Origin of the sequence: Rhodopseudomonas telluris (assembly GCF_042432815.1) — a bacterium.
Classification (GTDB): domain Bacteria; phylum Pseudomonadota; class Alphaproteobacteria; order Rhizobiales; family Xanthobacteraceae; genus Rhodopseudomonas; species Rhodopseudomonas telluris.
The window spans coordinates 1-57671 of record NZ_JBHLWM010000012.1 but is presented as its reverse complement, the minus strand read 5'-3'; the positions used below and the strand labels follow the sequence as shown (position 1 = coordinate 57671).

Annotated in this window: 45 protein-coding genes, 1 tRNA gene and 1 other RNA gene (1 of these 47 running past the window's edge); 21 read left to right on the top strand and 26 right to left on the bottom strand. The window is 63.1% G+C overall.

Annotated features, from left to right (window positions below; all coding sequences use genetic code 11):
* Positions 1–1524: the 5' portion of a TonB-dependent receptor gene (locus ACFFJ6_RS24090; RefSeq protein WP_378393164.1), read on the bottom strand. 858 nt of this gene lie to the left of the window's left edge; 1524 of the gene's 2382 nt are visible here — the first part of the coding sequence; it begins with the start codon at positions 1522–1524; the stop codon falls past the left edge of the window.
* A 293-nt stretch (positions 1525–1817) separates the two neighbouring features.
* A complete protein-coding gene (locus ACFFJ6_RS24085) occupies positions 1818–2063 on the bottom strand; it encodes a hypothetical protein (RefSeq protein ID WP_378392712.1) in 246 nt (81 codons plus the stop codon).
* A gap of 401 nt (positions 2064–2464) precedes the next feature.
* Between ACFFJ6_RS24085 and ACFFJ6_RS24080 the strand changes: the two genes are divergently transcribed.
* The 3 genes from ACFFJ6_RS24080 to ACFFJ6_RS24070 all read left to right on the top strand — a co-directional run bounded on the left by ACFFJ6_RS24080 (position 2465) and on the right by ACFFJ6_RS24070 (position 8174).
* On the top strand, positions 2465–3679 hold the full coding sequence (locus ACFFJ6_RS24080; RefSeq protein ID WP_378392710.1) for an efflux RND transporter periplasmic adaptor subunit: 1215 nt from the start codon (positions 2465–2467) through the stop codon (positions 3677–3679).
* Position 3680: 1 nt separating this feature from the next.
* A complete protein-coding gene (locus ACFFJ6_RS24075) occupies positions 3681–6821 on the top strand; it encodes a multidrug efflux RND transporter permease subunit (protein ID WP_378392708.1) in 3141 nt (1046 codons plus the stop codon).
* 609 nt (positions 6822–7430) lie between these two features.
* Entirely contained in the window at positions 7431–8174 is a 744-nt protein-coding gene (locus ACFFJ6_RS24070) for a hypothetical protein (RefSeq protein ID WP_378392706.1), read from the top strand.
* A 22-nt stretch (positions 8175–8196) separates the two neighbouring features.
* Here ACFFJ6_RS24070 and ACFFJ6_RS24065 read toward each other — a convergent pair whose 3' ends face one another.
* The 3 genes from ACFFJ6_RS24065 to ACFFJ6_RS24055 all read right to left on the bottom strand — a co-directional run bounded on the left by ACFFJ6_RS24065 (position 8197) and on the right by ACFFJ6_RS24055 (position 15269).
* Complete coding sequence (locus ACFFJ6_RS24065; RefSeq protein WP_378392704.1) at positions 8197–11340, bottom strand: BPTD_3080 family restriction endonuclease; 3144 nt, start codon at positions 11338–11340, stop codon at positions 8197–8199.
* Positions 11334–14036, bottom strand: a complete 2703-nt coding sequence (locus ACFFJ6_RS24060; protein WP_378393162.1) for a site-specific DNA-methyltransferase — start codon at positions 14034–14036, stop codon at positions 11334–11336. Before ACFFJ6_RS24060 ends, ACFFJ6_RS24065 begins: the two co-directional genes overlap by 7 nt.
* Positions 14037–14567: 531 nt before the next feature.
* Positions 14568–15269 carry a recombinase family protein gene (locus ACFFJ6_RS24055; protein WP_378392702.1) on the bottom strand — a complete coding sequence of 234 codons (702 nt, stop codon included), beginning with the start codon at positions 15267–15269 and terminating at the stop codon, positions 14568–14570.
* 593 nt (positions 15270–15862) lie between these two features.
* On the opposite strand from ACFFJ6_RS24055, the gene ACFFJ6_RS24050 reads away from it, so the two are divergent.
* The 8 genes from ACFFJ6_RS24050 to ACFFJ6_RS24015 all read left to right on the top strand — a co-directional run bounded on the left by ACFFJ6_RS24050 (position 15863) and on the right by ACFFJ6_RS24015 (position 24530).
* The gene (locus ACFFJ6_RS24050) at positions 15863–19354 is read left to right on the top strand and encodes a phage tail tape measure protein (RefSeq protein ID WP_378392700.1); all 3492 of its coding nucleotides are present in this window, start codon (positions 15863–15865) and stop codon (positions 19352–19354) included.
* A gap of 168 nt (positions 19355–19522) precedes the next feature.
* Positions 19523–19828, top strand: a complete 306-nt coding sequence (locus ACFFJ6_RS24045; RefSeq protein ID WP_378392698.1) for a hypothetical protein — start codon at positions 19523–19525, stop codon at positions 19826–19828.
* A 399-nt stretch (positions 19829–20227) separates the two neighbouring features.
* Positions 20228–20401: a ribbon-helix-helix protein, CopG family gene (locus tag ACFFJ6_RS24040; RefSeq protein WP_378392696.1), complete on the top strand. Its 174-nt coding sequence runs from the start codon at positions 20228–20230 to the stop codon at positions 20399–20401.
* A gap of 98 nt (positions 20402–20499) precedes the next feature.
* Positions 20500–21462, top strand: coding sequence for an LvrA C-terminal domain-related protein (locus tag ACFFJ6_RS24035; protein WP_378392694.1), 963 nt, complete (start codon positions 20500–20502; stop codon positions 21460–21462).
* A gap of 760 nt (positions 21463–22222) precedes the next feature.
* On the top strand, positions 22223–22603 hold the full coding sequence (locus ACFFJ6_RS24030; RefSeq protein WP_378392692.1) for a hypothetical protein: 381 nt from the start codon (positions 22223–22225) through the stop codon (positions 22601–22603).
* A gap of 8 nt (positions 22604–22611) precedes the next feature.
* Positions 22612–22872: a hypothetical protein gene (locus ACFFJ6_RS24025; RefSeq protein WP_378392690.1), complete on the top strand. Its 261-nt coding sequence runs from the start codon at positions 22612–22614 to the stop codon at positions 22870–22872.
* Between the two features lie 294 nt (positions 22873–23166).
* Positions 23167–24345 (top strand): hypothetical protein, encoded by a 1179-nt coding sequence (locus tag ACFFJ6_RS24020; protein ID WP_378392688.1) that lies wholly within the window; start codon positions 23167–23169, stop codon positions 24343–24345.
* Positions 24346–24456: 111 nt separating this feature from the next.
* Positions 24457–24530: transfer RNA gene (locus tag ACFFJ6_RS24015), tRNA-Gln, on the top strand.
* Between the two features lie 146 nt (positions 24531–24676).
* Here ACFFJ6_RS24015 and ACFFJ6_RS24010 read toward each other — a convergent pair.
* The 18 genes from ACFFJ6_RS24010 to ACFFJ6_RS23925 all read right to left on the bottom strand — a co-directional run bounded on the left by ACFFJ6_RS24010 (position 24677) and on the right by ACFFJ6_RS23925 (position 42351).
* Positions 24677–25429 carry an alpha/beta hydrolase gene (locus ACFFJ6_RS24010; RefSeq protein WP_378392686.1) on the bottom strand — a complete coding sequence of 251 codons (753 nt, stop codon included), beginning with the start codon at positions 25427–25429 and terminating at the stop codon, positions 24677–24679.
* Between the two features lie 30 nt (positions 25430–25459).
* On the bottom strand, positions 25460–26416 hold the full coding sequence (locus ACFFJ6_RS24005) for an ABC transporter permease (protein ID WP_378392684.1): 957 nt from the start codon (positions 26414–26416) through the stop codon (positions 25460–25462).
* 5 nt (positions 26417–26421) lie between these two features.
* The gene (locus ACFFJ6_RS24000) at positions 26422–27348 is read right to left on the bottom strand and encodes an ABC transporter permease (RefSeq protein WP_378392682.1); all 927 of its coding nucleotides are present in this window, start codon (positions 27346–27348) and stop codon (positions 26422–26424) included.
* A 10-nt stretch (positions 27349–27358) separates the two neighbouring features.
* Positions 27359–28900, bottom strand: a complete 1542-nt coding sequence (locus ACFFJ6_RS23995) for a sugar ABC transporter ATP-binding protein (protein WP_378392680.1) — start codon at positions 28898–28900, stop codon at positions 27359–27361.
* Between the two features lie 27 nt (positions 28901–28927).
* The gene (locus ACFFJ6_RS23990; RefSeq protein ID WP_378392678.1) at positions 28928–30004 is read right to left on the bottom strand and encodes an ABC transporter substrate-binding protein; all 1077 of its coding nucleotides are present in this window, start codon (positions 30002–30004) and stop codon (positions 28928–28930) included.
* Between the two features lie 361 nt (positions 30005–30365).
* Positions 30366–31019: a class I SAM-dependent methyltransferase gene (locus ACFFJ6_RS23985; protein ID WP_378392676.1), complete on the bottom strand. Its 654-nt coding sequence runs from the start codon at positions 31017–31019 to the stop codon at positions 30366–30368.
* A 4-nt stretch (positions 31020–31023) separates the two neighbouring features.
* A complete protein-coding gene (locus ACFFJ6_RS23980) occupies positions 31024–32517 on the bottom strand; it encodes a Do family serine endopeptidase (RefSeq protein ID WP_378392674.1) in 1494 nt (497 codons plus the stop codon).
* Positions 32518–32800: 283 nt separating this feature from the next.
* The gene (locus ACFFJ6_RS23975) at positions 32801–33001 is read right to left on the bottom strand and encodes a DUF2065 domain-containing protein (RefSeq protein ID WP_378392672.1); all 201 of its coding nucleotides are present in this window, start codon (positions 32999–33001) and stop codon (positions 32801–32803) included.
* Positions 33002–33163: 162 nt separating this feature from the next.
* On the bottom strand, positions 33164–34108 hold the full coding sequence (hflC, locus tag ACFFJ6_RS23970) for a protease modulator HflC (protein WP_378392670.1): 945 nt from the start codon (positions 34106–34108) through the stop codon (positions 33164–33166).
* On the bottom strand, positions 34105–35271 hold the full coding sequence (hflK, locus tag ACFFJ6_RS23965) for an FtsH protease activity modulator HflK (protein ID WP_378392668.1): 1167 nt from the start codon (positions 35269–35271) through the stop codon (positions 34105–34107). Before hflK ends, hflC begins: the two co-directional genes overlap by 4 nt.
* Positions 35272–35424: 153 nt before the next feature.
* A complete protein-coding gene (locus ACFFJ6_RS23960; protein WP_378392666.1) occupies positions 35425–35964 on the bottom strand; it encodes a dihydrofolate reductase in 540 nt (179 codons plus the stop codon).
* Positions 35961–36755, bottom strand: a complete 795-nt coding sequence (locus ACFFJ6_RS23955; RefSeq protein ID WP_378392664.1) for a thymidylate synthase — start codon at positions 36753–36755, stop codon at positions 35961–35963. The genes ACFFJ6_RS23960 and ACFFJ6_RS23955 overlap by 4 nt, the downstream gene beginning before the upstream one ends.
* A 139-nt stretch (positions 36756–36894) precedes the next feature.
* Complete coding sequence (locus tag ACFFJ6_RS23950) at positions 36895–37899, bottom strand: tripartite tricarboxylate transporter substrate-binding protein (RefSeq protein ID WP_378392662.1); 1005 nt, start codon at positions 37897–37899, stop codon at positions 36895–36897.
* A 146-nt stretch (positions 37900–38045) separates the two neighbouring features.
* Positions 38046–39032, bottom strand: a complete 987-nt coding sequence (locus ACFFJ6_RS23945; protein WP_378392660.1) for a tripartite tricarboxylate transporter substrate-binding protein — start codon at positions 39030–39032, stop codon at positions 38046–38048.
* Positions 39033–39130: 98 nt separating this feature from the next.
* Entirely contained in the window at positions 39131–40648 is a 1518-nt protein-coding gene (locus ACFFJ6_RS23940) for a tripartite tricarboxylate transporter permease (RefSeq protein WP_378392658.1), read from the bottom strand.
* A 7-nt stretch (positions 40649–40655) separates the two neighbouring features.
* Positions 40656–41156, bottom strand: a complete 501-nt coding sequence (locus tag ACFFJ6_RS23935) for a tripartite tricarboxylate transporter TctB family protein (RefSeq protein ID WP_378392656.1) — start codon at positions 41154–41156, stop codon at positions 40656–40658.
* Between the two features lie 74 nt (positions 41157–41230).
* Entirely contained in the window at positions 41231–41764 is a 534-nt protein-coding gene (locus tag ACFFJ6_RS23930; RefSeq protein ID WP_378392654.1) for a chromate transporter, read from the bottom strand.
* Positions 41761–42351, bottom strand: coding sequence for a chromate transporter (locus tag ACFFJ6_RS23925; RefSeq protein ID WP_378392652.1), 591 nt, complete (start codon positions 42349–42351; stop codon positions 41761–41763). The genes ACFFJ6_RS23930 and ACFFJ6_RS23925 overlap by 4 nt, the downstream gene beginning before the upstream one ends.
* Before the next feature lie 90 nt (positions 42352–42441).
* Between ACFFJ6_RS23925 and ssrA the strand changes: the two genes are divergently transcribed.
* The 5 genes from ssrA to ACFFJ6_RS23900 all read left to right on the top strand — a co-directional run bounded on the left by ssrA (position 42442) and on the right by ACFFJ6_RS23900 (position 45839).
* Positions 42442–42811, top strand: a transfer-messenger RNA (tmRNA) gene (gene ssrA, locus ACFFJ6_RS23920).
* A gap of 239 nt (positions 42812–43050) precedes the next feature.
* Positions 43051–43575: an SspB family protein gene (locus ACFFJ6_RS23915; RefSeq protein ID WP_378392650.1), complete on the top strand. Its 525-nt coding sequence runs from the start codon at positions 43051–43053 to the stop codon at positions 43573–43575.
* Between the two features lie 90 nt (positions 43576–43665).
* Positions 43666–45114 carry a class II fumarate hydratase gene (gene fumC, locus ACFFJ6_RS23910; RefSeq protein ID WP_378392648.1) on the top strand — a complete coding sequence of 483 codons (1449 nt, stop codon included), beginning with the start codon at positions 43666–43668 and terminating at the stop codon, positions 45112–45114.
* A 261-nt stretch (positions 45115–45375) separates the two neighbouring features.
* Positions 45376–45564, top strand: coding sequence for a DUF4169 family protein (locus tag ACFFJ6_RS23905; RefSeq protein WP_378392646.1), 189 nt, complete (start codon positions 45376–45378; stop codon positions 45562–45564).
* A complete protein-coding gene (locus ACFFJ6_RS23900) occupies positions 45561–45839 on the top strand; it encodes a ribbon-helix-helix domain-containing protein (protein ID WP_378392644.1) in 279 nt (92 codons plus the stop codon). The genes ACFFJ6_RS23905 and ACFFJ6_RS23900 overlap by 4 nt, the downstream gene beginning before the upstream one ends.
* Before the next feature lie 24 nt (positions 45840–45863).
* Here the strand turns inward: ACFFJ6_RS23900 and ACFFJ6_RS23895 are convergent, their stop codons facing one another.
* Positions 45864–49775 (bottom strand): AsmA family protein, encoded by a 3912-nt coding sequence (locus ACFFJ6_RS23895; RefSeq protein ID WP_378392642.1) that lies wholly within the window; start codon positions 49773–49775, stop codon positions 45864–45866.
* A gap of 159 nt (positions 49776–49934) precedes the next feature.
* Entirely contained in the window at positions 49935–51362 is a 1428-nt protein-coding gene (locus ACFFJ6_RS23890) for an FAD-binding oxidoreductase (RefSeq protein WP_378392640.1), read from the bottom strand.
* A gap of 65 nt (positions 51363–51427) precedes the next feature.
* Between ACFFJ6_RS23890 and ACFFJ6_RS23885 the strand changes: the two genes are divergently transcribed.
* Entirely contained in the window at positions 51428–51949 is a 522-nt protein-coding gene (locus ACFFJ6_RS23885) for a thioesterase family protein (protein WP_378392638.1), read from the top strand.
* 10 nt (positions 51950–51959) lie between these two features.
* On the opposite strand, the gene ACFFJ6_RS23880 is transcribed toward ACFFJ6_RS23885, so the two are convergent.
* Positions 51960–52133, bottom strand: coding sequence for a DUF1328 domain-containing protein (locus ACFFJ6_RS23880; RefSeq protein ID WP_378392636.1), 174 nt, complete (start codon positions 52131–52133; stop codon positions 51960–51962).
* 301 nt (positions 52134–52434) lie between these two features.
* Between ACFFJ6_RS23880 and ACFFJ6_RS23875 the strand changes: the two genes are divergently transcribed.
* From ACFFJ6_RS23875 to ACFFJ6_RS23860, 4 genes are all read left to right on the top strand, one after another.
* Positions 52435–54981 (top strand): ATP-dependent helicase, encoded by a 2547-nt coding sequence (locus ACFFJ6_RS23875; RefSeq protein ID WP_378392634.1) that lies wholly within the window; start codon positions 52435–52437, stop codon positions 54979–54981.
* 8 nt (positions 54982–54989) lie between these two features.
* Positions 54990–55274, top strand: a complete 285-nt coding sequence (locus ACFFJ6_RS23870) for a type II toxin-antitoxin system HicB family antitoxin (protein WP_378392632.1) — start codon at positions 54990–54992, stop codon at positions 55272–55274.
* Between the two features lie 286 nt (positions 55275–55560).
* The gene (locus tag ACFFJ6_RS23865) at positions 55561–56481 is read left to right on the top strand and encodes an ABC transporter ATP-binding protein (protein WP_378392630.1); all 921 of its coding nucleotides are present in this window, start codon (positions 55561–55563) and stop codon (positions 56479–56481) included.
* Positions 56482–56483: 2 nt separating this feature from the next.
* Complete coding sequence (locus tag ACFFJ6_RS23860; RefSeq protein ID WP_378393160.1) at positions 56484–57245, top strand: ABC transporter permease; 762 nt, start codon at positions 56484–56486, stop codon at positions 57243–57245.
* Positions 57246–57671 lie beyond the last annotated feature (426 nt).

Here is a 57671-nt window from a genome sequence, read left to right as displayed (position 1 = left end):
CTCGATCAGATAGGCGGACTTGGTGTCGACATTGATGAAGGTCGGGTTGTAGGCGCGTTGGGGCTGGCTCGCGAACTCGAACTCGTTCGGCGGCGACAGCAGCGGGACAGTGATGCGGCCGCCGGTCTGGAAACCGGTCAGCTCCGACGTCAGCCCCGCATAGGTGTCGCGCATCACGCTTTCGCGCGACACTTCGGCGCCGCCGATCAGCGTGTGCTTCACCGGCCCGGTATCGAATTTGTAAGTCAGGTCGGTCTGGTTGGCGAGCACGTTGGTGACCTGATAGCGGCTCTGCGACGCGAGCTGCACCGTCGTGGCGGTCGGATTGCTCGGCAGCGTGCCGATATAGTCGAGCACCGACCGGCCGGCGCGCGACCGATTGCTCAACGTCAGGTCCGGCGTGATCGCGAACTCGCCGGTCACGGTGCCGAAGTCCTGCTGGGCCTTCTGGAAGTCGCGATTGACGAAGCCGTAATAGGTCTCGCGCGGCACGTTCACGCTGGTGGAGGGAAGCCGCAGCGCGGTGTTGTAGGGGACGCCGAAATCCGGCAGGCCGCTCAGATCGGTGTGGACGTAGTTGGCGCTGACCTTGATGGCGTCGGTGGGCGTCCACTTGATGGCACCCATCGTGCCCCAGCGGTCGTCATTCACATAGTTGCGGCCGGCGACATTGGCCTGCTGATACAGGCCATCGACACGCACGGCGAGCGTCGGGCTCAGCACCTGGTTGACGTCGACCGTGACACGCTTGGTGGCGTCGGTACCAAAGGTGGTCTCCGCCTTGGTGAAATTGCCCGAGGTGGTCGCCTGCTTGGTGACGATGTCGATCGCACCGCCGGCGGTGCCGCGGCCGGCCATGGTCGACGCCGGACCGCGCAGAATCTCGACCTGCTCGGTGAAGAAGTTCTCGCGGATCGACACCGCGGGATCGCGGATGCCGTCAATGAACACGTCGTTGCGCGCGTCGAAGCCGCGGATGAAGAAGCGGTCGCCGAACGCGTTGCCGCCCTCCCCGGTGCCGAGCGTCACGCCGGCGGTCGAGCGCGCCACGTCGCGCAGCGAAGTCGCGTTCTTGTCTTCCAGCACTTCCTTGCTCAGCACCGTGACGGTGCGCGGCGTATTCAGCAGCGGCTCGGTGAACTTTGTGCCGGACAGGCGGTCGACCTTGTAGGGCGCGGCCGCGTCCGCATACGGATTGGCGTCGGCCGACAGCGCGCCGGCGTTGGGGAACGGCACTGGGGACACCGGCGTCGGCTGCGCGCGCCGTGCTGCGCGGCGCAGCGCGGTCCGCGCGCGGACCTGGTCTGGCGTGGGCGTCGCCGCGGGCCGCGGCCGTGCCACCGGCGCATCAACGGTGACGGCGGGCAGATTAGATTGTTGCGCTTCGGCACCGCCGATCGACGCCACCGCGATCATTCCGGCGACGGCCGACACCTTGCGGCCGTAATGACTGTCCAACTCGTCGTTGAAGCTTCGGATCGATGCTTCAGCGCGCAACGACCTAGGCGCCTTCGTCCCCGCGATAATCGACGCACTCATCTGCCACAGCCCCCGAAAATTGCAGTTGGTAATTACCTGCAGTTTTCAGTGGTATCGGCCGCAAAATTGAGGGTCAACGCGCGCGCGCCTTTGTCGCGCTGGAATCGTTCAAGATCAAAACGGTTCTAAACAATCACCTCCGGAAACATCCGGAGGTATTTGCTCATCGCGACACGAATTGCTGAGAAGCTGAGCAACGGCAATATCTTTGTGCGTCGAGGCCGGGTAATCAGATAGTGTCGACCAGCATCGCTTCACATCGACATCAAGAGGCGCGCTTACTCCTCCGTCGGGCTCGGTGGCTTCATCAGCGAAAACAGTTCGTCGACCGTCTGCTGCGCCGTCAGGCGCACGCGCTCGGTGTCGAGGGCGCCCGCGATCCGGACGCCAGCCACCACCGCGCGGATCTCGTCGCGAAACTCGGTGAGAAATCGCAGCGGGTCGGCCTGATCGTTGGCGACGCGTGCGATCAGACCGGTGATCAGGATCTGGCAGGCGATCATCCGCCCGTTCAGCTCTTCCATTTCCCTCTCCGGACCGCCCCTGTGAGATGTGCCAGACGGGACGTACCGGGGGTATGACCGACAGCCGCCCACCTGACAATTGGAACAGTTCTCAACTGACCACCACGCGTCGCGCGGTGACAGAAGCGAGGTTTCGGCCTCGGCAAAAGCAACGCGGTCCGGGCACCAGCGTCACCCTCCCGGACCGGGACCCGACCGGACCGGTCTCAATGCACGCATCGCGTGTTCCGCCCCGGTTTTCGCGGCGCTTCATGAAGCTTTGGCAATGTAGCAGAAACTCAAGTGTTATTGTGTTTACACTGTTGCCGCACGCAGTTAGTTGCAGAAGAAACCCTCATCGCCGCTTGGGCTGAACGGCGTTTGTCCGTGTGACTTCCGGCGGCGAAAGCATCGGATCGGTCATGAGCAATCCCCGCACCCTCCGCCGGGTGGTCACCGTTCTCGCAATTCTCGGAGCGGCCGGCGCCGGCACCTGGGGCTGGCAGCATTATCGGGTCGGTTCCGCCGGCCAGCAGGCGGCCGGCTCGGAAGCCGGGCAAAACCCCGGCAAGGCCAGCGGGCCCGCCGTGCCAGTGACCATCGCCACCGTGCAAAAGGGAAGCTTCCCGCTCTATCTGAGCAGCCTCGGAACCGTGCAGGGCTTCAACACCGTCGTGGTCCGGACCCGTGTGGACGGCCAGATCGACCAGATCGGCTTCAAGGAAGGCCAGATCGTCAAAGCCGGTGACCTGATCGCCCAGATCGATCCCCGCCCGTTCCAGGCCGCGCTCGATCAGGCCAAGGCCAAGAAGGCCCAGGACGAGGCCAGCCTAGCCAACGCCCAGCTCGATCTCAGCCGCTCCGTCCGGCTCGGTGAGTTCGCCACCAAGCAGCAGACCGACACTCAGCGCTCGACGGTGCAGCAGCAGACCGCGCTGCTGCAGGCGGACGACGCCGCGATCGCCAACGCCCAGACCCAGCTCGATTACGCCAGCATCCGGGCGCCGATCTCGGGTGTCACCGGCATCCGTCAGGTCGACAAGGGCAATATCGTCAATGCCGCCACCCAGACCGGCATCGTCACGATCGCCCAGATCGAGCCGATCGCGGTGATCTTCACCGCGCCGGAGGAACGCGTCTCCGACATCAACAAGGCGCAGGCGGCGCACCCGCTGCAGGTGATCGCACTGTCCACCGACGGCAAGACACGCCTGTCGGAGGGCATGCTGTCTGTGGTCAACAACCAGGTGGATTCCAACAGCGGCACGGTGCGGCTCAAGGCGGTGTTCGACAACAAGGACCACGCGCTGTGGCCGGGCCTCGCGGTGTCGACGGAACTGCTGATCAAGACGCTCGACGACGTCGTCATGGCGCCGAACGAGGCGATCCAGCACGGCGCGGACGGCCTCTATGCCTATGCGGTCGATGCCGACAACAAGGCTCAGGTGCGGAAGCTGCAGGTCGGGCCCAGCAACGACCGCAACACCGTGGTCGAGCGCGGGCTCGAGCCCGGCGACCGCGTGATCGTCGGCGGCCAGTACAAGGTGAAGCCCGGTTCCACGGTGGCGTTCAAGGTCGCCGACGGCCAGCCGCCTCCCGCGCCCACCACCGGATCGGCCGCCGGCGGAGCCCGCTGACATGGACGGCGGCATCTCCTCTCCGTTCATCCGCTATCCGATCGCCACCTCGCTGCTGATGGCCGGCATTCTGTTCGTCGGCCTGGTCGCCTACCCGATGCTGCCGGTGGCGCCGCTGCCGCAGGTCGACTTCCCGACCATCCAGGTTTCGGCGAGCCTGCCGGGCGCCAGCCCCGAGACCATGGCGTCCTCGGTGGCGCAGCCGCTGGAGCGGCAGTTCGCCCAGATTCCCGGCGTCGCCCAGCTGACCTCGACCAGCTCGCTCGGCAGCACCGCGGTGACCATCCAGTTCGATCTCAGCCGCGCCATCGACGGTGCCGCCAACGACGTGCAGGCCGCCATCAACGCCGCCGGCGGCCAGTTGCCCAAGACGCTGCCGAGCCCGCCGACCTATCGCAAGGTCAACCCGGCCGACTCGCCGATCCTGCTGCTGTCCGCAACCTCCGACACGCTGCCGCTGATCGAGGTCAGCGACGCGGTCGACGCCCAGCTCGCCCAGCAGATCAGCCAGATCACCGGCGTCGCCCAGGTGCTGATCGGCGGCCAGCAGAAGCCGGCGATCCGGGTCCAGGTCGATCCGGCCAAGCTGGTCGCCAAGGGGCTGTCGCTCGAGGACGTCCGCACCCGCATCGGCATCACCACCGTCGACGCCCCCAAAGGCAATATCGACGGAGCCAAGCGCAGTTACACGATCTACGCCAACGATCAGCTGACCCGCGCCAAGGACTGGAACGACGTCATCATCGCCTACCGGAATGGCGGGCCCTTGCGCATCCGCGACATCGGCCAGGCGGTCGCCGGCCCCGAGGACGCCAAGCAGGCCGCCTGGGCCAATGGCAAGCGCGGCGTGTTCCTGGTGATCTTCAAGCAGCCCGGCGCCAACGTCATCGACACCGTCGACAAGATCAAGGCGCAACTGCCGCGGCTCGTCGCCGCGATTCCGCCGGCGGTGAAGATCGACGTGATCAGCGACCGCACCCAGACCATCCGCGCCGCCGTCGAGGACGTGCAGTTCACGCTGCTGCTGACCATCGCGCTGGTGGTGATGGTGATCTTCCTGTTCCTGCGCAACGTCTGGGCCACCATCATCCCGAGCGTTACCGTGCCGCTCGCGTTGCTGGGCGCCTGCGCGCTGATGTGGGCGGCCGGCTATTCGCTCGACAATCTGTCGCTGATGGCGCTGACGATTTCGGTCGGCTTCGTGGTCGACGACGCCATCGTGATGCTGGAGAACATCACCCGCTATATCGAGGAAGGCGAAACCCCGATGGCGGCGGCGCTGAAGGGCGCCGGCGAGATCGGCTTCACCATCGTGTCGATTTCGATCTCGCTGATCGCGGTGCTGATCCCGCTGCTGCTGATGGGCGGCATCATCGGCCGGCTGTTCCGCGAATTCGCCGTGACGCTGGCGATGACCATCGTGGTGTCGCTGGTGGTGTCGCTGACGCTGACGCCGATGATGGCCTCGCGCTTCCTGCGCAACGAGCACGCCGTGAAGCACGGCCGGCTCTACGAGCTCAGCGAGCGCGGCTTCGACGCCATGCTGCGCGCCTATGAGCGCGGGCTCGACATCGTGCTGCGCTGGCGCCTGACCACGCTGATGGTGTTCTTCGCCACGGTCGGCCTGTCGGTCTATCTGTTCATGGTGATCCCGAAGGGCTTCTTCCCGCAGCAGGACACCGGCCTGATCACCGCCGCGTCCGAAGCCGCGCAGGACATCTCCTTCGCCGACATGATGAAGCGCCAGGAAGCGCTCGGAAAGATCGTCCAGGCCGATCCCGATGTCGCCAGCGTGGCGATGTCGATCGGCGGCTCGGGCAGCGCGCTCAACACCGGCCGCATGTTCATCACGCTGAAGCCGCGTGACCATCGCGACGCCAGCGCCCAGCAGATCATCGCCCGGCTGCGGCCGAAGCTCGAGCAGGTCGAGGGCGCGCGGCTGTTCATGCAGGCCGCGCAGGACGTCCGGCTCGGCGGCCGGCCGACCCGCACGCAGTTCGAATATACCCTGCAGGACGCCAATCTCACCGAGCTGAACGAGTGGGCGCCGAAGGTGCTGGCCAAGCTGCAGACGCTGCCGCAGCTGCGCGACGTCGCCAGCGACCAGCAGACCGAAGGCACCACGCTGACGCTGACGATCAACCGCGACACCGCCTCGCGCTTCGGCATCCAGCCGCAGCTGATCGACGACACGCTGTACGACGCCTTCGGCCAGCGCCAGGTCGCGCAATACTTCACCCAGACCAACTCGTATCACGTCATCCTGGAGGTGCTGCCGGATCTGCAGGGCAAGGTCGAGTCGCTGGACAAGATCTACATCACCTCGCCGACCACCGGCGACGCGGTGCCGCTCTCGGCCTTCGCGAAGTGGACCACCGTGCCGGTGCGGCCGCTGTCGATCGCCCACCAGGGCCAGTTCCCCGCCACCACGATCAGCTTCAATTTGGCGTCCGGCGCCGCGCTCGGCCAGGCCACCGAGGCGGTGCAGCGCGCGATGGCCGAGATCGGCGCACCGCAGACGCTGAACGGCAGCTTCCAGGGCACCGCGCAGGCGTTCCAGCAATCGCTCGGCACCGTGCCGCTGCTGATCCTCGCCGCGCTCGTCGTGGTCTATCTGATCCTCGGCATCCTCTACGAGAGCTACATCCACCCGCTGACGATTCTGTCGACCCTGCCCTCCGCCGGCGTCGGCGCGCTGGCGATCCTGATGCTGTTCGGCTTCGACTTCAGCCTGATCGCGCTGATCGGCGTTATCCTGTTGATCGGCATCGTCAAGAAGAACGGCATCATGCTGGTCGACTTCGCCATCGCGGCCGAGCGCGACGAGCATCTCGACCCCGAGCAGGCGATCCGCAAGGCGGCGCTGCTGCGCTTTCGCCCGATCATGATGACCACGATGGCTGCATTGCTCGGCGGCGTGCCGCTGATGCTCGGCACCGGCACCGGCTCGGAAATCCGCCAGCCGCTCGGCTACGCCATGGTCGGCGGCCTCGCCGTCAGCCAGGCGCTGACGCTGTTCACCACGCCGGTGGTCTATCTCTATCTCGACCGCCTCTCCAACGCCCTGACCAACTGGGGCCGCGGCCGCCGTTCGAACGAGCCCGGCACCGCGCACGGCGAGGTGAAACAGGCCGCGGAGTGAGGGCCTCTCGGTTTGTCGATTTTAGCGGCCCGCAAAGTCGGCAAGCCCCTTGCAGGGACGGGCCGACCCCGCTAGAAGTCGCCCCCATCCGAGCCGCCGGGCCGGCCCGATTCACCCCGCCCCCGGCTCGACCCTAAGTGCCTTGGCTTTGCCGGCATTTTCGGTGGGGAATGGTGTAACGGTAGCCTAACGCACTTTCGGCTAACCCGTTGATTTTGCTTAATCCATTTTGCAATCTCCGTTATCAGATTCCTTCTGCAGCCCACAGCGTTTCGAAGGTTTGCAAAACTTCGCCGGTGTCGGTCCTGGACCGAATGCGATCTTGCCAAGCTGGCACGACGTAAGCCTGCGCCGCCTGCGTCCCGAAAGCAGTGCTCGATCAAATATGGCCAGATGAAGAACGATTTTCTTACGCTTTCGGACGCGCTTTCTCGTTTGCTCACATCATAATCCGAGGGAAATTCGGGGAAGGCTTGAGTATGGGTTTAGCTCATGCGTCAGCGGCTCCGCGCTGCGCCTCGCCGCCCGGCAAGATCATTGTCCCATCAATGAAGCGGCTCTGCTAGCGGCTGACTGATCAGCAATGCCGCCGATTGGGAGGGGAATCTAATGGACCAAAAGCGATATCACGCGCAGCGTTGGAGGCCGGACTTAGATGAATTTCTTCTTCATAGCACCCATCAATCAATAAATCGGTTGAGGTGGGTGCATCGTCAGTTGGCAGAAAAGGCCGGGGCCGAACACGATTATGATCGTTTGAGTTATGAGGAGATTAGTCCTCACGAGGAGAATGCCCCTAACGATTGGATCGCTATCGAAGTTCCGGCATTGCGCTCAACCCTAAATGCGCTTCGTGATCTGGTGAAGAGGATCGCAGAGGATCGATTGACGGAAAGATCAGTCCGATCCTACGGCGAACTCAAGGTATTTGCTGGTCGCACTTCCATTCTCAGGGGATATGTTGACCGTTTTCGGAGCGAACCGATCATCGAAACTGCAGATCCGTTTGTGCTGCAGATGATTATGAAGCTTCCGAATAATGATCAAATTCTTCGTGAAAATGGTGCGCACTTCGGCATTCACTATCATTATCTCAATCACAATAAAAAGCGCTCGGAAACCGTCTTGTGCTTCAAGGATGAGGACAAATTTCCCCTGTATCATGAGCCGCATGCTGTGAAGAAGGCCAAGTTCCTTGCTCGACCCGAACGCTGGCAGGAAGAAAAGCGACGATCCGTTTATTCGGTGTTGGAGCCGGAGCTAAGCGCATTTGCGATCACTGAATTTCGGCAACCACGATCAAAGGCCTCCATAGTGTGGAAGAAAGGGGCCGCAACGATCGCAGACCTTTAGGGCTACAATTGTGTCGGACTCATCAGATTAACTCGCCTGGGTCCCAAGCAGCCTCAGTGTGGACATTCATGTCCAGTCCAAGCCGGCCCGGGTCGGTGACGAAAAGATAGTGCCAAACCCCCTGCGAACCGAGCCGGGTTACGGCTTCGGCCCACCGGCGCGCCGCCTTGGACTTGGTGTCGGCATCGTCATTGGCTTGGCCCTTGATCTCCACGATCACGTTTGCGCCCTTGTCAGTCACAGCGATGAAGTCGGGAAAGTACTTTGCGGGCAGACCGCGGCGACGGTACGGGATGGAGAAGCCAAGACGGTCATTTTTCACCCATTTCTGGACGCCGGGATGCGTGTCGAGGATGAAGGCGGCGCTTTGCTCCCATCTCTGCGTATCCGCCACCATCGCGTTCAGGTGGCAATGAGTGACGGGATAAATCGGCTTCGTCGTGTGGAAATCGACATGGAGGGTGCTGCCGCGTCCCGTCGCGCCTTGCGGGATTATCGCGACCTCGGCGTCGGTCGTTGACGCTCCCTTCTTGATCGCGTCGAGCAGAGCGGCGACGGACGCCTGCATATACTCGCCGACGAGAAGCACGTCGCAGGGCTGGCTATCGCCCTTCCGCTCTAGCTTCTCGGCGAGGAAACGCTTGGCGGCGAAGGCCACACGGGGGAATAGCTGCTGCACCGGCACAGCCGCGGCGCCGTTGTCCGCCTGCCATCGGACGCAGATTTCTCGCGCCAGCCGGAAGGCCACTTGCTGGTCGCGAAAGAGCGCGCGCCAGTCCTTTAGAGAAAGCACGGGCTTCTCGCCGGGACCGTAGGCGGCGAGTGAGCCGTCGGGCGTGGTGAGTGGGGTCAGCTCGACGAGCTGCGGGATGTCCATCGGGTCAATTGTGACCTTCGACACCTGGCTCCACTCGACCGAAATGTCGAGACTTCCCGATTGATGGTAGCCCGTCACGATGGGAAAGCTGATCTCATATTCGGCCTTCTCTGGTACCGAGAAGATGTGATTTGGGTCCGGCCTGGGTGGTTCAGGTCCGACAGGGCCGACCTTGAACGGGATCAACTCGAACGGCACGCCGAAGACCTTGGCGGTCTCTTCGGCGAACATCTGCGTTTCCTCATTCAGCGCGTAGCTCTTGCGTCGCAGGGCACGGCCCACGACCTGCTCGCAGAGAAGCTGCGATCCGAACGGGCGAAGGCCGACGATGTGGGTCACCGTGTTGGCGTCCCATCCTTCCGCGAGCATGGCGACCGAGACAATGCAGCGCACGTCGCGCCCCGGCGGAATGCGTTCGTCTATCCACTTGAGCGATCCATCGTTGTCGTCGCTGGCCGCCTTGTCGTTGTGCTTGCGAACGAGTTCGGACCAGTCTTCGGGCACCTTGCCGCCGGGCCATTCGGCCTTGCCGACGGTGTCCAAAATGAAACGCAAACGGCGGGTCTCGTCTTTCGTGCCGCCGGCCTCGATGTCCTCAATCACCTTTGAGTCGATCCGGACGGTCACCTCCTTGCCGGGCGCGTTCCGGAAGTAAGCCGGCGAGACGCCGTAGCCGTCGTTGCCGTTGGCGAGCCAAGAATGAGCCTCCCGGGCGACGGCCGTGTCGCGGCAGACCACGATGAAAACCGGCGGGACAGGATGCTTCTGCTGCTGTTTCGAGAATTGCTCCCATTCAAGGAAGCGCTGATGCCAATCGGCGGCCAAAATGTTCATGGGAGCGCTGGCATAGTTCATCACGATCTCGGGCGTGATCGTCGTACCTAGGCCGTCTTCCAAGGCCTTGGCCTGTACCCACCGCCAGATGTTGAAGTAGGCCGCCTCGGCTGCCCCGGTTACGTCGCGAGCTGGAAGCTGGGGAATCTTCACAAGGCCGGACTCGATCGCGTCGAGCAGGCCGAAATCTGAAACGATCCAAGGGAACGGCTTGCCGACGTCGTTTCCCGAACCCTGAATATAGAACGGAGTCGCCGACAGATCGACGCAGAGGTTGATGCCACGTCTCCGGCTGCCGCCTGCAAGTTTGTGGATGCGATCCAGTCCTTCGATCCAGATGGTCGCTTCGCGGTCGTTCTTGCTGGCGAGGTCCTTGTCCTCGTCGAGAGTCTGCTCCTCCGTTGCGGCGTCACCGCGGCGATAGGCGTGGTGCGCCTCGTCGTTGAAGATCAGCCAATGCGAGCTTCGCCCTTTGCCGCTGCCAAGCTCGCGCCGGATACGCTTGAACCAGGCTGCATCGGACTCGAAATACCTCGTCTCGACGGTCTGGTTCGCCTTGCCGGCGTTCTTCACAACCTCGACCGGCTCGCCGGTTTTCACCACCTTGGCGGAGTCGCCGTTGACGGTATTTGTCTCCTTCTTCGCGAGACGATGCCAGTTGGCAATCATCACCTCGCCACGGCGCAACTCCTCCATGCGATGGGGCGGCACTAATTGCCGGGTTCGATATAGGCTCAGGTCCCCCAGCGCAGGGTCTAGTTCCTGCAACCGCTCGCGGATGGTGACGTTCGGGCAGACCACCAGGATGGTGTCGGAGAAGCGATCATCGCGCGGTGACGCGACGCTGTTGAGAATGGACCAACCAGCCAGCATCCCCATCACGGTGGTCTTGCCGGAGCCGGTCGCCATCTTGCAGGCGTAGCGGACAAAGGCACGGTCGCCCGCCGCCTTGGAACCGATGCCGGGTTCGTCCTTCGGAATCTGGGGAATGCCTTTCCGATAAATTTCGGCGGCTTCGGTCAGGAAGATGATCGTCTCCGCCGCCTCGATCTGCGCGAAAAATAGTCGCTGCATCCGGTCGCTATTGCGCCAGAGGTCCAGCAGTTCCTTAGTGATCGGCGAGGCGCCGTCGTAAGCGACGCCTCCGGAGCGTGCGCCCTCCCGCCATTCCTTTACCCGCTCCCGGACGAGATTGACGATCTCAAGCTCGACCTCTTCGCCCTTCACGTCCTTGAAGAGTTCAGCTTGATTTTTGTCCTTCTTCCCGCGTGCGGCATGTTCGGGCACGCGATAGAAATAGCTGGCCCGCCGTCTGCCTTCGGCCTTGACCGGCGGCTTTCCGCGTTCGATCTGCCAATGCTGCGCCGGCTCGCGGAAGGGCGAGTTTATGATCGGCGAGTCAACCTCGGCTACGATCGGCGGCGTCACGAGCGGCCGGACGGCGGACATCAGCATCCCCCCGCCGCGGACTTGACCACCATCAGCTCGTTGCCGCGCTCGTCGATGGCCTTGACGGCGATGCGCTTCTTGTCGCCGAGCACGAATGGTTCGCTCATGGTGCCGGCCAAGTGCTCCCATACACTGTCGCTAAACTGGCCCTTGAGCGACTTCTGCAAATTGTCCCAAGCGCTGGTCTTTGGAAAGAACACCTGCGTCGCCATGAACGCCATGCCGTTGTAGTTGCTGTCGAGCATCCAGCAGGGCAGGTTTTCGGCCTGAATCTCATCGGTTTCCATGGTGTCGGGCCGGAAGATGTCCAAGCCCTTAATGACCACACGATGCAGAGGCGTGCCGTTCCTGTCCTTTCCGGCTTCTTCCAGCGTCACGTCCGGCAGGCCGGTAATGGAAAAGATTTCACTAGCCTTGCTCGTTTTGAGTAGGTCCGACATGACCACGTCCGGCGTAACCGACACGTAGGTCGTCGGCAATTTCAGCTTGTCCAACATTTCGCGAGCCTTTGGGTCGATCGCGAAACCGAACAGGAAAAGCTGCTGGAAGCCCTGCTGCAATGCCTCCGTATGCGCGTCGTAGACGTATTGGGAGCCGATGGCGCCGTCCTCGGGGCCAAAAACGACGGCGATACGCTTGTCTCTTCCGTTTTTAGCCACGCCTTCGGCATGCAGATATTCGCGGTCCGCAAGAGGGCTGATCGCTTCAAGATGCAGAGTCACGTTGCCCGGCAGTTGGAGAGTTTTGCTCTGCCGCAGTACCTCGATCATGCGGTCCAGGTAGGCGCGCGGATTCTCTGAGGTTGTCTTACCCGCTCGCTCGCCGAAATCCTCGTCAAGGCTCATTGCGGCTTGAATCGTGGCTTCTACAGTGAAGGCCCCCGAAACGCGGACAATCCCGTTGGCAATTTCCGGGAGGTCGACCAACGTCACGACTTCTGGATCTTCGTCCTTCGCAAAAGATTTCAGCGTTGTGCGAGGGATAAGCCCTCCGACTTCCTCGCCTTTACGGTTCTTTTTGCGCTCATATACGAAGCCAGCGATTGGCCCCTTAGCAGGCTCCTTGAGCTTGTACCAGGGAAAGGTACTGGTCAGGAGGCGCTGACGAGCCAGCGCTACAGGAACACGTGACGTGTCGCATGTGATCCAGCGGCGGCCCCAATGTTCTGCAACCATCGCTGTTGTGCCGGAGCCGCAACTGATATCAAGAACCAGGTCGCCAGGTCTCGTTGACATCAACATACAGCGGGCAATGGTCTTGGTCGTGGTTTGCACTACGTAGAGCTTGGATTCGTTGAAGCCGCCTGATTGTGTGTCAGGCCAGACGTTATCCAGTGCCTTGGCAGGAAAATTGTTCCAGTGCATTTTCCATGTAAGGCCTGTCTCTCCCGATTTGATGAGCATCCCCTTCTCGGCGAGAGTTTGCATGCCATCTACTGTTGTCTTCCAGTGGCTATTCGGTCCTGGAAAGTATGTCTGGCCGTCGAACACGAAAGGTTGGGGCTCCTTCGCAGCACCTTCGGACGTGAGCGGTCCACGGCGAAAAATTCGCGCATCTGAGGGCAACGGTTTTTCACGTCTGCGTTCCTGCGGCGTCATCCGCCGAATCTCACCGCCGGAAAACTCAAGCCAGATGTAATAAGGGTCATCGGGGTCGGGCTCTGGCTGCGGGACGTACAGCGGCGCATACTCGAGCTTCGCCTTGTCTTTGCCGTACCAAATAATAAAGTCATGGTTCGAAGAAATGAAATTGCCTGAGAATCCGCCTGTTTTCTTGAAAGCGATTTGCGAAACAAAATTTTCCCGTCCGAAAACCTCATCCATGACGGTGCGCACTAGATGGACATTGTCATCTGAGATTTGCAAAAACACCGACCCCGATGGCGTCAACAGCTCTCGCGCGAGGGTCAGGCGGTCTCGCAGATAAGTGAGATAGGAGTGAAGCCCCAACTCCCACGTATCTCGATAGGCCTTCACCATCTCTGGTTCGCGGATCATATTGTCGTCGGACCCGTGACCAACCTTAGTCTTTCGCACGAACGGCTGGAAATTCGACCCGAACTTCACGCCATAAGGTGGGTCGAAGTATATCATCTGGACTTGGCCACCCATGCCCTCGTACTCAAGCAGAGAATTCATCACCTGCAACGAGTCGCCGAGGATGAGGCGGTTGGTCCACGGTCCCTTGTGCTCGTAAGCGTCGAGTTTGTCGGCGACATCGAGGTTGGTGTCGCCGAACAAATCGAGGTTCGTGCCCAGCGCCTTGTGCGACTTCAGCGTCTCCAAAATCGCCTGCGTCGAGTGCCGCTCGTGGACAAACAAAGGCAGCGTGGGAATCGTGATCTGCTGCCGTTCGGCCTTTCCCGCCCAGTTGAGGAAAGGCTTGGTCAGACTGCGCAGGCGGGCGACGCATTGGGACAGGGACGAGAAGCTCTCTCCGTTTCCCTGCCAGACCTGCGGCGAGGCGAAGATCGCGCTCTCTCCCTTTTCCGCGGCGTCGGCGACCAGCGCCAACAACCATTCGGCAAAAGCGCGGTCGTTGCTTTCGTCCCATGATAATTCCGGCGCCAGACTTGAGTCGTAACGATAGGTCTTTGGCTTCTTTTTGTTCGTGAATTGGGCTTCGACTCCTGCATCGGGGCGCTGCACCGCTTCTTGCTTGTGCTGGTAGATTGACGCGTCCGCTCCGGCGTCTTTCGCCATTGCCTTACCTTTGTTGATCTTTGGAGTTTTCTCTTGCGCTTTGAACGTGGTCGTCGCTTCAGCCGGATGTCCGTGCTTGGCCGGGTGGCTCGCTCTGGCAGTCCGAGTGGCGCCTGCACGCACGCCGTCATGCATCTTTCCGGCGTCCGGCTTTCTGGCAAGCGCTCGCCGACCGTAGAGAGAAATCGAACCGCCCCGGCCTCGGCCCGGGACGACCAACCCCTCCTCGACAAGCGCCTCCTTTGTCGACTCATAGGTGCCTTCAGCCCAGCCAAGCGCTTCGCGCAGCTTTCCATTCCCTGCCGAGCCGCCAAGGGTCCGCAATGTCTGGATGAAACGATCTTTCTGCTTTTGACCCGCCATACTGCGATGATCCCTGCTTTCAAATTCGGCATATACGGCGAAAAATTGAGTCGATCCAATTAATCAACGAACAAGTGTAGCAGCTTTCTCAGCGATCCATGATTGACCGGCGAGGCTGGCCGTCTGCCAAAGCTTCACACATTGTTCGCCGGGCGCCCGGAGGTCGCTTTAGGATTCTTCGAGGCGGTCTAGCACTCGTCGCACTTGAACAGCTTTCCACTGACCGGCAGCGCGAGGCGTCGGGACGCCTTGCTGGTTTAGGGCAGCGGCTATGCCGGTTAGTGACGTGATGCCGGTAGCCTGAAGCTCTCGGATGATGGTCGCCATGTCGGAGACCTTGGCATTTACACGCCGCGCGATGGCAGCTCGACCCAGCGCGATCGCCTCGTTCGACAGCGTGACAGGATTGCCGGATCGATCAGCTCGATGCCCACCGAGTCTCACGCCACGAGCCTTAGCGGCGTGCAGAGCTGCCTTCGTACGGGCCGAAATGGCACGCCGCTCCTCTTCCGCCACCATCGCCATGATGCCAATGGTCAACTGGTTCGCGTTAGGCATGTCGGCAGCAACAAACTCCACCCCGGCTTTCTGCAGACCTAAAAGAAAATGCGCATCTCGCGAAAGCCGGTCTAGCTTCGCAATGACCAGCTTAGCCCCGAAAAGTCGACAAGCATCAAGCGCGGCCTGCAACTGAGGGCGGTCGTCGCGCTTGCCGCTTTCAATTTCCGTGAACTCCCGCACCAGTTGCCAGTCGCCGCCGTTGAGAAAGGCGGCCACCGCCGTGCGCTGAGCCTCTAAGCCCAGCCCGCTCTTGCCCTGCTTGTCTGTGGAGACACGATAGTAGGCAACCCACTTGCTTGAAGTTGACATGCCCAATCCATTTACATTCTAATCAATGTTCGTTGACTAGAATGTAAATCGCCCGAGTTTGCATCGTCAACAGCAATCTTACTCCCAATGCTCGGTATCGGGCCGGTGATTGCTTCGCTTCCAACAGCGAGGCTTCTTGTAACGTAGACGAACCGACGGCTGAGATCGTCCGGCGCAGCCAGGATCTGGCGCTGCTTGCCCAGTGCCTCGGATGGCCGACCTCACCGTCATTATCGACATAGTGGTCGATGGATCGCCGATCGCCGTGAGTGGCCGCGATCAACGAGCCTGCCAGCGGCCCGCCTCCCTGCTCTGTCTACTCCAGCATCACCACGCTGATCACCATCGTCCGTCCCTGCGAACGGAAGCGAAGGTCCGACAGCGCGTCGTTGGTGCTCGTCACGAGCTCGCGCACCGGCATCTCGAATTTTTTTGAGACATAGGGGCAGGTACCCGGGCCAGCCGGTCCGAAATCGCATCAACAAAAGAGGCATTTACCTGCCTCTCTTTTCCCTACCCACCCCCTTCGAACAAACGGCGCCACCTCAACAAAGCGCCAATTCAGAGCAACCAACAAAAAGGCCTATTACTCCATGGCTGACGACAACTTGCAACTACGCGCGACACTGACGGCGACCGATGACATGTCGCCGGTCTTGGAACGCGTCCTGAAGAACCTTCGAAAAATCGAGTCTGCAGCTAAGCGCTTCAACACAACCTTCAACAACTTTGGAAAGTCCGGTGTTGCCTCAATGGAGGGATTCGACCGCACGACCAAAGCAGCAACCGCGAACATGCGGGACTTCGCATGGACCACAAGATCCTTTAGCCGATCATATGCGAGCGACTGGAGGAAGGCGACGGAGTCCAGGCTGAACGACGCTCGCCGTCTCTATAACTCGCTCGGAAGGATGGAAGCGGACTACCGTCAACAACTGGAGCGCACGGCGGCTGTTGAACGTCGAGCATCTCGATTGAACTCTGCTCTGCGCCGTCCGGCTCTAGGTAATGCCCGCCTCCCAATCCCATCGGTGCGATCGATCGTTGTCGGTGGAGCGGTCGCCGGTGCGGGAATCGCAAGCGTCATCAAAAAGCGCATTGACACCGAAGCGGCGGAAGTGCGCAGCCAGATCTTCGGCGATTTGAGCAAGGGTGAAACCGCCGAACTTCGCACGAGCTGGGCCGATCGCGCCGGCATCAAGTTCGGCACCGGAACGTCAAAGGCGCTCGACGCCGCTACGGAAGGCCTAAAGGCTGGCATTGCGAAACAATATGCCGGTGAGTTCGGAGATCTTGCTCTGAAGGCGCAAGCTGGTCTGGATATTCCATCGGCCGACGTCGCCAAGCTTCTTGGTCGTCTCTCCACACAGATGCCGTGGAATCAGACTCGCTTCAGCGAGGTCCTGAATGCCGTCGCGGTGGCAAACAATGCGACAGCAGCAGATGGTTCCGAGATCGTCGAGGCCATGCGCCGGTCGCTCTCGTCGCTGGCCTCAACAAAGATGACTCCGGAGCAATTGGCGGCGATCAACGCCACGAACATTTCGCTCGGCGTTCAACCCTTCAAGGCCGGGACGTTCCTCTCGTTTTTGACCTCTCAGATTGCGGGCGCCGAGTCGGCTCACGGTCAGCAGGCCAAAGATTTGGGCGGAGCAGCAAGCGCGCTCGGATTCGGTAGCCGCTCTGCGATGAGTAAGACCATGCGCGCAGATCCGGTGTCCGCAATTCAGCAGATGCTGGACCGTTTAGCCAAATTGCCTGAAGCGGCGCGAACCCGCGTTGCAAAGCAAATCGGTGGCCGGGAGTGGATGGACGAACTGCTGACGATGGTGCTCGGTCGAAACAAGCTCAAGGAAGTGTTGCAAGAGATCAACAGCAAGCCCGACTTTCTCGACAAGACTTTTCTGCAGAAGATCCGGTCGATGGCTGGACGTTGGGCCTCCATCCAAGCGGCTCTCCGGTTAATCTGGGAGAAGATCGGCGCGGGCTTTGAAGTTGCGTTTGATCAAGTGACAGAAGCCATCATCGCGCTGGCGGAACGCTTCAACTTCGAGACGATCAAAAAACACTTCTCCGCTCTCCTTGAAGGCCTTCGCGATGGATTTGAACTGAAAAGTTGGGCCGATCTGGTCAACACCGTAGCCGATCAGCTCGACGCCGGCCCAGTTGCGAAATGGAAGGCCTTCGCTACCGGCTTCGCCGAAGGCATCCGAGAAGCCATCGCAACGATCAAGGACGCTTTTAAGCTCGCGGCCAATGCCATCGGCGGTTCCGACGACGCGAGATCGCTTGGCAAGACCACCGCGAGACTAGCGAGCCTGTTTATCGCGCTCGCTGTACTGAGCCCGATCATTTCCGCCATCGCGTCCAGCATCAACATCCTTGCTGTGTCGATTATGGCATTCGGGGTCGCTCTGAAGGCTCTTGGCCAAAGCCCGATTGGTTTGATTGTCGTCGGGATTCTGGGATTGGCCTTCGCCATCAAGAAATCGCTGGACTACATTTCTGACAGGATCTTTGCCGCGTTCGTGACGCTGGTTGACTCAATCAAGTCCTTGGTCTTCCAGATCATCAACAAGTTGCGCGCATGGGCCGGCCTTCCTCCACTCAGCGAGGGCAAGCGTGCCGGTGCAACAGGCAGCTGGGACGAACCGCACAACGGCGACAAGGTGAAGCCGGAGGCTCAATCGTTGGTCCGCGAAGGCCGTCGTGCTGGAGAAGCTTTCAGAAAGGCTGCATTTATCGATCCGATCGGTGGCCTAAACCGAGAGCTTTTTCATAATGCCGCGCTGAGAGGCGCTGGATATGGCGACTATCCGGTCGGTCCAGCCAGCATCGGCAATCGCACGCTCTACTCCGGTGCAGATCTCGGCACACCATCGCATCTCCTACGCAGTGCCTCAGGCAAACGACTGCCGAAATTCGGCGTCGCCTCCGCCGGAGTAATCAAGCGCGACAAGCTTCCGTCCTTTGCTGGGGCGGGTGGCGTCGTCGGTGAACTAAATAGAGCAGCTTACGATCGCGTGTTCTCCGGCACGGCGCTCGCCGGGAAGTATGACCAGATTGTCGAGGCGGCGAAATCCAACGGTATCGACCCGTCGCTACTGGCAGGTGTGATCGCTCACGAAACGGGGCGAGGTCGCGCCGTTAGTGGAAACAATCCCGGTGGCGTCATGGATCCAGCCACCGGATATGCGCGAAAGCAGCAGTTCGTAGATCTGAATTCGGGGATTAATCGAACAGCTGAAGTCGTCGCCAAAAACTTCAGGAAGGCCGGCGGCAACATTGATACGATGGGCAGACTCTATGCACCTCTCGGTGCCGCAAACGACCCGAACGGCCTAAATGGTAACTGGCCGGCCGGTGTGAAGCGCTTCAAGAATGAGCTCGGCACAGGTCCAACAATTTCGTCCCATGTTGATGCCGGTCTAGCTGATCGACTGGGGTTGCGTGGCAAGGCCAATTTCATGAATGGCCAGTATGGAGCGCCTGGACAGAACCTCGTTCAGATCACGACCCCGTCCGGCAAGAAGGCATGGGTTCATGCCGCCGCGGCAGAGTCCTTCCAAGGGTTCGTCAACGAGCTGGAGAGCTCCGGCTACAAGATCAAAGACTTCGGCGGGCACAGCTATCGCAATAAGCGTGGCGGCGGAGGGCTCTCTCAGCACGCCTACGGCAATGCGATCGACATTAATCGTGATCAAAACCCCTTCACCAGAGGCGGTCTTGTCACTGACATGCCCCAGAACGTCCGCGACCTCGCGGCCAAGTACGGCCTGTCGTGGGGCGGCGACTGGAAGTCGGTCAAGGATGCGATGCACTTCGAGTGGAACGGCACCCAGCCGTGGAAGGACAAGAATGGTCCTGCCGGCGCTGTTCCTCCCAAGGACGTCGTCAAGAATGTCCCAACGCAAAGCGCGATCCGCGGAGACGCGAGCCTTGGACTGAACGGCGGCACAAACCCCGTCAGCATCAACATCAACGGATCGAACCACGATCCGGAGTCGCTCGCGGCTCTGGTGCAGCGTCACATCGAAGAAGCCAACAACTGGCGAACTCACGACACGGCGTCTGAGTACACATGACCAACGGGCCGCTTTCGAGCGGCCCACTCTTTGTCTATTCGCCTGAAAGCAAATTCTTGTTTGTTTGCAATTTCCCTCAAAATCACTTCGCACGAATGCAAATTCCAATGCGGACAGCGGCGCTGTATCATCGGACGACGGCAGATCACGCAAACAAGCGAGACACGGATGGCTCACCCGATCGAATCTCTTATCGAAACCCTGCTATATTATTTAAGCCGCGTGCATCACGATGACACAACGGCATCCATCGCAGAGCATGCCAGCGAATTACTAATGACGCTACTGGATCAGGGCACTTTCAGCGACGCAGCACTCACTCGATCTAGCAAGAACTGCGTCAAGAATAACAACACTGGGAATGCCAGCGCACTTCTTCTGAAGTGCAACCGTGAAAAATGGAGCTGGAGCTTCGTGGAGATCGACACCTCTTCAGAGTCAATCAGGCCATCAAACGACAACGCATCGACATAGCCACACTCGCAAATCGCAACCTCTCGCTTTTCCGCCAAACGGCGTCATCATCACGAGAGATCCGCCTATTCACAGCGCCAGCTTGCAGTCGTCAGATGCCGACGGCTAGCGTCGGCCTGGCCGCCGCATGAGCCACCTCACGAAACACCCAACCTCAGTGTCGATCAAACCGGCAGCAGTTCAACGTCTGACTCAATTCGAATGAAGCGATCAATGACTCGATTCAAGTCTCCAGAGCGCAATCCAGCCACATCGGCCCCGGCTGATACACTCTAAGCAAGCTAATCTAACGGCAGCCTAGGCAAATGTTTGCATTATTTGGCAAGCGCCCCATCTGGACAAAGCCCCCCCGCTGAGGCGAGCGGATTGGGCTCATCGTCATCCAAAATAAGGAAACCAATGGCTCGATTTTTCTATGACGCCGACTCGACCCGGCCATATGTCGGCTTGAATGTCGCCCGCCAGATGCTAGCGCAAATCGATGAAGCCCGCTTGCAGCTCCGGCTGAGCCGCGCGGAGTTCGTGAGGCAGGCAATCGCCGCATATCTGGCGCGGCCACCAGCGCGGAGATGATCCACAAGCAGAAAGCAATTGGCACGTTCTAATAGAAATCCCGGCGCTGCGAACGCCGGGCCCGTTTCCACATCTCAGACATGGAAATAATAACGCAGATGTTCAAGAAATACAAGCATCACAACGACAACCATGAGGCAGTGATCAAGTCGCCAGACGGCATCGATATCAAGATCACGCCCGGCGCCAAATGGAAGTTTACGAGAGCAGTCATGCGCGATCAGACCCTGTCCGACCTGCAGAAACTGGTTCTCATACTCCTCATCGATAAGACAAATGAAGGCTTCGGCAAAAATCCTGAAATGTTCGGCTACGCCTACTTGGGTGTCAAAGCCATCGCCAAGGAAGTCGGCAAGCGTGATGAGCGATCGGTGAAGCGCGTGTTGCGCGAACTGAGGACCGGCGAGATCATCGATCAGAAAACGATGGAGGTAAGAGAGACGCGTAAGATCTGGCTGACAGTCATGGGAGACGGCAAGGGCGGACGATCGGCTGTCAATCGGTACTGGCTCAAGGACTGGAACAAATTCGGAGCGGTCGCGCCTGCACCGGACGACGGTGACATGGAGGACTCCGAGGCAGCACGAAAGGTGGCATCCGCGCAGCGAAAGGGTGACATCGACGCCCGGCAAAGGGTGACATCGATGCGCTTAAAGGTGACATCCACGCAGCGAGACAGTGACACCATGCCACCCGACTCTTCTCAGGACACCCCCCTTCAACACACCTCAAAAGAATACACACAAGAGAACTCACCACAGCAACGAGATCGGGCGGAGTATTGGCCGGATAACGCGTGGGATCAGTTCTGGGACTTGTTTCCAAACAAGACGGCAAAGAAGATCGCTGAAGCCAGCTTCAACAAGGTCTCGGAGGCCGGCAGCGTGGAATTTGCCGATCTGATGGAGGGACTGAGGCTCTACGTGAACAAGGACGACTTCCGAGAATGGTGCATGCCTTCGACGTGGTTAGATCAGGGACGTTGGGAGGATCGTCCAAAGCAGAAACAAAAGATCGATCTCATGAAAGATTACCGGTCAAGGATGAAGTACGCGATCTGAGGTATCGCCAACGCGGTTAGGACGGCTGTGGATGAGATTTTGCGTCGGCAGGTTCCTAACCTCAGGCGCTGAATTCAAGTCGCACCAGCGCCCCCAAGAACGATATGGGCCGCGGCTTCAAACTCCACGTGCCTGCTGCGACCCTGGCAGCGGGTTTAAGCCAGATCCCGAAGCCTTCTTTGTGACCCTCCGTCCTGAAGAAGCGCCGGGCTCTCTCGTCGTGAAGCATATGTTGGAGCACAGGCGCTTGGATTGGCATTAAGGCGCCTCGAAAGAGTGGACAGCGACGAGAGGAAGGTACAGGTCAACGCCGCCGACGCCGACTTTCTATACGCATAAAGATCCGAATATTTCCTTCAGACGCCTGTCACCTCGGCTAGTCACTCCCTCACTCTTGACTTTTCGCAGGTATGCGCGCATAATACCTCGTAGATTGCCGGAGTTACATACCGGAAGATAGTTGGCGCCCACAGTGGCGCCATTTTCATTTCTCGAAATACTGATCGCAAACCAATGCCCGCTGGCCACCGCCACGCGGGCTTTTTTCGTTTCTGAAGTCAAAGGACCATCATGACCAAGCCCTCGCCCCTTAACTTTACTGACCTCACATCGAGTCCGATGCGGTGTATCTCGATTCTGGTTCCCGAACTGCTCCTAGAGCGGATCGATGATGCCGCGCGCGATCTTGATCCCTCAGCGCCCAACCGGTCGGCTTGGCTCCGGGCTGCGATGATCTCCAAGCTGCGCCGGGAGGTGAGCGATGCAGGACGTTGAAGACACGTTCGTAAGTGCATGCCGACGCATGGGCTACGCTCCTACCGCGAGCGCAATGCGGCGCGCAGGTGTCGTGCTGGCGGGTGCCACCCTCACCAACGGGATGTTTACCCTGCCGAACCTGGGGGCCATCAGCCCGGCCGACCTCGCCCGATCGCTTCGCGCCGAAGCGCCAGAGGATTTCGCTGACCTGTCGCAAGCTTCGCTACCACCGCACGGCAGAAACTTGACCGAGCGGATGGCCGCCGAAGTTGCCGCCTCACGGAAACCGCGAGCGCTGCCGTCTGACTGGGAGGCTGTGCGCCGGACCAAAGCCGGTCTGACCGCAGAATTCATGAGTGAGATCGAAGACAATCGGAAGAAGTGAGATCCAACATGCCCATCTATTCTCGCACTGCAAGCGTGCGATCGACTGCAGAGCTGGTCGCGCAGCTTCCCGCCGCCGTCATCACCGAGCGCGCTCGTCACCTTCTGGAACGCGACCGGCAGAATCGCCTCGCCCAGGCCAAAGCGGACGTAGAGGCCGCAGAGGAAGCACTGGAACGAGCCCGCCGCGTTGTGGTGGAGACCAAGACCCTCGACGCAGCCAGAGCCCGGCTGGCGGCGATTGAAAACGAGGTCATTGGTCCGCAATGACCGAGCGAAAGAAAGACTTACACCTAAGGGGTGATCGTACCCCCGCCTATGTCGACCGGATGACCGGGGCGGCGGAGCTTTCGATCTCACCCGCCACTTGGGATCAGTGGGTCAAAGACGGCCGGCTCCCTGCCCCCTGCGATGGCTTCCCTGAAGGGTCGCCGCGTTGGCGATGGGTTGATGTGGATCGCAAATTGTCCGGCACTCCGCCTATACTGGTGGCAGCCAACGACGATGACGAAGCGGCAATAAAGGGAGCTGCGTTCTTTGGCACGAAAGCGAACAGTAGGCGCCGTGGAGCTGCCTGAAGGTGTCGAGAGGGTCGTCGTCCGAAAGAGCGGCAAGTCCTACATCTACCACTATTGGAATCCCGGCCGAAACACCGCGAAGCAAGGCGATCGGGTAAAACTCCCTAATCCCGAGCTTTACCCGAGAGCTTTCTGGACGGAGATCGATCGACTGCAGAAGGTGGTCCCCACAGCTTGCCCGCCTGGGACCGTCGGCGACCTAATCGCTCGATATCGCGACAGCGAAGAGTTCAAGCAGCTCTCCCAAAGCACCCGGTCGAATTACGAAGTCCACATGCGACGTTTTGAGAACCGGGACGCATGGGGACTGGTCAAAGCGAAGGCCCTTCCCGCGGTGGCAGTACAGACTGCTCGCGACCTCATGAAGGAAACGCCGGTCATGGCCAACCAAATGTTGGCCGTCGGCCGGACCGTCTGGGACTGGGCCATTCCGCTTGGGCTCGCCCAGCTCAACCCGTTCGACAAGGTCAGAGATCTCGACATTCCCGACCGGGGCCATGTGCCATGGCCACTATGGGCTATCGAATATGCTCAATCGCATGCTTGGCCGGACCTCCGTCGTATGGTGAAGCTTGGGGTTATGACCTGCCAGCGCGGCAGCGACATGGTTCGGATGGGGCCGGAGCACCGAAGCGACAGCGGCCTGTGGTGTCGTCCCCAAAAGACCCGTAAACGACGCCGGGCCTTCTTCATCCCGCTCGCGACGGCGGATTGTTTCGAGATCGACCGGTGGGTCGAAACACCCCTGACCTTCACCAATTCGCGGTGGCTCCAGCCCATAGAGCGTCACCGGGACGATCTATATCTCTACAGCCCTAAGGGAGCCCCCTACACCCCAGACGGCCTCCGAGCCCGCTGGGGGCGTTGGCTGTCGGATACAGAAGAGGGACGCACCCTGTGCCAACGGTGGAAGGAATGGGTTGCCGTGCAAGTGCGAAAGTATGATTGGGATATTGATCCCGAAGATGCAGACCACCCGACGATCCATGGTCTCCGCGGCACCGGCATCCTCGCCCGATCCGAGCAAGGCTTCAACGTCGACCAAATCGCCAACGACATCGGAATGTCGCGCCAGAACGTCGAGCATTACATGCGGTTCCGGGATCAGATGAAGATGGCGGCGGAAGGCCAAAGGAAGCTGAAAGTCGTCCACAACAAGGACTAGACCGCGAACGAAGTCGCCGCTATATCAGCGGCACACCGAGGCTGATTTGCAAAACTCTACGGAGCCATTGCAAAACTTTCTCAAAAAGCGCTGAGATATCAAGCGCTTCGGTGGGGAATGGTGTAACGGTAGCACAACAGACTCTGACTCTGTTTGTCTTGGTTCGAATCCAGGTTCCCCAGCCAGCTCGCGGCGCCTTTAAGACGCGGTTTGTCCCAGCCTCATGACCGAGCTTCGGATCGCCGCGCTTCCGCATTGAGCACCCGTGGCAAGCATCGGCCCCGCTCGCCGCGGCTGTAAGGGCGCTTCTCTGCTGACTTTTCGCCCCGACCTACCTGCAATTCCGCTGCACAAAGGCATGTACCTCCTCGGCGATCAGGTCCTTGTCGTGGTCGATCGTGGCGACGTGGTAGGAGCGGTTGAGCCATAGCAGTTCGACGCGGTCGGAGCCGACATTGTTGGCGATGACGTTGGCGTTGTTGGGCGACAGCACGTGGTCGACCCGCGAGTTGATCACGAAGGTCGGGCACTTGATGCGGGACAGCAACGCGCGGGCGGTCGCGGCCAGGCCGATCGCGTGCTTCATGCAGACAACCGGCACCTCCGGATAGGCCAGCTCCTTGGTAGCCGTATCCATCATGTCGGAGCCGATGCCCGGGATGGTGTCTGGCATATTCCGCGCATAAGCGATCGACGCCATGTCTGGAGACTCGATCTGAGCCGCCGCGTTGATCGGGATCACACCGGCGACCTTGTCCGGATGCATCGCGGCGAGATACAGCGACAGCGTGCCGCCCATCGACAGCCCGGCGACGAATACCTTGTCGCATTTCGCCGAGATTTCGAGCAGCGCGTCTTCGGCAGCGCCGACCCAGTCGGCCGCGGTGGTCTTCGCCATCGCCGCGGGCGAGACGCCGTGGCCCGGCAACCGCGGACCGAGCACCGTGTAGCCGTGCTCTCCGAGCCGCTCGCCAAGATAGCGCATGCTCTGGGGGCTACCGGTGAAGCCATGCACGACCAAAACGCCGACCTTGCCTCCATCGAAGGAAAACGCTTCCGCTCCGGGCAGCACCGCATCACTCATCTCAATCTCCAACTCGTAGTGTGTGTTTGTTCAGGTCTGACGCTTCGAATACGCGATCGCCGCGACGATCACGATCAATCCCTGCAGCATCAGCTTGCCGGGCTCGCCGAGCCCGAAGCTGGTGAGGAAGTTGAACAGGAAGGTCAGCATGAAGGCGGCGGCGGCCGGCCCCCATACGCCACCTTTGCCGGCGCCGAAATTGATGCCGCCGAGGATTGACGCCGACAGCGAGTTAAGGGCGAGATCCTGCCCGATATTGACGGTGCCGACGCCGACGAAGCCGAGCAGGAAAAAGCAGCTCAGCACCGAGAACAGCCCGGACACCGTGTGGGCGGCGAGCACGATGCGGGCGTGCGGGATGCCGGACATCTCCGCCGCGAGCGGATTGGAGCCGACCGCGCGGACATAGCGGCCGAACACGGTGAAGCGGTCGACGTAGTACAGCGGGAACAGCGCCAGGATCCACAGGATCGGCGCCACGGGAATGCCGCCGATCCGACTGGTGACGACGTCGCGCAGGATCTGCGGCACGTCGCCGGGCGCACGAAACTGACTGAACGCAATCACCACGCCGGTCAGGATGATCGACATCGCCAGCGTCACGATCACGGCCGAAGCCCTGCGGACCGTGATGATGACGCCGTTGACGAAACCGATCAGCAGACCGACCACGACACACAGCGCGATCGCGGCGAGCGGCGGCACCGGCACTGTGCCGCTGGTCAGGATATAGCTCGTCACGGCCATGATGCCGGCGGAGGACAGGTCGATCGAGCGGCAGCGGATGACAAGACTCTGTCCGATCGTCGCCAGCCCGAGCGGCGCCGCCTGCCGCAGCATCAGCATCAGGAATAACGGCGACAGCAGATGCGGATGGGTGAAGTACGCGATGCCCAGCAACAGGGCGAGCAGCGGATAGGCCGGCGGCAGGCCGGCGATCCAGCGCCATGGCGAAACCGCCGGACGAGATTCGCGCGCGTCAGCCACCGTAGTCACAGCCCAATGACCTTTCGTTTCTGCAGCGAGATCGCGACCAGCAGCAGCACGCCGGTGAAGGCGCTGCGGACGAAGGGAGAGATTCCCATGAGGTTCATGCCGTTGGCAAGCAGCCCCAGAGTCAGGGCCCCGGTGACGGCGCCGAGCACGCCGCCGACGCCGCCGCTGAGCTGAACATTGCCGAGCGCGATCGCCGTGATCGAATCCAGCGCCAGCGGACCGCCCATGGTGGGGTCGGCGGAGGCGACGCGCGCCGACAGGAAAAGTCCGGCGCACACCGCCGACAGGCTGGCGAAAACGTAGGCGGCAATCGTCGACGGCACCACGCGGAGGCCGTTGAGATGCGCATTGGGCGGGCTGGCGCCGATGGCGTAGAGATGCAGCCCGAGCTGGCTGCGACGCAGCAGCACATAAGTGACGCCGATAGCGGCTATGCACCAGACCAGCGCAATCGGCGCGCCGCCGATATTGGCCTTGGCGAGCGACTGTAGGCCGGCCGGAATGGCACTGCTCGGCGCCGGCAGGATGAAATAGGCGACGCCCTGTAGAAACGTCGCCATGCTGAACGTCATGATCAACGGATGCACGCCGAACACCGCGGTGCCGACGCCATTGATGGTGCCGACCAGGACGGCGAGGCCGATGCACAGCGGGATGGCGGTGACAAGACTGTCCTGGGTCGACAGCACGCAGCTGGTCAGGCTGACTAGGCTGCCGATCGACAGATCGATGCCGCCGACCAGCGCGACGACGAGCTGGCCGAGCGAGCCGATCAGCAGCACCACGATCTGATTGACGAGATTCGACAGGTTCTCGCCGCTGGTGAAATGCGGCGCCGCGAAAATCAGGAAGATGAACACGACGATCGGGATGCCCAAGCTGATCGGCGAGGTGCCGAAGCGTGGATTGAAGACGCGAGTCATGGCACCGCCCTCACGCCGCATGATGATGAGACGGAGTGCCGCCGGGCAGCGCAAGATTCAGGATCGCCTCTTCGCTCGCAAGCTTGCCATCGAGTTCGCCGACGAAGGCGCCGTTGCGGATGACGAGAATGCGGTCGCACAACCCGATCAGCTCCATCAATTCGCTCGACGTCAGCAGCACGCCGCCCCCTTTGCCCGCGAAATCGCGGAGCAGCCGATAGATTTCGGTCTTGGCGCCGACATCGACGCCGCGGGTCGGCTCTTCGATCAAAAGCACGTTCGATCCGGCGGTGAGCCATCGCCCGAGCAGCACCTTCTGCTGATTGCCGCCGGACAGGCTGCCGACCGATTGCGACAGACCAGTCGCGGCCAGATGCAGCGACTTGGCCAGCGCCTTCAGGAGGTCGCGCTTGATCCGCACGCGTGACAGCGCGCGTTGGATCGCCAGAATGCCCAGCGACAAGTTCTCGCCGATCGGCAGATCGAGAAACAGGCCCTCGGTTTTGCGATCCTCGGGCACGAAGCCGATTCCCCGGCGCACGTTCTCGGTGCGCCCAAGGCCGAGATCGACCGCCTCCGTCACGTCACGATCGGCCGCAGCCTTGCGGACTTCGCCGGCGACTGGCGGCGTAACGCCCGCGAGACACCGCATCACGTCGCGTTGTCCCTGGCCTTCGAGGCCAGCGATGCCCAGGATCTCGCCGCGACGCAGCGTCAAGTCGATTGCAGCGCGATCGGCACGGACCTGCAGCCCCCGCGCCTCAACCAACGGCGAGCCGAAGCTGACGGCGCGGGGCGGAAACAGATCCTGGATCGAACGGCCGACCATCGCGGTCACCAGCGCGTTCGGCGTCATCTCCCGCGTCGGCCGGGTGAGCACGTGCTGCCCGTCCTTCAGCACGGTGACGGTGTCGCACCAGCGCGCGATCTCCTCCAGCCGATGGCTGATGTAGAAGATCGACTTGCCCTCTTGCTGAAGCTGCAGCATCAGTTGGCCGAGCTTGTCGACCTCGACCTTGTTCAGCGCCGCCGTCGGCTCGTCGAATATGAATACCGACGCGTTGGCCGACACGCCCTTGCCGATTTCGACGAGCTGCTGCTCACCGATCGACAACTCCGAGACGGGCCGCTCAGGATCAAGATCGATGCCGATCCGCCCCAACAGGGCCGCTGCATCCTTCAACATCTGCCCGTAGCGCACCATCATCATCCGGCGCGGTTCGCGGCCGAGAAACAGGTTCTCGGCGACGGACAGATTGGGCAGCAGCGTGAACTCCTGAAATACGGTGGATACGCCGTGCTTCAAGGCGTCCCGTGGCCCGGACAGACGAACCCGGCGACCGTTGATCTCGACTTCGCCGGCATCGGGTTGATAGACTCCGGCCAGCACCTTCATCAGCGTCGACTTGCCAGCCCCATTTTCACCGGTGACGGCGTGAATCGAGCCGGCGTGACCGGTGATCGAGACCTCCCGCAGGGCCTTCGTAGCGCCGAAACTGACGGAGACTCCGCGCGCGACAACGACCTCGTGTGCCCGATCAGGCAACGTCATGTGAGACACTCGATCACCGGGTTTCGCTTACTTGCCAAACAGCTCTTTAAGCTTGGCCTCTGGCAAGGTCGACGGCACCCAATAGGCGTCGTTCAGATCGGGCCGATAGTACTTGTCGATGTCCGCATTGGTGATCGGCGCCGGATCGGAGAAGTAGCCCTTGTACATCTGCTTGCCTTCGAGCAGCGCGACCGAGGCCCGCACCACAGCCGGGCCGAGACCCGGGGTGAACACCGGGGCGACGCTCTTGACGCCGGAGCTCTTCCAGATCTTGAAGAAGCCGTTGTTGCCCTCGCCGGTCATCGGCACCAACGGTTTGCCCGCCTCCTTGAAAACTTCGATGCAGGCGCGGGTCATTTCGGCGCCGGAGAACCAGATGCCGTCGACCGGCTTTCCGGAGAGCACCAGATTTTCGCAAAGCTGCTTCGACTTCGCGTAGTTCCAATCGCCGAACACTTCGGCGACGATCTTGATGTCGGTCCCCGCGATAGCCTTCTTGAAGCCCTCGTAACGCAGCACTTCCTCACCGACACCGGCGACGCCACGCACCGCCCAAATCGAGCCTTTCCCCTTCAGCTCCTTGGCGAGAAATTCGCCGCCGACGCGGCCGAACGCACCGCCGCCGCCGAATACTTCGAGGGTCCCGTTGAGTTCGCCGTTGCTGGCTCCGAACACCACCACCGGAATGCCCTTGGCGACGGCCTTGTCCACCTGCGCGGCCACCACCGGGAATGCGATCGGCGCGACGATCAGCAGGTCGACGTTACGCGCCATCAGATCCTCGATGTCGGCGACTTGCTTGGCAGGCTTCCAATCCGCCTCGAGCACCGTGAACTCGCCGATGTTCTTGTTGAGCGAGGCCTCGTATTTCATCTCCTGGAGCATCTGTACGATCCAGGTATTACCGACGCCCGGAAAGGCGAGGCCGATCTTCCACGGCGGCGCTTTCTTGAACTTGCCTTCCGGAATGATCTCTTTGGACGACGGCTCGATCAGGCCGGGCGGCAACAATTGGACGTCCTGGGCCCAAGCCCCGATCGACGTTACGCTGCTGACGAGCACAGCTGCCGCCAGCGAAACCATCCCGCGCGCAAATCTCTTCATGGATTTCCCCCCTGGTCACTCTGTCGTCCAGGGCGCGCGAGTCATCACGTCGAGCGCGCAGCCGAGCACGCGGCAGCCCATCACCGACGTCACGCCTGCCCGCCTTTGGAGACGTTCAGTACGGACAGCAGTTCAGAGCCTCAGCGGTGCCTGAGTGGCGCAATCGCGGGAAAACCCGCACCTCCCCGTTCGTTATTTTCGTTTTCGGTTTCGTATTGTTATCAGGTCGCAGCAAACGTCAAGAGACATGCGCGCGCGAGTCGCACCTGAAATACGCTGCGCTGCGGTGAAACAAGCCAATGTGCAGCGCACGGGTGAAGAGCGTACCGCTTACTATCGGCGGGCGGAGACCATGCTCCGCTCAGGAGGTGAGCGAGCCGTCTGCGCGGGAGTTGTCCGGCCCAACTAAGCGCGGCTGAACAAAAACATCATAGCGGACGGTCTTGCCGGGGATCTGATGCGACGGCTTCCGTACTCCCTGCAGCGCCTCGGCCCGTAGCGGCCATTTTAGCACCACCCGGCTGCAGCGCGCGGCGAGCGCCGCTTGCATCAGCTCGGTCATATCCGGGTCAGTCCCGACGATATCCCGCAGCAGCCGCATCTCCTGCTTGACCAACGCGGTCTTGGTCCGCTCCGGGTGCATCGGGTCGACGGTGACGACGTCGGCCTGCAGGGTCGGCAGCAATTCGCGGGCGTCGCCGTGCAGCAGCGTCATGCGGGCGACGATGGCGGCGAGCTCGGGGCTTTCTGCACGGGCCGCATCGAGAGCTTCGGCGAGCAGCACGTGGACCTGCGGCGAGCGCTCGATCAGCGTCACCGTGGCGCCCATGGCGGCGAGCAGGAAGGAATCGCGGCCGAGGCCGGCGGTGGCGTCGATGATGGTCAGCGCCCGTCCGGGCGCCATGCCGGTCGCCTTGAGCAGCGCGTGGCTGCGCGCCGCGCCGGTTCGCAGCTTGTAGCCGGTCGCGCCGCCGACGAAATCGACCGCCAGCGCGGGCCGGCCGGCCTTGGCCATCGCGTTATTGCAGGCTGAGCGCCACGAAGCGCAGCTCGCCCTCGCCGTTCGAGACCAGCAGCAGCACGGACTTCTTGCCGTCCTTCTTGAGCTGGTCAACACGCTTCTTGATGTCGGCGGCGTTCGCTACCGACTCCTGCGCGACCTCGACGATCACGTCGCCGGCGCCGAGCCGCTTCTCCGCAGCGTCGGAGCCGTTGTCGACGCCGACCACGACCACGCCCTTGACGCTGTCCTTGATCTTGTAACGGCCGCGCAGGTCCTTCGACAGCGCGGCGAGATCGAGGCCGAGCGCCTTCTGCGTCGCCGGCTTGTCAGCTTCCGGCTGCGACTTCGCCGAGGCAGGCTGCGGCTTGGCGCCGTCGTCGAGCCGGCCGAGCGTGACCTGCTTGGTCTCTTCCTTGCCCTTGCGGATGACCACCACGTCGACAGTCTTGCCGACGGCAGTGTCGGCCACGACGCGCGACAGATCCTTCGGCTCCTTGACGTCCTTGCCGTCGAACTTGACGACGACGTCGCCCGGCTCGATGCCGGCCGGCTTGGCCGGGCCCTTGTCGTCCACGCCGGCCACCAGCGCGCCGCGCGCCGGCTTGATGTTGAGGCTTTCGGCGATTTCGTCGGTGACCTGCTGGATGCGGACGCCGAGCCAGCCGCGGCGCAGCTCGCCGAACTGGCGCAGCTGATCGACCACGCCCACCACCGTCTTCGACGGCACCGCGAAGCCGATGCCGATCGAGCCGCCCGACGGCGAGATGATCAGCGTGTTGACGCCGATCACTTCGCCATTGAGGTTGAACAGCGGACCGCCGGAATTGCCGCGATTGATCGCCGCGTCGGTCTGGATGTAGCTGTCGTAAGGGCCGGAATTGATATCGCGGTTGCGGGCCGAGACGATGCCGGCCGTCACCGTGCCGCCGAGCGAGAACGGGTTGCCGATCGCCACCACCCACTCGCCGAGCCGCAGCTTGTCGCTGTCGCCGAACTTCACCGAAGTAAGCGTCTTGCCGGCCGGCGGGGTGAACTTCAGCACCGCGAGGTCGGTCTTCTTGTCGACGCCGACCAGCTCCGCCTTGATCTTGGTGCCGTCGTTCAGGATGACGTTGATCTCGTCGGAGTCGGCGATCACGTGGTTGTTGGTCACCGCGATGCCGGACGGATCGATGATGAAGCCGGAGCCGAGCGAATTGGTCTTGCGCGGGCCGCCATCCTTGCCACCGCGGCGGTTCTTGAAGAAGTCGTCGAAGAACTCCTCGAACGGCGAGCCCGGCGGCAGGTTCGGCTTGGCGCTGTTGCCCTCGCTGGACGAGCCCTTGGCGTCGACGGTCTGTGTGGTCGAGATGTTGACCACCGCGTCGATCACCTTCTCGGCGACATCGGCGATGCCCTCGGGTCCACGCGCCTGAGCGGGCGCGACCGTGAATGCGGTGGCGGCACCGAGGCACAAGGCCGTCAGCAGGGGCCTGATGCGAAGGCCGAAAGCGTGGGTCGCAGCGGACATGGTCGGGACGTCTCCTGAAGGAGGCACGGCGCCATCCGGCGCGGCCATCTGAGAACACTGCGCCCGGTCCGGGGCCCGGCGCAAGCATCGGAATCGCGTGAAGTTACTCTATCCGCGGCACCGATTGCGGCGAAATGCAGACGCCCTGGCTCACGATGGCGTTGAAAGCCAAAGGCTTGCCGGGTGCCCCACATCTGGCGCAAACGCGATCGCGGGAACTGAGGGTGAGAACGGGGACCGCACAAACAGCCCGAGGCGTCCGCTGTAGAACGCGAGCCGCAGTTCAGTGGCGGACCAACCAGATCAGCAACAGGCCGAGCACGGCGGAGGTCAGGCCGACGGCCCGGAGCACGTTGTCGGGTGTGGCGAGCGCGCTCTTCATGGCGCGCCGCATCCAGCTCGGGCTTGCGGCGAAGATCAGGCCTTCCAGCACAAACAGCACACCTACCCCGATCAGGAGGTCGGCGAACGCGAAAGACCTCATGCGACTTGCTCCTCCCGGCCGGCGGATTGGACCGCCGGCGCTCCGATTAAAGAAGAAGCGCGGACCCTGCGGCCCGCGCCCCTCGTCTTGCGGCTGTTCTAATCGACCGCCGGGGGGAACGCAAAACGCATTCCCGCCCGACAGCTATTCGCAACCGTGTCGCTAGCGCGGTGCGGCCGGAGCCGTCGGCGCTGCCGGGGCCGCGGCGGGAGCAGCCGCAGCCGTCGAGCCTGCGGCGCGGCCACCGGCCGTTCCGAAGAACCGGAAGAAGTCGGAATCGGGCCGCAGCAGATAGCGGGTATCCGAACTCTTCAGCGCGTTGTCGTAAGCCGTCATCGACCGGTAGAACGCGAAGAATTCCGGATCCTTCGAATAGGCCGAGGCGAACAGACGGTTACGCTCGGCATCGCCGGAACCGCGGATCTCTTCGGCCTGCGAGTTGGCTTCGGCGACGATCACGGTGGCTTCGCGATCCGCCTTGGAGCGGATCTCCTGCGCCTTCTGACCGCCCTGGGCGCGGAACTCGGCTGCCTCGCGCTGACGCTCGGTCTGCATCCGCTGATACACGGCCTGGCTGTTCTGCTCCGGCAGGTCGGCGCGGCGGATACGGACGTCCACCACCGAGATACCGTAGTTTTCGGCCTCGCGGTCGAGCTGGGTGCGGATCCGCTGCATCAGGCCTTCACGCTCGTCGCGCACCACCTGGATGAAGGTGACCTCGCCGAGCACGCGGCGCAGCGCCGCGTTGAGCAGCGTGGTGAGCTGGATGTTGGCGGCCGGGATCGAGCCGACGCTCTGGTAGAAGCGCAGCGCGTTCTTGATGCGGTAGCGCGCGAAGGCGTCTACCACGAGCCGCTTCTGGTCCGACGCGATCACTTCCTGCGACGGATTTTCGAGGTCGAGGATCCGCTTGTCGATGCTGATCACCGAGTCGATGAACGGCGCCTTGAAGTGCAGGCCCGGTTCGGTGACCACGCGCACCGGCTCGCCGAGGCGAACCAGCAGCACCTGCTCGGTCTGACGGACGGTGAACAGCGACGACCAGCCGACGATGATGACGACCAGGAGAACGATCAGGCCGACGATACCCGCGATACCCGCTCTCATCGGGTGCCTCCCTGCGTCTGCTGGTTCTGCTGCGTCTGCGCGGCCGGGGCCTGCTGCTGACGGCGCGGGCTCAGTTCGCTGAGCGGCAGATACGGCACGACGCCCTGGCCTGAGTTCGGCCCGGAACCGGGGTCATAGACGAGCTTCTCGGCCGGGCCGAGTACACGCTCCATGGTTTCGAGATAGATGCGCTCGCGCGTCACGTCGGGAGCCTTCCTGTATTCCTCATAGACGTCGAGGAAGCGTGCGCTCTGGCCCTTGGCCTCGGCGACCGCCTGCCCCTTGTAGCCTTCGGCGTTCTGGATGATCTGCGCGGCGCGGCCCTTCGCATCGGGGATGACGCGGTTGGCGTAGGTCTGCGCTTCGTTCTGCAGGCGCTCGAGGTCGGCGCGGGCCGCCTGCACGTCGCGGAACGCGTCGATGACCTGCTGCGGCGGATCGACCTTCTGCATCTGCACCTGCTGCACGAGGACGCCGGCGCCGTAGCTGTCGAGCGTCTTCTGCATCAGCTCCTGCACGCCGGTTTCGATCGTGGTGCGGGCGCCGGTCAGGATCGGCTGAATGTTGGAGCGGCCGATCACTTCGCGCATCGCGCTCTCGGCCACCGCCTTCACGGTGCCTTCCGGATTCTGGATGTTGAACAGGAAGTCGCCGACGCCGTCGGGCTTGATGCGCCACAGCACGGTGAAGTCGACGTCGACGATGTTCTCGTCGCCGGTCAGCATCAGGCTTTCCTCGGGCACGTCGCGCACCGTGGTGCCGCGCCGCGCCGGATCGCTGATCAGCGTCATGCCGATGCTGATCGTCGACACGCGCAGCGCCTTCGGCAGCAGCACGGTCTCGATCGGATACGGCAGGTGATAGTTCAGACCCGGCTGCACGGTGCGCACGTGCTTGCCGAACCGCAGCACCACGCCGAGCTCTTCGGACTGCACCCGGAAGAAGCCGGACAGACCCCAGATCGTCAGCGCGCCGAGCACCGCGATAGCGATGCCGAGGCCGCTGAAATACCCGCCCGGCAGCATCTGCTGCAGCCGGTCCTGGCCGCGGCGAAGCAGGTCTTCGAGATCAGGCGGCCGTGGACCCGATGATTGCGGCCCCGAGCCCCACGGCCCCTTCGGACCAGAACCCCACGGGCCTCCACCTTGATTCTTCCACGGCATCAAAAATCTCCTCGGCGGTCCGGCGATCATGCGGACCACTATTTGTGCACGGCTTTATAGGGGACAGCCCGGGCAGGCACAACGCGCGTCGTCTCACGTCGCGAACTATGTCTTGACACAGGTTTGTCAATGCGAAGGCGGACGCCGCCAAGGTTAACGTGCGGCGCAGCGTCGATAGGTCACATAGGTGAAATCGGCCGTATCATCGGGCCCTGCAGCATGCCGCTCGCGCGAGACCTCCTCCCACGCGGCCGGGTCCAGCGCCGGAAATCTGGTATCGCCCTCCGGGCTCGCATGCACCTCGGTCAATTCGATACGCGAGGCGGTCGGCAACCAGTGGGCGTAGATCTCTCCGCCGCCGATCACCACGATCTCGGAGGCAAAACGCCGCAGCGCATCGCCGGTTGCGACCTGCTCTGCGGCTTCGAACGACGGCGCCACCACCACGCCGCGCGCCTGAAACGCCGGGTCCCGCGTGATCACGATGTTAGTACGCCCCGGCAACGGACGGCCGATCGACTGATACGTCTTGCGGCCCATGATCACCGGCCTGTTCAGCGTGATCCGCTTGAAGCGCCGCAGATCGGATTTGAGCCGCCACGGAATCGCGTTGCCCTGCCCGATCACGCCGTTCTCGGCGACGGCGACGACGAAGACGATCGGCAGGCGCGAGGCCGCGGCCGCACTACTCACACTGCAACCTCGGCCTTGATGTGCGGATGCGGGTCGTAGCCGTGCAGCGTGAAGTCTTCGTAGCGGAAGCCGAAGATGTCCTTCACGTCGGGATTGATCGACATCACCGGCAGCGGCCGCGGGGCGCGCGTCAGTTGCAGCCGCGCCTGCTCGAGGTGATTGGAATACAGATGCGCGTCGCCCAGCGTATGGACGAAGTCGCCGGGCTTGAGGCCGGTGACCTGCGCCACCATCATGGTCAACAGCGCGTAGGACGCGATGTTGAACGGCACGCCGAGGAACACGTCGGCCGAGCGCTGATAGAGCTGGCACGACAGCTTGCCGTTGGCGACGTAGAACTGGAACAGGCAGTGGCACGGCGGCAGCGCCATCTTCTCGACGTCGGCCGGATTCCACGCCGTGACCATCAGCCGGCGCGAGTCCGGGCTGCGCTTGATCATCTCGACGACGTTCGCGATCTGGTCGATCGAGCCGCCGTCCGCGGTCGGCCATGACCGCCACTGCGCCCCGTAAACCGGACCGAGATCTCCGTTGGCATCGGCCCATTCGTCCCAGATCGTGACGCCGTGGTCGTGCAGATATTTGATGTTGGTGTCGCCCTTCAGGAACCACAGCAGCTCGTGCACGATGGCCTTCAGCGGTAGCCGCTTGGTGGTCAGCATCGGAAAGCCGGCGGCGAGATTGAAGCGCATCTGGTGACCGAACACCGACAGTGTGCCGGTTCCGGTCCGGTCCGTCTTCTCCGCGCCGTCGGCGAGGATGCGTTCGAGCAGGTCGTGGTATTGGATCATCGGGGGTGCTCGCGGCTGGCGCCATCCTCGCGACCGCCCAGCTCAGGGCGCCGGATGGACGGACTCGCCGCTGAAAATACCCCCATCGGCCCAAACGACAAGGCTAGATCGGCCCGTCCGGGGCTTTGTCACGGCTTTATCAGGGCGCCTGTCGCTTAAGCACCATCCGCCACTTATGCACCTCCCTCCCCACCACCCCCGCCAACGCTTCCGGCGTGCGTTGGTCCGGAGCCGGAACTATGGCGCCGAGCCCGATCATGGGCTCGCGCACTTCGGGCTGATCCAGGGCCTGAACGATCGCCTTGTTGAGGATCGCGATGACGGCTGGAGGGGTGTCCTTCGGCGCGAACAGGCCGTTCCAGGCCTCCACCTGGAACTTGGGTAATCCGGCTTCCACGGCCGTCGGCACCGACGGCACCGCCGGGTCGCGCTCGGGGCCGGCGACCACGTAAGCCTTGATCACCTCGGTGCGCAGCGGCAGCACCGCATTCACCATCTGATCGCACATGTAATCGACCTGCCCGGCGACCAGCGCATCCATCGCCGGCCCGGTGCCGTTGAACGGCACGCCCGTCGGACTGATCTCGAGAAGGTGGTTCAGCAACGTACAGGCCGTGTAGGACACCGAGCCGACCCCCGCATGGGCCAGATTGATCGTATCCTGGTGGGCACGAACGTAGAGGATGAACTCGCGGAGATCGGCGGCCGGGAATTCGCGGCGCGCCAGCAGCAGCACCGGCATTCGCGCCACCAGCCCCACCGGCGCGAAATCGACATCCGGCCGGTAGCCGAGTTTCGGGTAGAGCGCGACGGCCGCCGCGTGGGTCCCCATATGGCCGAGCACCAGCGTGTAGCCGTCCGGCGTCGCCTGCGCAGCCTTCAGCGATCCGACGGTGCCGCCGGCACCGACGATATTGTCGATCAGGATCGGCTGGCCGAGTGCCTTGCCCATCTGCGCCGACACGATCCGCGCGACCACGTCGGTCGGACCGCCCTTGGCGAACGGAACGATCAACGTGATCGGGCGCGACGGATAGCTGGCGATCTGGGCGGAAGCCGGAGCAGTCAGCAGCAGCGGAAACGCCAGGACGGCGGCCAGGGCCGCCACGCCTCTCAGCGCCGTCGCGCGCGCGAACGCAAGCATGTCCCGTCTCCGGCTGAATGGGTTGGTGATATCCAACCAACCGGACGGAAATCAATCGAATCGGACAAATCCGCTGCTGTCCGGCGCGCCTGCCGCCCTTCGCGCAGGCAGGCGCCGACGGCCAGGGCGATGGGCTGAGGCGCGGCTCAGTTCGCCGCGGCCTCCTTAAGCACCGGCGTCCACTTGGCAATCTCCGACTCGACCAGCTTGCCGAGGGCCTCCGGCGTCCGCTCGGACCGCTCCGGAATGACGCTACCGAGATCGAGCAGCCTCTTCCGGACGTTTTCGTCATCAAGCGCTTTCACGGCCGCCGCATTCAGGGCCGCGACGACCGGCTCCGGCGTCCCCTTCGGCGCGAAGATCGCGTTCCAGGCCTGCGCCTTGAATGCCGGCAGGCCGCCCTCGGTCGTGGTCGGGACGTCCGGCAGCGATGGGTTGCGGTCCGGGGTCGCGATCGCATAGGCCTTGATGGTGCCACCCTTGATCTGCGGGACGGCGTTGACGATCTGGTCGCACATGAAGTCGACCTGCTTGCCGACCAGCGCGTTCATGGCCGGTCCGGTACCGTTGAACGGCACCCCGGTCGGCTTGATGCCGAGCACCGAGTTCAGCAATTGGCAGGAGACGTGCGAGACCGAGCCGACGCCGGCGTGCGCCTCATTCAGCTTGTCGCCGTTGGCCTTGGCGTAGGCGATGAATTCGGCGAGGTCCTTGGGCGGAAAGTCGGTCCGCGCCAGGATCAGGATCGGCGTGCCGGCCAGCAGGGAGACCGGGGCGAAGTCTTTCCGGGGATCGTAGGCCAGTTTCGGATACAGCGGCACGGCGGCCGCATGGGTGCCCATGTGGCCGGTGATGATGGTATAGCCGTCGGGGTTGGCGCGCGCCGCGCGGGTCGTGGCGGTGGTGCCGCCGGCGCCCACCACGTTCTCGATCACGATCGCCTGGCCGAGCGTCGTCGACATGTGCTGCGCGACGATCCGCGCGATGACATCGGTCGGACCGCCAGCGGCGAACGGCACGATCATGGTGATCGTCCGGCTCGGATAGTCCGCCGCGACCGCTGGCGTCGCGAGAATGGCGCCTGCCGCGAGGGTGTAGCGGCCCAGCCTTAGCAATCGAGCAATCAAATTCATGTCGTGGCGTCTCCTGCCCTGTCGAATTGTTGTTGCGAGCAACAACAGCGTAACGACTATCAGCCGGCCAGAGTGGCTTAACGCCGCAGGTTGCCGGCTCAGCCCTCGGATTCGACGAATACCTCGTCGCGCTTGCGCCGCAGCGACGGCAGCACGGCGAGGATCAGCAGACCGGCCGCAATCGCAAGCAGCGTCGCCGACAGCGGACGAGTCACGAACACCGTCGCGTCGCCCCGCGAAATCAGCAGAGCGCGGCGCAGGTTCTCTTCCATCAGCGGCCCCAGCACCATGCCGAGCAACAGCGGCGCCGGCTCGAAATCGTGCTTGACCAGCCAATAGCCGACCAAGCCGAACACACCGGCCAGCACCACGTCCATCGGCGCGTTGTTGACCGAGTAGATGCCGATCGAACAGAACACCACGATCGCCGGGAACATGAGCCGATATGGCACGCGGAGCAACCGCACCCAGATGCCAACCATGGGCAGGTTGATGATCAGCAGCATCAAATTGCCGATCCACATCGACGCGATCATGCCCCAGACCAGCTCGGGCTGCTTCTGCATCACCTGTGGGCCGGGCACGATGCCGTGGATGGTCATGGCGCCGACCATCAGCGCCATCACGGCGTTCGGCGGGATACCGAGCGTCAGCAGCGGGATGAACGAGGTCTGCGCAGCGGCATTGTTGGCGCTTTCCGGTGCGGCCACGCCTTCGATCGCACCGCGGCCGAAGCGCTCCGGGTGGCGCGAGATCTTCTTCTCGAGCGTGTAGGCAGCAAACGACGCAATCACCGCGCCGCCACCCGGTAAGATACCGAGGATCGAGCCGAGGATAGTGCCGCGCCCGATCGCCGGCGCCGAATCGATAAGGTCTTTCCGGGTCGGCATCAGGCCGGTGATCTTGTTCTGCACCAATTGGCGGTCGGACTCGGCGCCGGTATCCAGATTGCGGATGATTTCCGCAAAGCCGAACACGCCCATCGCCACGGTAGCGAAGCCGAGGCCGTCGGCCAGTTCGGGAATGCCGAAAGTCATCCGCGACGCGCCGGTCTCGATGTCGGAGCCGACCATCGACAGCAGCAGGCCGAACACGATCATCGCGATCGCCTTCAGCACCGAGCCCTTGGCCAGCACCACCGCGAAGATCAGGCCGAGCACCATGAGCGAGAAATACTCGGCGGGGCCGAACGCCAGCGCCAGCTTCGTCAGCGGCGCGCCGAGCACCGCGATCAGCACGGTGGCGGCGCAACCGGCGAAGAACGAACCGATGGCGGCGATCGCCAGCGCAGGGCCGGCGCGCCCCTGCTTCGCCATCTGGAAGCCGTCCAGTGCGGTGACCACGGATCCGGCCTCGCCCGGAATGTTGACCAGGATCGAGGTGGTCGAGCCGCCATATTGAGCGCCGTAATAGATGCCGGCGAGCATGATCAGGGCGCCGACCGGCGGCAGGCCGAAGGTGATCGGCAACAGCATCGCCACCGTGGCGATCGTGCCGATGCCCGGCAGCACGCCCACCAGCGTGCCGACCAGCGCTCCGACGAGGCAGAGACCGAGATTGACCGGAGAGGCTGCGACCTGGAAGCCGAGCGCGAGGTTCGAGAACAGATCAAGCATCGCGCACTCACCGCATCAGGAAGCTGGGATACAGCGGCATCGGCAGGCCGAGCGCGTAAGGGAACAGCAGGCTGCAACCGGCGGTCAGCGCGATGCCGACGATGATGGTTTCCTTCCAACGCGTCTCGGGTGTGCCGAGGGCGGCGATCAGGAAGCTGGCAAACGCGGAGATGATCAATCCGAGCGGACGAATTGTCGCAGCGAAGGACAGGATTGCAAGGCCGATGAAGAGCGGTCCACGCCAATGGAATTTGGCCATCGGCGCGCCGTCCATCAGCACGCCGGTTGCCGCCAGCGCCAGCCCGAGCCCGAGCAGCAACACGGAGAAGATCCGGGGCGCCGTGCCGGCACCAAACGAGAAGCCCTGCATGCCCTGAAGATCACTCGACGCCCATAGCGCAAAGGCTGCGACAACCGCCAGCGCGAGACCGCCGACGAAATCCTGCGGCCCGCGAATCCATTTGGGAAATACGGATTTCTCCGAGAGCTCGCTTTGCGCTTCGCTCATTACACCCTCCCCATTGTCGTTGTCGCGCCCGATTGTTTGGTGGGCGGCATTGCTATCTTGCCTACCCATTTTCGTCACACAACGCCAGCGAAACCCAGAACGCCACCGGCGATCAGCAACCACAACGGGTTCATGCGTGTGACCCCGGCCACGACCGCGACGACCAACGTCACCACCGCCGCAGCAATCGACCGATCGGAGGTCATCGCCAGGACGAAACCGCTCGCACACATCAGGCCGATCGACAGCGGCACCAGCGCGGCCTGAATGATTGCCGGCCAAGGCGAATGGCTCGAGCGGCCGAGCACGCGGCTGACGAAATAGGCAAGCGCCGCGGTCGGGCCACACATCGACAGCGTCGCGACCATCGCACCGACGACGCCGGCAACCTGATATCCGATCAGCGTCACGATCAGCACGTTCGGACCGGGCGACAGTTGCGCGATCGCGTAGGCATCGGCAAATTGCAGATCGGTGAGCCAGTGATGGACATCGACGACGACGCGGTGGATTTCCGGAACGGCCGCATTGGCGCCACCGATCGCGAACAGCGACATCAAGCCGAACGTTGCGGCAAGCGAGCCGAGTGATGAATCCTCGCCGCTCATCGGGTACGCCGCGCCATCGCGTAGCTCGCACCGATGCTGAGCGGCACCATCACCGCCAACACCGCCGGCAGCGGCAGCCGCAGCACGCCGACCGCGACGAACACCGCCGCCAGCAACGCCAGCGCCACAGGGTTACGCTTGCGCAGCAGCGGCAGCAGCATCTTGAACGCGACGGCGAACAACAGGCCGACCGCCACGCAGGTGACACCTGCGAGCGTGCGACGCAATGCCTCGATCTCACCATAGCGGGCATACAGCGCGGCCAGAGCCGTGACGATCACCACCGGCGGGGCGAGCAACCCGGTTAACGCTGCGATGGCACCAGGGATGCCGCGGAAGCGAGCGCCGAACACAACCGAAAGGTTGACGATGTTCGGGCCCGGCAGAAAGTGACAGAGCGCGAAGGTCTCATTGAATTCATCCGCCGTCATCCAGCGGTGCTTTTCGACAATGCCGCGCCTGGCCCAGACCAGCACTCCGCCGAAGCCCGCCAGCGACATCTGCGCGAAGGCAAGAAACAGCTCGCCCAGCCCCGGCCTCGGAACCGGAGCCGCGTCGTCTGCAATAACCGCAGAAGGATCGGCCATGGCGAAGCTGTAGAACGGCCGTCGATGGTGAGCCATCGCTTTTTGCGAGCCGCAGGCCGTTCTGCACACCGCGGAGGATTTGCGGCGAATGCTCTTCCGCCTCCGCCCGTCGCCCCCTATATTGGGAACGTCGGGGCAACCCGACTATGGAAATAAATGGCCGCCGTAATAAACCATTCGGACCCGGGGGCAGTACCCGGCGCCTCCACCAAAGCCCGTGATTGCGACCACCATCGCGCGGGCTTCGGCGGGGGCGAAACAGGATCGACGAGGGCGTAAAGGGCTCGCTTTTTCCCGGTATTGTTCCGCCGTTATCGGGCTACTGCAATAGTTGCCAACGACAACTATGCTCCGGTTGCTCAGGCTGCGTAACGCAGTTTGAAAGACCAAGTCTAAAGTCCTAACGGGTTAAGCTCCGTTAGGCGGGGTTCGGAGGCACCTGGCAACAGAAGCCTCCACTCAATCTCCCGCCGCGCTTCCCAAGCGCTATCGACAGCGCCAGGATGCCGTTATCCAGCAGCGAATGGCTGCTGACCCCGGATCGCTGCCGAGGTAGCATCCTCCGAGCAGACGCGAGTCGGGTCGGACGGAACCGGTCAGTGTTGACGGCGCCGGCGGGCACAGCGCCAAGACGGACAATGTCCAGACGGACAGAGCCCGGGCGAGGCAAAGGCAGACGGACGAGGCACAGGACAAGTCATGGCCACCGATCACATCCGATACGACGTCCTCGCGCGAGAGGCATTGCGTGGCGTGTTGCGGACCGTCCTGACAGACGTGGCCCAGCACGGCCTGCCGGGCGAACATCATTTTTTCATCACCTTCCTCTCCAAGGCGGACGGCGTGAAGCTGTCGTCGCGGCTGCTGGCGCAATATCCGGAAGAAATGACCGTGATCCTGCAGCATCAGTTCTGGGATCTGGTGGTCACCGAGGATCGCTTTGAGGTCGGACTTTCGTTCGGAGGCATTCCCGAACGGCTCGTGGTGCCGTTCTCGGCGATCAAGAGCTTCTTCGATCCGTCGGTGCAGTTCGGCTTGCAGTTCGAGGCCGGTGACGGTTCGGCCGAAGGCGCCGACGACGCCGAAACGGACAATGCGGCCGCGACGCCGGTCCCTGCCCTGCCCGCAGCGGCTGAACCGGCGGCGGCCGAGACGGTCGCCGAAGCGCCGGCGAAGTCGGAAGGCGCTGAAGTCGTCCGACTGGATCGATTCCGGAAGAAATAACCCTGGCGTGAATTGCGCAATCGCGCCGCGGACGGCAACGTCCCGCGGCACTTCTGCACGACTCCCAACGTCACAGAGAGGACGATCGCCATGGCGCTTAAAACGGCGGCGCGCAAATCTACGGCCCGTAAAGCGACCACCAACCAGACGGCCGCAACCCGCACCGAAACCGACAGCTTTGGTCCGATCGAGGTCGCCGCTGACCGCTACTGGGGCGCGCAGACCGAGCGCTCACGCCAGAACTTCAAGATCGGCCACGATCGGATGCCGATCGGCCTGGTTCGTGCCCTCGGTATCGTCAAGCTCGCCGCGGCCGAGACCAATCGCGAACTCGGACTGCTCGATCAGCGCCGCGCCGGCGCGATTGTTCGCGCAGCACGTGAAGTGATCGGCGGCGAACTCGACGATCACTTCCCGCTGGTGGTGTGGCAGACCGGATCGGGCACCCAGACCAACATGAACCTCAATGAGGTGATCGCCAATCGCGCCAACGAACTGCTCGGCGGCGAGCGCGGCACCAAGAAGCCGGTGCATCCCAACGATCACGTCAACATGAGCCAGTCGTCGAACGACTCGTTCCCGACCGCGATGCATATCGCGGCGGCCCAGGCGATCGTCTCGGATCTGCTTCCTGGACTGGAGACGCTGCATGACGCGCTGCGCAAGAAGGAGAAAGCGTTCGCCTCGATCGTCAAGATCGGCCGCACGCATACCCAGGACGCCACCCCGCTGACGCTCGGCCAGGAATTTTCAGGCTATGCGGCGCAGGTCGCCAGCAGTCTGGCGCGCCTCAAGCTCGCGGTGAAGGAGCTGTACCCGCTGGCTCAGGGCGGCACCGCGGTCGGCACCGGCCTCAACACCCATCCGAAGTTCGCAAAGGCGTTCGCCAAGCGCGCGGCGGCGCTCACCAAGCTGCCCTTCGTCACCGCGCCGAACAAGTTCGAGGCGCTGGCCGGCAACGATGCCTACGTCTCCGTGCACGGCGCGATCAACGCAGCCGCGACCGCGCTGTTCAAGATCGCCAACGATATCCGCCTGCTCGGCTCCGGCCCCCGCTCCGGCCTCGGCGAACTGATCCTGCCGGAAAACGAACCTGGCTCGTCGATTATGCCGGGCAAGGTCAACCCGACTCAGTGCGAAGCACTGACGATGGTATGCTGCCAGGTGTTTGGTAATCACACCACACTCACCGTCGCGGGCAGCCAGGGACATTTCGAGCTGAACGTGTACAAGCCGGTGATGGCACATGCGATGCTGCAGTCGATCGGACTACTCGCCGACGCCGCGCGATCGTTCACCGCAAACTGCGTCGACGGAATCCGGGCCGACGAGACGCGTATCACCGAACTGATGCAACGCTCGCTGATGCTGGTGACCGCGCTGGCGCCCAAGATCGGCTACGACAATGCAGCCAAGATCGCCAAGGCGGCGCACCAGCGCGGCACGACGTTGAAGGAAGAGGCGCTCAGGCTCGGTTTGGTCACCGACGCGGAGTTCGACCGCCTCGTTCGCCCCGACAAGATGACGCATCCGGGCTGACCCGAACTGGTACAGCGCCACAAAAAATGCCATCTGGGAAATTGATGTAAATCATATCCCTTACTCGCCCGGATTGATCAACTTGTTCCTGCGGTGTTGCGGTTTGGTTGTTCAATCCGTCTCGGCGGAGCAGATTTAGCAACATCTGCAGCGGTAAGGACTGTGTTCTTGATGGTGATCGAGCCGCCTATGGCTTCGTGCATTTATGCCCGGCCCGTAAGCGACGCCCGTTGCCGATTTAGTCGATAATGGGTGCACGTTATGGCGGATGTGGTCAATTTTAAACGTTTCAAGAAACGAGCTGGGCGGGAAGCAGCCGCTCAGCTCGCCGACGTCAACCGTGCACGATTTGGCAGAACCAAATCGCAGCGCGCTCTGGACGATCATCGGGTCAGCCGCGCCAATGAACTGCTCGATCAACACAAAATCGGTGGCGAGGACGCGTCATGAAATCGCCGGTGGTCAAACGGTCGATCGTGGTTGCGGGCCACAAGACCAGTGTCAGCCTCGAAGAGGCGTTTTGGAACGGCATGAAGGAAATCTCCAGCGTGCGGGACATGACTTTGTCCGAGCTCGTTGGTGAGATCGACGGCAACCGTCAGCAGGGCAACCTGTCCTCGGCGATCCGCCTGTTCGTGCTGGATTACTTCCGCAGTCGCGCTCTGCAGCAAACTCCGCAGCCCGCGGTCGAAGCCAAGGCAGATAGCAGCATCGTGGCGCACTGATCGCTCCGGCGATTGGTGCGCTGATCAAAAGGCGCCTCGCGAACTATTCGGGGGCGTCAGGTCGAGCGGTGGACGCGACCGGGCCGGTCGTGCATCTCCCGGCGCAGGCTTGATCTCCACCGGCGGTGGCAGCGGCGCGACCTTTTCGCGGGTGCTGATCAAGCCGTCGTTCGACGATGGCCCCTTCGGCACTGCCCCGTTCGTCGCCGTCCCGCTCGGTGTCGTCCCGTTGGATGCTGCTCCGTTGGACGCCGCTCCTCTGACGGCCGGGCTCGGCGCTTGAGGAGACGGAGAAGCTTGGGCAGGCTTTTGCGGCGCAACGCGTGGCTTCGGCTGAGGCTGCGTGTGGCGAGGGTCGGCATCCGGTAGCGGGACCGGCGCCGGAGGAGTTGCTCCTTGCCGCCCACTGTCACGGCCGCCGTCCTCCTGCGCGCGGTCGCTTGGCGCGCTGGCGCTGTTCTGTTCGGTTTTGGCTTTTTCGACCTGTTGCTGCCCAGCCGCCGCCGGGGCAAGCGGGCCATTCTCCGGCTTCGCCGCCGTCGCGTCGCTGCCGGCCGATTGCGGCGCAGGCGATGATCCTGCTCCCGACTCCCCGGGCCGCCCGACCGACAGAACTGGGGGCTTGGCCTCCTGCTCGAGGCTCTGCAACTTCTTGGTCTCGCGCTCGATTCGTTTCACGGTCAGCCATGACGACAGCGCCGCAAGATCGACGGTGCGAGTCAGCCGATCCGGCGGCCCCGCCGCAAAAATCCTGATTTCCGGCGGCAAGCCCGGCCCCGCTCCGATCATGGCCAGCGTGGCGCGGATATCGGCCTGCCCGGCGGGGATGTCGTAGCCGCCAGAGATCACCGCGCGTGCGGTCTTGGTCTGCAGCGTCGTCGGCGCAACCCGCAACCGGCCGTCAGCCAGACTGATCGGCATCTGGACGCCATCGACTGCAAACGTGCCCGCCGCCAGCACCGGCTCGACCATTTTGGTCAAACTGTTGTCGTCAACCGGCTTGGCCGACTCGCCCGCCCTGAGCGCCACTTCGAACGCCTTCGGATCGAGCCCCGGAATCTGTGCCCGCTCCAGCGTCAGCGTGCCGCCCCCCGCCAGAGCGCCGCTCAGCGCCGAGGCGCTACGGCCGATGCTGTCGAGCGTCAGCTGCAGCGACGCTTTTGCTGCCGGCACGACTTGATCATCGTATCGCAAGGCAGCGGCGCTGGCGCCGCTGACCGCGAGATTGGCGTCGAGCGTAACGCCGGCATCGCCCGGCCGCGCATGAAGCAGCACCTTCGCATCGCCGCCCCCGAGCTTCCCCTTGGCGTCGAGCGTAAGCGTGCGTCCGTCATGGCGCAACACGCCGCCCAGCGGCTGCAATTCGGCACCGCCCGGCAGTGTCGCCCGCAGCGCCTGAAACGTAAGCTTGCCGCGCCAGCCGCGCAGCAGACCCGGGCCGAGCGGCTCTGCCGGATCATGGCCGGTCACGCCGAGCCCGACCTGCAGCGCCGGCCCGACCGCCAGCGCATCCAGCCCCACCTCGCCATCGACGCTGACGTCGTCTCCGAGCGTCAGCGCCATGCGGCCACGCAAGCGCGAACCACCCACGCCGGCATCGATCTCGCTGAAGCTCCACTGCCGGCCGGCGATCGTGAGCCGCGAAGTCGCGTTGATCCGCGCCGCGCTGGCCTCCGGGCCGCTCAACTCGAGCAGCGGCGCCAGATCCAAACGGCGCGCATTCAACGACAGGGTCGCCTTCGGCTCGGCGGCCCAAGGCTCGACCCGGCCATCAGCCTCCACATCGAACTCGGCTGCGGCGAGTCGCGCCTTCAGCTTCAGCGCTCCCTGCCAGGTGCCCGTCGCAGTCGCGTCCAGGGTTCCGCCGCCCTCGCCAGCCGCAAAGGTGCGCGTAAGACCCACCAGCCCGAGCAGATCGCCGCCGCGCGCGGCGCTGAGCTTGCCGTCGAGACTGACATCGATCTTGCCAAGCGCAGCGGCGTCGAGTTCACCGACGTCGGCCGCCTTGGGCGACGCCTTGAGCGTGACGCGGCCGTTGATCTGCGGCGATTCGATTTCGACCACGCCGCCGGCATTCACCTGCCCGGCTTTCGCCTTGTCTGTCTCGAGCGTGAGTGCGAGCGATGCCCGCGCAGCGCCTGGCGCAGAGCCAAGCGCCTTCAGCCGCGCCGCAGCCGCCGGTGCAAACGGCTCGATGACCTCGGCGATCGGACCGAGCGACGGCGCACTGGCCTTCAGGTTCAGCCGACCGGTGGCCCGACCACGGTCGAGCGCACCGTCACCTTCCAGGGTCACGCCGCTGGTGCTTCCGGCGCGAAGCTGTTCCAGCGTCAACGTGCCCGGCCCATAACCGAACTTGGCAATCAGCGGTCGCCAAGTCTGACCGCCCGATCGCGATCGCGCTTCTCGGACATCGAGCGCGATATCGGCCTGCGCCGGCCAGCCGTCGCGCGGACCCGCGAGCGAGTTCACCAGTCCCGATGCGCTGTCGAGATCGACCCTGTCACCGGCCAGCGCAGCCTCGATCCGTCCACCCTGCTCCGCGGTCGCGCCACGATAGATAACGCGGCCCCGCAGCGTGCCACCATCGGCCTCGATCGTCAGCGGATCGACCGCGACGCCGCCGGCGGAGGCGACGACGTTCCCCTGCACGTGCAGCGGCTTTTGCGCACTGCCGGCCGTCGGAGCACGGCCCTGCAACCAGGCGCTCAGCAGATCCGGATCCGCTGAGTCGAGTAGCAGCGTGCCCTTGAACTGATCGGCACCGCCGGCAGCGGCATCACCGCTCAACGCCAGCCGAGAACCGCCCGGAGCCCGCAGATCGAGACGCTCGACCCTCCACGCCTCGCCTTCCGTGCGCAGCTCCGCCGTAACATCGGTCACCGGCCGGCCGCCGAGCATGATCTGCTCGGCGTCGAACATGATTTTCATCGACAGCGGCGGGCGCGGCAGATCGCCGGCCAGCGCGCGGAGCCGCGGCAGCCAAGCCTCGCTCGTATCGGAGGCCAGCAGCCGGTCGCCGTCAAGCTGGCGGCCCGTCAGCTTGGCCGAGAGCAGCGGCGCGGCTCCGAGCCGAAGGTCGCCCGAGCCGGCGAGTTTCACGGCGCGCTCCTCCGCCCCCCATGAGGCCTCGAGCTGATCGAGGACAACGAGCGCCGGCGCGGCCTTGACCTTGGCCGAGATGCGCCATGGAGCGCGCGGCGGATCGGTCGCGGCGGTCGCCGAGAGCGTCGCTGTGCCGTCGAACCGCGGCGAGCGGGCCTCGAAGCTCAAGAGCCCGTCGAGATCGGTTGACAGCCCCGTGCCGGCCCGCTCGACGCTCAGCCTCAGGCGCGTGCCGCCGCCGTCCGTCGCCCGGCCCGCGGACAGACGAAAAGGATAACGGTCGCCCTTGAGGGTAAAATTGCCGTCGCCGCGAAGCGCGCTGGCTTGCGCGCGCAGGTCACCGGCGAAAGCGATATCGCTCAATTCGATGGTGGAGCGGCTGGCGGCATCGTGCAGCGCGATCCGGCCCGTCACATTGAGACGGTCGATCGTGAGCGCCGCGAGGTTGGACAAACCGGAGGCCGGCCAGTCGAGCCGGCCGTTGCTGTCGAGACCGAGATCGAGCGAGAGCCCGTTGACCGACAGCTCGTCGGCGCGCCACTCCCCCCGCATCAGCGAACCAAGGCTGAATTCGACGTCCAGCTTGGCGGCGCGGATTCGGCCGGCGTCATTGGCACCGCCGACCGTGACGTCGCGCAGCCGCAACGTCGGCGTCGGCAGCAATCGGGCATCAAGCGGACCGGCCACCCGGACCGGCGCTCCGGCCAGACGCGTAGCCTCGGCTTCGAACTGATCGCGGAACTGGTTCCAGTCGATCACAAACGGGCCCACCAAGGCGGCAAGCAGCGCCAGGATCAGCGCAAGGGCCAGGCCGAGCAAGGTGGTCTGCAACGCGGTGTCCCCTCGGGCGACCAGCCGCCCAGGCCAACGATGAAGGCAATGATCAAGACAGCGATCAATACTCCCGTGTTTTCAACGCGTAACAACCAACTATGGCGAACTCACAGCAATTTATCCGCGAGCCGGCGCGATCACGAAAACAACAATGCTTCAAATCCCTTGCGGCAGGATCTTGCCGGGATTGAAGATGTTCTGCGGATCAAGCGCCTGTTTGACCGCACGCATCGCCTGCAGTGCTTCCAAGCCAAGTTCGCCTTTCAGATACTTCTGCTTGCCTTGGCCGACGCCGTGCTCGCCGGTGCAGGTGCCATCCATCGCCTGTGCGCGCTCGACCAGCCGGTGCATGAATTCGTCGGCCCGCGCCAGTTCGTCGGCGTCGTTGACGTCGCACAGCAGTGAGCAATGGAAGTTGCCGTCGCCGACATGGCCGACGATGGGCGCCAGCAACCCAAGTCGCTGCATGTCCTGCTCGGTCTCGGCGACGCAGTCCGCCAGCCGCGAGATCGGCACACAGACGTCGGTCGCCACCACACCCACCCCGTCGCCGGGCCGTAGCGCCCGCACCGACCAATAGGCATCGTGCCGGGCCTGCCACAGCTTGTTGCGATCCTCGGGGCGCGTCGTCCAGGTGAACTCGCCGCCGCCGCAATCCTTGGCGATCGCGCCAAAATTCTTCGACTGTTCGCCGACTTCGACCTCGCTGCCGTGGAATTCCAGCAGCAGTAGCGGCGTCTCCGGCAGCGTCAGCTTGGAATAGGCGTTGACCGCCTTGACCTGCGCCTCGCTGAGCAACTCGATCCGCGCCAGCGGGATGCCGGTCTGGATCGCCAGGATCACCGCCTGGCAGGCGTCGGTGACCGTCGGGAACGAGCACGATGCCGCCGCGATCACCTCGGGAATGCCGCGCAGTTTGATGGTCAGTTCGGAGATGATGCCGAGCGTGCCCTCCGAGCCGATGAACAGGTGCGTCAGGTCATAACCGGCTGAGGACTTCTTGGCCCGGGTGCCGGTGGTGATGATTTCGCCGTCGCCGCGCACCACCTTCAGCGCCAGAATGTTGTCGCGCATCGTGCCGTAGCGGACCGCGTTGGTGCCGGAGGCGCGGGTCGCCGCCATGCCGCCGAGCGAGGCGTCGGCGCCGGGATCGATCGGGAAGAACAGGCCTTGGTCGCGCAAATATTCGTTGAGCGCCTTGCGGGTGACGCCGGGCTGGATCACGCAGTCGAGATCCTCGGCATGTACAGCCAGGATCTTGTTCATGTCGCGCAGGTCGATACAGATGCCGCCAGCCGGAGCGTTGACGTGGCCTTCCAGCGAGGTACCGGTGCCGAACGCGATCACCGGGACGCGGTGCTGCGCGCAGATCCGGACGACGTCCTGAATATCGGCGGTCTCCTGAGCCATTACCACGGCATCCGGCGGCTGGTTCGGCAACCATGTCGTGGTGTGGCCATGCTGCTCACGCACGGCCAGCGAGGTAACGAGGCGGTTGCCGAACCGGGCTGCGAGCGCTTCAATGGCGCTGGCGACCGCCTGCGGTTCTGCATGCTGCGGAATGTTGGTGATGGTCAGGCCCACGATAAAAATCCTCCGGCTCGGATCGACCGTGGCAAAGGATACCGGAGGGGTCAAGGGAGGCAGGATTGACTTTGGAAGTAGATCGCAACGTCGAAACCGTCAGCATTGCGGCGCCGTTCATTACGTCGGTGATGCAGATCGAGCCGGGCTGGATCGACTACAACGGCCATCTCAACATGGCCTACTACAACGTGCTGTTCGACCGAGCGATTGATCAGATGTGGATCGAACTGGGGATCGGTCCCGATTATCTCAAAACCCGTGGCGGCTCGACCTTCACGGCCGAATGCCATGTTCGCTATCTACGGGAAGTGCATCTCGGTGACCCGGTTCGGGTGCACGTGTACTTGATCGCCGCCGACGAGAAACGCATCCACACCTTCGAGGAATTGCGCCACGCCGACGAAGGCTGGCTGTCGGCCACCTCGGAAAACATGGGAATGCACGTCGACATGAGCGTTCGCAAGGTGGCGCCGTTTCCGCCCGATATCCAGGCGAGGGTCGACCGGGTGGCTGCCGCGCATCGTGCTCTGCCAAAACCCGAGGGCATCGGACGCAGCGTCGCGATGCCCTCGAAGCGCGGTTAGTTGCCGGCGGTTAGACCCGGCTGCGGCCCCGCACCAGGCCGACCACAGCCGAGATCAGGAACAGCACGATCGCAATGAAGAAGATGATCTTGGCGATTTCGATCGAGGCGCCGGCAATGCCGCCGAACCCGAGCAGACCAGCGACCAGCGCGACGATGAGGAAAGTGACGACCCAACCCAGCATGACATGCTCTCCCTTCGCTTCGGAAAATCCCGCGGGGGATATCCCTTGACATTTGGCCCGGCTGCGAGAAGCCGCACCGACTGAGCAAACAATCCGGCGCTGGAACGAAAGTTCCGGCGCTTAGGCAACCGGAAATACGAGACTTTTTTGGTCGCGGCTGGAACGAGTCCGCTACCGATGCGCGACTATGCAGCCGGAAGCCTGTCACCCACGGCGATCAGCGCCTATATGGCCGGATATCCTGCTAAGAAGGCTCCCCTTCCCGCACCCGCGGTGCCATCGTGGGGCAAAGACGATTCGCATGACTGAACCGAACAAGCGCGCCAACCTCGACCTGACCGGCTATCAGCCCGCCGCTGGCGGCATCGCCGCGCGCGCCCGCGCCGCGGCGGCACCGGCCTATTTGTCGGGCCTCAATCCGGAGCAGCGCGACGCCGTCGAGACCCTCGACGGGCCGGTTCTGGTGCTGGCCGGCGCCGGCACTGGCAAGACCCGCGTGCTGACGACGCGGATCGCCCACATTCTCTCCACGGACCGCGCACGCCCCGCCGAAATCCTGTCGGTGACCTTCACCAACAAGGCGGCGCGCGAGATGAAGCTGCGGCTCGGGCAGATGCTGGGCCAGGCGGTCGAGGGCATGCCGTGGCTCGGCACCTTCCATTCGATCGGCGGCCGCATCCTGCGCTATCACGCCGAGCTGGTGCAGCTCACCTCGAACTTCACGGTGCTCGACACCGACGACCAGATCCGGCTGCTCAAGCAACTGCTCGCCGCCGACAATATCGACGACAAGCGCTGGCCGGCGCGGATGCTCGCTGGCCTGATCGACGGCTGGAAGAACCGCGGCCTCACGCCCTCTCAGGTCCCGGCCGGCGAGGCCGCCAGCTTCGGCAACGGCCGCGGCGGCAAGCTTTATGCGCAATACCAGGAGCGGCTGAAGACACTGAACGCCGCCGACTTCGGCGACCTGCTGCTGGAAAATATCCGGCTGTTCCGCGAACACCCCGACGTGCTGCGGCAGTACCAGAACCGCTTCAAATTCATTCTGGTCGACGAGTATCAGGACACGAACGTCGCGCAATATCTGTGGCTGCGGCTGCTGTCGCAGACGCCGTCTGCCCCGTCGTCATTGCCGGGCTCGACCCGGCAATCTATCCCTTCACAAGAAGATGGATCACCGGGTCTCGACGCTTCGCGTCGGTCCGGTGATGACGTCGGACCGAGTGGCAACGCCGTCGCCCCATCCGCTCCGCCCAAGAACATCTGCTGCGTCGGCGACGACGATCAGTCGATCTACGGCTGGCGCGGCGCCGAGGTCGACAACATCCTGCGCTTCGACCACGACTTCCCCGGCGCCAAGGTCATTCGCCTGGAGCGCAATTATCGCTCGACCGGACACATCCTCGCCGCCGCGTCGCATCTGATCGCCCACAACGAGGGCCGGCTCGGCAAGACGCTGCGCACCGAGGACGTCGACGGCGAGATGGTCACCGTCACGGGCGCCTGGGATTCGGAAGAAGAGGCACGCGCGATCGGCGAAGAGATCGAGCAGCTGCAGCGCCAGGGCCACAAGCTCAACGAGATCGCCATCCTGGTGCGCGCTTCGTTCCAGATGCGCGAGTTCGAAGACCGCTTCGTCACCCTCGGCCTGCCCTATCGGGTGATCGGCGGCCCGCGGTTCTACGAGCGCGCCGAAATCCGCGATGCGTTGGCGTATCTGCGCGTCATCAACTCGCCGGCCGACGACCTCGCCTTCGAGCGAATCGTCAACGTGCCGAAGCGCGGCCTCGGCGATGCGACCGTGCAGCTGCTGCATGACCACGCGCGCAAGCGGAAGATGCCGCTGTTCGAAGCGGCGCGGATGGTGATCGACACCGACGAGCTGAAGCCCAAAGCGCGTAGCTCGCTACGCGGCGTCGTCGAGAACTTCGAACGCTGGCAGGTGCAGCGCGACGCGCTGCCCCACACTGAACTCGCCGAGATCGTGCTCGATGAGAGCGGCTACACCGAGATGTGGCAGAAGGACCGCTCCGCCGACGCCGCCGGCCGGCTGGAAAACCTGAAAGAACTCGTTCGCTCGATGGAGGAGTTCGAAAACCTGCAGGGGTTCTTGGAGCACATTTCGCTGGTGATGGATCGCGAGGGCGGCGCCGACGAAGACGCCGTCAGCGTGATGACGCTGCATTCCGCCAAGGGCCTCGAATTCGAAACCGTGTTCCTGCCCGGCTGGGAAGAAGGCCTGTTCCCGCACCAACGCGCGCTCGACGAACAGGGCCGCGCCGGGCTGGAAGAAGAGCGTCGCCTTGCCCATGTCGGCATTACGCGCGCGAGGCGGAGAGCCAAGCTCTACTTCGCCACCAACCGCCGCATCCACGGCACCTGGAACACCACCATCCCCTCGCGCTTCCTGGATGAGCTGCCCTCGGCCAATGTCGAGATCACCGAGTCGAAAGGCGGCTCAGGCTGGGGCGGCATGAGCGGCTATGGTCCGTCACGGTTCGACAATGTCGAGTCGTTCGGATCGAGCTATTCGACACCCGGCTGGCAGCGCGCCCAGGCGCAGCGCAGCCGCAGCAGCGGCGGCAGTAACGGCGGCCGCAGCGGCGGCTTTGGCGAAAGCGGCGCTTCCTACTCGTCCGGCAGCAACCGCCGCGCGCCCTTCACCATCGAAGGCGAGCTGGTCGCCAAATCGACCGGCGCCGATTCCGACTTCACCTTGAACGACCGCGTCTTCCACCAGAAGTTCGGCTACGGACACGTCACCAAGATCGACGGCAACAAACTCACCATCGCGTTCGACAAGGCCGGCGAGAAGAAGGTGGTCGATAGTTTCGTGGATCGGGTCTAGAGGGCGCGATGGCTCACTACGTCGCCTTGATCCGCGAACACGCAGACGGCAGCTACAGCGTGTCGTTTCCTGATATTCCCGGCGTCGTGACCGCGGGCGAGACGATCGAAGAAGCCGAGGAGGAAGCGGCGGAACTTCTCGCTTTCGCGGCCGAGGACCCGGACGGCGCGATCATCTTCAATCCGCCGCGCACGATCGACGAACTGAACCAGGATCCGGCCTTCGTCGCCGCCAGCAAGGACGCGATTGTGGCCCTGATCGCGTATTCCCCCGACGACCACGCGACGGAGTGATCACGTCACCTCGTCCGTCATTGCGAGCGCAGCGAAGCAATCCAGAGCTTCTTACGTGACGCCGGATTGCCTCGTCGGCCTTGCCTCCTCAAAATGACGGGGAGAGTTCGGACCTGAGCAGCCGGCGCAACGAAGGAGGTCACCGCACCAAACGCCGGAAACATTTCCCGCGCGGAGCCCTCCCCCTGTCGGTTGCGCCCCGTCTCCCTCGTCCTTATGTAACCCGCCCGCGTGAGCGGCTGCGCCCGCAGCCGTGAATTGCTGCGCCCACCGCTGACGAGCCCTCATGGCCCCGATCATTTCCGTCACGAATCTGAGCAAGACCTACGGCACCGGCCGCAAGGCGCTCAACGCCGTCAATCTCGACATCATGGGCGGCGAGATCTTCGCGCTGCTCGGGCCGAACGGCGCCGGCAAGACCACGCTGATCGGCACGATCTGCGGTCTGGTCAATCCGACCACCGGCAGCGTCACGGTCGGCGGCCACGACATCGTCAGCGGCTACCGGGCCGCACGATCGATGATCGGTCTGGTGCCGCAGGAGCTGCACACCGACGCGTTCGAATCGGTATGGGACACGGTCAGCTTCTCCCGCGGTCTGTTCGGCAAGCCGAAGAACCCGGCGCATATCGAGAAGGTGCTGCGCGACCTGTCGCTCTGGGACCGCAAGGACAGCAAGATCATCACGTTGTCCGGCGGCATGAAACGCCGGGTGATGATCGCCAAGGCGCTGAGCCACGAGCCGCAGGTGCTGTTCCTGGACGAGCCGACCGCGGGCGTCGACGTCGAACTGCGCAAGGGGATGTGGGAAGTGGTGCGCGCGCTGAAGGCGACTGGTGTCACGATCATCCTGACCACGCACTACATCGAGGAAGCTGAGGAGATGGCCGACCGCGTCGGCGTGATCAACAACGGCCAGCTGATCCTCGTCGAGGAGAAGGCCGCCCTGATGCAGAAGCTCGGCAAGAAGCAGCTCAAGCTTTATCTCGACGACCCGCTCGGCGCGATCCCGCCGCAGCTCGCCGCCTATGATCTTGCTCTGTCGGACGACGGCAGCAAGCTGATCTACACTTACGACACGCGCGCCGAGCACACCGGCATCACCGCCCTGCTCGCGGATGTCCGCGCCGCCGGCATCCGCTTCCACGATCTCGACACCAGCCAGTCGTCATTGGAAGAGATCTTCGTCAGCCTGGTGCACGCATGACCATGAACTTCCGGGCCGTCAAGGCGATCTACCTGTTCGAAATGGCGCGCACCTGGCGGACGTTGATGCAAAGCATCGTGTCGCCAGTGCTGTCGACCTCGCTGTATTTTATCGTGTTCGGCGCAGCGATCGGCTCGCGTATCAATCAGGTCGAGGGCGTCAGCTACGGCACCTTCATCGTGCCCGGCCTGATCATGCTGAGCGTGCTGACGCAGAGCGTCGCCAACGCCTCGTTCGGCATCTACTTCCCGAAATTCACCGGCACGATCTACGAGATCCTGTCGGCGCCGGCTTCATTTCTGGAGATTGCGCTCGGCTATGTCGGGGCCGCGGCAACCAAGTCGATCATTTTGGGACTGATCATCCTCGCGACCGCGGGCCTGTTCGTGCCGCTGCACATCGCGCATCCCATCTGGATGCTGGGCTTTCTGGTGTTGACGGCTGTGGCCTTCAGCCTGTTCGGCTTCATCATCGGTATCTGGGCCGACGGCTTCGAAAAGCTGCAGGTGGTCCCGCTGTTGATCATTACGCCGCTGACGTTCCTCGGCGGTAGCTTCTATTCGATCTCGATGCTGCCGCCGATCTGGCAGACGATCGCGCTGTTCAACCCAGTCGTATATCTCGTCTCCGGCTTCCGCTGGAGTTTCTACGAGATTGCCGACGTCGACATCACCATCAGCGTCGCCGCCACCTGCGGCTTTCTGATCGCCTGTATGGCCGTGGTGTGGTGGATCTTCAAGACCGGCTATCGCCTGAAGGCCTGACAGCTCTCCGCCGCATTAACGGCCACTGGGCAACGCGCGTCCGTTCAGTTTCCGCGTGGGTAACTTGTTTCTGCCGACTACGTCACGATGGGGTCCCGCCTCACGATCGGCATGACGTGGAGCGAAGAAGCGACACGCTTCGATCATGCGAGTTTTCGGTCAGCTTGGATTGAGCCCGGAGAAGCCGCGCATCATCAACGATGGCGTAACGCAGCCTCAGGGGGACGGCGCTCGGAGGCGCTTCGCGCCTTCACACCACGGCTCCGCTCGTTGCGAGAGCTCCGGATTGCCTTCGCCAACCATAAAGCGATCGGGTGCGAATTGCTCCGCGGCCCGTCTCGGGTATCGCGTCCTTTCAAACGCGAAAACGCCGCTTCCGTTTGGGAAGCGGCGTTTTGCGATTGGTGTGTTTGATCATCGTATTTG

Excerpts from the sequence above, each read along its gene's own strand:
- ACFFJ6_RS24085 (WP_378392712.1), bottom strand. The coding sequence starts at position 2,063 with ATGGAAGAGCTGAACGGGCGGATGATCGCCTGCCAGATCCTGATCACC.
- ACFFJ6_RS24080 (WP_378392710.1), top strand. The coding sequence starts at position 2,465 with ATGAGCAATCCCCGCACCCTCCGCCGGGTGGTCACCGTTCTCGCAATT.
- ACFFJ6_RS24075 (WP_378392708.1), top strand. The coding sequence starts at position 3,681 with ATGGACGGCGGCATCTCCTCTCCGTTCATCCGCTATCCGATCGCCACC.
- ACFFJ6_RS24070 (WP_378392706.1), top strand. The coding sequence starts at position 7,431 with ATGGACCAAAAGCGATATCACGCGCAGCGTTGGAGGCCGGACTTAGAT.
- ACFFJ6_RS24065 (WP_378392704.1), bottom strand. The coding sequence starts at position 11,340 with ATGCTGATGTCCGCCGTCCGGCCGCTCGTGACGCCGCCGATCGTAGCC.
- ACFFJ6_RS24060 (WP_378393162.1), bottom strand. The coding sequence starts at position 14,036 with ATGGCGAAAGACGCCGGAGCGGACGCGTCAATCTACCAGCACAAGCAA.
- ACFFJ6_RS24055 (WP_378392702.1), bottom strand. The coding sequence starts at position 15,269 with ATGTCAACTTCAAGCAAGTGGGTTGCCTACTATCGTGTCTCCACAGAC.
- ACFFJ6_RS24050 (WP_378392700.1), top strand. The coding sequence starts at position 15,863 with ATGGCTGACGACAACTTGCAACTACGCGCGACACTGACGGCGACCGAT.
- ACFFJ6_RS24045 (WP_378392698.1), top strand. The coding sequence starts at position 19,523 with ATGGCTCACCCGATCGAATCTCTTATCGAAACCCTGCTATATTATTTA.
- ACFFJ6_RS24040 (WP_378392696.1), top strand. The coding sequence starts at position 20,228 with ATGGCTCGATTTTTCTATGACGCCGACTCGACCCGGCCATATGTCGGC.
- ACFFJ6_RS24035 (WP_378392694.1), top strand. The coding sequence starts at position 20,500 with ATGTTCAAGAAATACAAGCATCACAACGACAACCATGAGGCAGTGATC.
- ACFFJ6_RS24030 (WP_378392692.1), top strand. The coding sequence starts at position 22,223 with ATGCAGGACGTTGAAGACACGTTCGTAAGTGCATGCCGACGCATGGGC.
- ACFFJ6_RS24025 (WP_378392690.1), top strand. The coding sequence starts at position 22,612 with ATGCCCATCTATTCTCGCACTGCAAGCGTGCGATCGACTGCAGAGCTG.
- ACFFJ6_RS24010 (WP_378392686.1), bottom strand. The coding sequence starts at position 25,429 with ATGAGTGATGCGGTGCTGCCCGGAGCGGAAGCGTTTTCCTTCGATGGA.
- ACFFJ6_RS24000 (WP_378392682.1), bottom strand. The coding sequence starts at position 27,348 with ATGACTCGCGTCTTCAATCCACGCTTCGGCACCTCGCCGATCAGCTTG.
- ACFFJ6_RS23995 (WP_378392680.1), bottom strand. The coding sequence starts at position 28,900 with ATGACGTTGCCTGATCGGGCACACGAGGTCGTTGTCGCGCGCGGAGTC.
- ACFFJ6_RS23990 (WP_378392678.1), bottom strand. The coding sequence starts at position 30,004 with ATGAAGAGATTTGCGCGCGGGATGGTTTCGCTGGCGGCAGCTGTGCTC.
- ACFFJ6_RS23985 (WP_378392676.1), bottom strand. The coding sequence starts at position 31,019 with ATGGCCAAGGCCGGCCGGCCCGCGCTGGCGGTCGATTTCGTCGGCGGC.
- ACFFJ6_RS23980 (WP_378392674.1), bottom strand. The coding sequence starts at position 32,517 with ATGTCCGCTGCGACCCACGCTTTCGGCCTTCGCATCAGGCCCCTGCTG.
- ACFFJ6_RS23975 (WP_378392672.1), bottom strand. The coding sequence starts at position 33,001 with ATGAGGTCTTTCGCGTTCGCCGACCTCCTGATCGGGGTAGGTGTGCTG.
- hflC (WP_378392670.1), bottom strand. The coding sequence starts at position 34,108 with ATGAGAGCGGGTATCGCGGGTATCGTCGGCCTGATCGTTCTCCTGGTC.
- hflK (WP_378392668.1), bottom strand. The coding sequence starts at position 35,271 with ATGCCGTGGAAGAATCAAGGTGGAGGCCCGTGGGGTTCTGGTCCGAAG.
- ACFFJ6_RS23955 (WP_378392664.1), bottom strand. The coding sequence starts at position 36,755 with ATGATCCAATACCACGACCTGCTCGAACGCATCCTCGCCGACGGCGCG.
- ACFFJ6_RS23950 (WP_378392662.1), bottom strand. The coding sequence starts at position 37,899 with ATGCTTGCGTTCGCGCGCGCGACGGCGCTGAGAGGCGTGGCGGCCCTG.
- ACFFJ6_RS23945 (WP_378392660.1), bottom strand. The coding sequence starts at position 39,032 with ATGAATTTGATTGCTCGATTGCTAAGGCTGGGCCGCTACACCCTCGCG.
- ACFFJ6_RS23940 (WP_378392658.1), bottom strand. The coding sequence starts at position 40,648 with ATGCTTGATCTGTTCTCGAACCTCGCGCTCGGCTTCCAGGTCGCAGCC.
- ACFFJ6_RS23935 (WP_378392656.1), bottom strand. The coding sequence starts at position 41,156 with ATGAGCGAAGCGCAAAGCGAGCTCTCGGAGAAATCCGTATTTCCCAAA.
- ACFFJ6_RS23930 (WP_378392654.1), bottom strand. The coding sequence starts at position 41,764 with ATGAGCGGCGAGGATTCATCACTCGGCTCGCTTGCCGCAACGTTCGGC.
- ACFFJ6_RS23925 (WP_378392652.1), bottom strand. The coding sequence starts at position 42,351 with ATGGCCGATCCTTCTGCGGTTATTGCAGACGACGCGGCTCCGGTTCCG.
- ACFFJ6_RS23915 (WP_378392650.1), top strand. The coding sequence starts at position 43,051 with ATGGCCACCGATCACATCCGATACGACGTCCTCGCGCGAGAGGCATTG.
- fumC (WP_378392648.1), top strand. The coding sequence starts at position 43,666 with ATGGCGCTTAAAACGGCGGCGCGCAAATCTACGGCCCGTAAAGCGACC.
- ACFFJ6_RS23905 (WP_378392646.1), top strand. The coding sequence starts at position 45,376 with ATGGCGGATGTGGTCAATTTTAAACGTTTCAAGAAACGAGCTGGGCGG.
- ACFFJ6_RS23900 (WP_378392644.1), top strand. The coding sequence starts at position 45,561 with ATGAAATCGCCGGTGGTCAAACGGTCGATCGTGGTTGCGGGCCACAAG.
- ACFFJ6_RS23880 (WP_378392636.1), bottom strand. The coding sequence starts at position 52,133 with ATGCTGGGTTGGGTCGTCACTTTCCTCATCGTCGCGCTGGTCGCTGGT.
- ACFFJ6_RS23875 (WP_378392634.1), top strand. The coding sequence starts at position 52,435 with ATGACTGAACCGAACAAGCGCGCCAACCTCGACCTGACCGGCTATCAG.
- ACFFJ6_RS23870 (WP_378392632.1), top strand. The coding sequence starts at position 54,990 with ATGGCTCACTACGTCGCCTTGATCCGCGAACACGCAGACGGCAGCTAC.
- ACFFJ6_RS23865 (WP_378392630.1), top strand. The coding sequence starts at position 55,561 with ATGGCCCCGATCATTTCCGTCACGAATCTGAGCAAGACCTACGGCACC.
- ACFFJ6_RS23860 (WP_378393160.1), top strand. The coding sequence starts at position 56,484 with ATGAACTTCCGGGCCGTCAAGGCGATCTACCTGTTCGAAATGGCGCGC.